Origin of the sequence: Flavobacterium sp., from assembly GCF_004295795.1 — a bacterium.
Taxonomy (GTDB): domain Bacteria; phylum Bacteroidota; class Bacteroidia; order Flavobacteriales; family Flavobacteriaceae; genus Flavobacterium.
Genome location: NZ_SEBR01000006.1, coordinates 57672 through 114952, shown reverse-complemented (window position 1 = coordinate 114952; position 57281 = coordinate 57672). Strand labels below are relative to the sequence as shown.

Below are 57281 nucleotides of genomic sequence, written 5' to 3'. Positions count from 1 at the left end.
TGTCCTTTCGGTCAAGCCGATTCACCTCTGACAATTTCACCAAGGTCGAAGTCGACACTTTGCTAGCCGGAGGCTTTTCATCGCGGGCGATAACAATCGATGGGAACAAAATCTGGTACGCCGCCGACAAATCGCGTTACGGCTACTACGACGTGGCAACCAAAAAGACGTTGTCGGAAACTTTTTCTCCCGACACACTTGAATTCCGAAGCATCGCCCAAACTTCAAAATCGATTTTTTTGCTGAACGTGGCCAGCCCGGCATTTTTGGTCAAGGTCGATAAAGCATCGGGAAAGCGGGAAATCGTGCACAAGGACGACAACAAAAAGATATTTTACGACAGTATGCAATTCTGGAACGACAAGGAAGGCATTGCGATGGGCGATCCGATAGAAAACTGCCTGAGCGTGCTCGTGACCAGAAACGGCGGAAATTCGTGGACGAAAATCGACTGCGCCAAACTTCCGAAGACGTCCGAAGGTGAAGCCGCGTTCGCCGCATCGAACACAAACATCGTAGTAAAGGGAAACAACACCTGGATAGTAACCGGCGGGAAACACGCGCGCGTCCTTTTTTCATCCGATAAGGCAAAAACCTGGAAAATCTACGACACGCCGATCGTTTCGGGAAAGTCGATGACGGGCATTTTTACCGCAGATTTCTACGATGCCAAAATTGGGATGGTGGCCGGAGGCGATTACGAAAGGCAAAACCGCAACCAGGAAAACAAGGCGATCACTTACGACGGCGGAAAAACCTGGAAATTGATAGCGGAAAATGAAGGATTCGGCTATGCTTCGTGCATTCAGTTCGTTCCGAAATCGAAAGGTCTGGGATTGGCAAGCGTCGGAGCGTCGGGACTTCACTATTCCTGCGACGGCGGAAAATCCTGGAAGCAATTGCTCAACGACTATTCGCTTTACACGATAAGATTCGCCAACGACAGCACGGCTTATGCGGCCGGAAAAGACAAATTGGTCAGAATCCGTTTCAAAAAATAAGGAGCCGTTAAAGCTCCTTTTTGGTTTGTCGGTTTTAGTCTCGTTTGCGTCTGTATTGCTGCAACAACTTTTTATTGAAATCTTCTTCGGCTTTCTTTAGCCTTACGATTTTTACCGCTCCAATCACGGGTCTCAAATCGGCGACCAATTTCTTTTTGAGCTGATAGAGTTCGGTTTCGGTACTTTCCATCTGCGAAAGCAACGAAGACGCTTCTTTCTCTGTCATGTTTGTCAAATCGCCGTCGTTGATCTTCTTTCTCAAGGCATCGAGTTTTTCCTTCCGGAGTTCGAACTGCTTGTCGTCAAAGGCGTTGTAAATAGGCCAGAATTTTTCGGCTTCATCGGAGCTCAACTGCAATTGTTCGGTCAAAAAAGCGACCTTGAGCGACTTGATCTGTTCTTTCTTCTCCTTGAGCATGCGTCCGTCCTGAGCGAAAATTCCCATAGAAAGCAAAAGCAGCAAAAGCGTTAAAAGGTTTTTCGTTTTCATCGTTTATTCTGTTATGATGTGTTCAATGTTGTTGTCCGAAAGCACGGCCTCGATGGCTTCATCCGAAACGGGAAGTTCGGTTTGTTGTTGCAGATGCTCGATATCTTCTGTCCCGAGTTCGTTTACAAGATCGAATTGGTTCAAGCCCGATTCGTAGGCGAGATAATTTTCGAGTGTCGCCTGATCGATGTTTTCGGACGGTTTTTCCAGCAACTGGTAAACAGGAATCATCAAAGCAAGCACCAAGATGGCGGCCGCGGCATAAAATGTGGTTCTGTGACGCGCGAAAAGCGAAACGACTTTTGGTTCGTTTACTGGTAATTTTGCGAGGATTGCGTCTTCGAGATTGTCGAAATAACCGTCCGGCGACTTGAAGCCGCTTTTGAATTTTGGTTCGTTCCCGAGGTTGAATGCGTTCATATCCTTTTGACTTACAATTTTATCGAGGGTTTAATTTCCCTTTACGTATTCTTCGATTTTTTTGACGGCGTGGTGGTACGAAGCCTTTAGCGCGCCGACTGAAGTGCCCAAAATTTCTGACATTTCTTCGTATTTGATTTCCTGGAAGTATTTCATCTTGAAAACCAATTGCTGTTTTTCGGGCAGGAGCGAGACGGCTTTCTGCAATTTGAGTTCCATTTCCGATCCGTCATAATGCACATCGGCTTCAAGATTCTCTACCAATTTCGATTGCAGTTCTTCATTGCTGATGCCGCTTTTCCGGGCTTTTTGGTTCAGGAAAGTGATGGATTCGTTAGTCGCGATGCGGTACATCCACGAATAAAGTTTGCTCTCGCCCTTGAATCCGGAAAGGAATTGGAAAACTTTCACGAAAGTGTTCTGGAGTACGTCGTCGGCATCGTCGTGGTCGTAAACGATCGAACGGATATGAGTGTACAACGGCCGTTTATAGTCGTGCACAAGCTTCCGGAACGCCTCGTTTTGCGTCTTCGGATCTAGCAATCGCTTTATGAACTCCTGTTCTTCCAAATCGCGGATTTGTAGGTTGGACTATTCGGAAGCCAAAGGGTTTAATGGCTATTGGATCGAAAATTCGGCTGTGTTTTGGGTAGCGGGTTTTGGTTTGGGAACCGTCGGACGAACGATTGCGGCAGGGTTCGGAACCGGAGCCGAATAAGCCTTCAAAGGGAAATACAGTTGCGTCACCCATTTCGAAGGACTTTTGGAATCGTCGATGTTCTTGGCCAAAACCTCGATTACGCGAATGTTGGGATCGCGCTCAAGTTTCGATTTGATGATGTAATCTCCGGCGCGTTTCCAGGCTTCGGCTCTATGCGAATAATCTCCGTTTAGCGTGACTTTCACAGACTTCATCGTCTCGAATTCGCCATAAGTCACGTCGCTGTGTTCTGATGTGCGGACTTCCTCTTTTATCGGAATGCAGACCGAAAAACGCGTGCGGTTGTTGGCCGAATCGTAAGAGTGGTAAAGCACGAAAGGTTTTCCGTTGGATGCGATGTCGTTCTTGCGGAAGAAATATTGCATTTTCGACAACATCACGCGCATGTTCTTCGGAGCGTTTTCTATCGTACTCAAAATCGTCATCTGCAGGAATTTCGCGCCGCTTTTGTAGACCGTTCCGTTTTCGGCAATCGAGAAAGTGTTGATTTCGTAAACCAAAGTCTTGTCGAGATTGGCCAGACTTTGCTCGTTTTGCGCGCCAAGCAGTTTTTCGAGTCCGCCTTTGGCCACAGCTTGCACTTTATACCAGAATCCGACTTTTCCTTTTGTGCGCCAAGTGACTTTAGTTCCGCCTTTTACTTGTTCGAACTTCCATGACATCTGCGAAGGCAAGCCGTTGAACTCCATTTTTTGGGCGAGGCTGTCGCTGTCTTTGGAATAGGTGTTGACGATTTTTCCTTGTCCGTCAGCTGATTTCCACGAAACAGATCCGCCTTGGCCCGAACTCACCGCCGGATAAGTAAACTTGGTCGACGCGTCGCCTTTCGTCCAAGAACTGAAGTTTTCCCAGTTGCGGAAGTCGTTCACATAATTGAAAACCACGGCTTTTGGGGTTTTTATCACGGCCGAACGCACCACGTCGTATTCGCCCTTTTGTGTGGCGACAAAAACCACGATGCCCACAAGCGCGAGAATCAGAAGCAGGAAAATGTATTTGAGTATGCGCATTTGCAGAAAAAGCGTTGGTTTGGGCTAAAGTTATGAAACCGATTCCACAATGGGAACCGACTTAGTGTTTCATATAGAATTTGATGGCGAACAAGGCGGCGATGAACAGCAAAAACACGATCAGAACGCGGTAACTTCCTTTGTATTCGCGCTTGTGCAAGCCGGAATCCTTGCGATACATCACGATTGCCGCGACGATGAAACAAACCAGGAAAACGCCCGCGAAAATGAGTTGGCCTTGTGAAAACATTGTGTATAAATTTCGTGCAAATGTAGCCAATACAAAGCAGTTCGTCACTACTTTTCGGACGTAGAAAATTGGTCAGACCATGCAAAAACAACTCGACTCCGTAAAGGAATTCCACACGGCTTTTGGCCTTGGATATGCCGAATCCCCAAGAGGTGATTTGGGAGAAAGCAAAAACATCCTGCGTTTCAATTTGATGAAAGAAGAAAACGAGGAATATCTCGAAGCCGTCCAAAACAATGACGTCGTGGAAATTGCCGACGCTTTGGGCGACATGCTCTATATTTTATGCGGAACGATAATCGAACACGGGCTGCAACACAAGATCGAGGAAGTTTTCGACGAAATCCAGCGCAGCAACATGAGCAAGCTCGACCACGAAGGAAAACCGATTTACCGCGAAGACGGAAAAGTCATGAAAGGCCCGAACTACTTCAAGCCTGATTTTTCGAAAATATTGGGTCAAGTATCTTTATAAAATCCCAGGTCCAAATCCCATCCCGAAAGCTGTCGGAACTAAATTGCAATCGTTGTATTGAAATAGTAACGTTTGTAGCTGAAAAGTATACGAAGGCCGAATACGTCCAGGGAACTAATCCGTGCATTCATGGCTTATTTTCCGAGCGAACGTATTTGTGTTTTTTGTTTTTCGCCGCTTGCCAATGTCGATTTGGTAGCGAAAGTTTAAAAGGAAGACTTCTTTTAACAAAAAGTACAGATTTTCTGTAAACGATATATTTCTAAAATCGCGATCTTACCTTCAGGGAAGGGGCAAATGTTTATCCCTACAAAATCCCTGTGATATTGCTTTACAGAAAATCTGTAAAAAATGTTAAATTTTTTTTAGCCCTTTGCAATAATCTTCGAAACAACTAGAAGTAAAAAGAAATCCCGTTCGCGCCAAAGCAAACGGGATTTTTATTTTAGTTTCGGAATAACGAACAATGAATAGCCGAGTCTAGACTTTCACCATCCAACCAAAATCGTCCGCGGCAAGTCCGTATTGGATGTTCGTGAGTTTTTCCTTGAGTTGGGAAGCGTAAGAATTCTCGACTTTCGGCAATTCGTAGTAGACATCGTCATAGCTGAAACCGACGATCGGGTTTACGACGGCCGCGGTTCCGGCGCCGAAGACTTCCTTGAGTTGGCCATTTTTGGCCGCTTCAACCAATTCCGATACCAAGACCGACCGCACTTCGACTTCAATTCCTTCGCGCTTGGCGATGTCGATAAGGCTTTTTCGCGTCACGCCGTCAAGGATTCGCTCGCTGGTTGGCGCGGTCAACAAAGTGTCTCCGATGCGGAAAAACACGTTCATAGTCCCGGCTTCCTCGAGTTTGGTGTGCGTTGCGTCGTCTGTCCAGATGATTTGCTGGAATCCTTTTTCGTTTGCGAGTTTGGTCGGATAGAATTGTGCCGAATAGTTTCCGGCGGCTTTCGCGGCTCCGATCCCGCCGTTTGCCGCGCGGCTGTAGTGTTCGGCGATGATGACTTTCACTTCTCCCGAATAATAGGATTTTGCCGGAGAAAGGATCACCATAAATCTGTACTGCGTAGAAGGAGCGGCCACGACGCCAGAACCGATCGCGATCATGAACGGACGTATATATAAGGTGTTGCCTTTTCCTTTTTTGACCCATTCGCGTTCGAGATCGATGAGTTGTTTGAGGCCTTCGATAAAAATCCATTCCGGGACTTCGGGCATGGCCAGACGCGTTGCAGATTTGTTGAAGCGCTCGTAATTCTGGTCAGGGCGGAACAACCAAACGCTGTCGTCATCGTGCTTGTAGGCTTTCATGCCTTCGAAAATCGCCTGTCCGTAGTGAAAAACCTTGGCCGATGGATCAAGCGTGAACGGCTCGTACGGTTTTATAAGCGGTTTTTCCCATGCGCCGTTGCGGAAATCGCACGTGAGCAAGTGATCGGAAAAAATGTTCCCGAAGACGAGGTTTTCGAAATCTACAGCATCGATTTTTGTCCCCGATGCGCGAACTATATCGATTTCGTTTGTTGCATTGACATTCATTATCGTTTGGGTTTTTACGGACTGAACGGTTCAATTATCTGATTTGCAGATATTTGACCGAAAAGTTAGGTTTGTGTTGGCGACTTTTTTGTCACTGCCGCTAAAATACTAAAAATCGAGGGCTGAAAAAAATTTAGAAGTGCCGGAGTGCAAAGTTCCTTGGTTCCTGAGTTGGAAGTCCCTGAGTTCTTGGCGTTTTTGACGTCTCTATTTTTTTGGGATTTTGATTTGGAACCGATTCTTGATTTTGGGAGGATTTTTGAATCGGAATCCGGACTGCGTGAGCGATGCCGCCATTGTCTAAGCTCTTTGGCCAGCCCTTTAAGCTGGACAAAAGCGAGTGGCTGCAGCGCGACGGCGGCTTTTTGTTTTAGTTGCTGCGAACAGTTGCAGTCGCAGAAGTGAACGTTGTAAAATGCCCGCCGCCGGCACGCCCTGATCTTTATAGCTATGCTATTTATGGGTGTAAAATTCTAAATTTGACAACAAGTGCCAGAAATGTTGGCTGCGAAGCAAAAAAGACATCGGTTCAATAACGGCACAAACCACTAACCCGTTAAAATATAGCGGCATTGTAAAAAAACCGCTATTTTTGCGCGACAGACAAAAAACACATACGACATATGAAAAAAGTTCTCCTACTTTCGGCTGCGGTTTTGGCGCTTGCCTCTTGCAAACAAGAAAGCAAACCGGCTCCGGATCAACCTGTTGAAACAACAACCGACACGATCAAGAAAGATACAGTAGCGCAAATCGGAAGCCACGAAAGCAAACTTTTGGCCGCGAATTATGTTTCCAAAAACGACGATCCGCGTTTTCCGCAAGTGCTTTCGACCGAGCAGCAAGAGCCTAAATACGCGTCTTTCGGAAAGAAAATCACGTCTGAAAAAGCGTTGAGCGATGCGGCGATGCTAAAGAAATACGAAGGGTTGAAAACGGGCGATACGATTGCCGTGAAGTTCAAGTCGAAAGTGAATAGCGTCTGCAAGAAAAAAGGGTGTTGGATGAAAATGGACATGCCGAAAGACAAAAAGGCGTTCGTGAAATTCAAGGATTACGAGTTTTTCGTGCCTTTGAACGCTGACAATTCTACGGCAATCGTTTCCGGGAAAGCTTATCTGGATGTGATTTCAGTAGCCGAATTGAAGCATTACGCCAAAGACGGAGGGAAATCCCAAGCCGATATCGACAAGATCAAGGAACCGCAAATCACTTACGCTTTCATGGCCGACGGCGTGCTTATCTCTGAATAAATGCGATACCCGATTGCGATTTTAGTCTCGGTTTTACTGATTTCCTGCGGTTCGAAAGAGACGAAGGAGAATGTTGGCGCGAAAGATTCTGTGGCGGTTGCCAAAGATTCGGCCGGCGGCAAGAAATTCGAGATGTATGAAATGACCGAAATGGCGATGCTCATGGAGCAGATGTACGTCGACAACCAGCGCTTGAAAGAACGCATCACGAAAGGCGACACGATTGGGAAATTCCCGAGCCATTTCCTCAAAATACACAGTGCGGTGATGACAGATCCGGCCGAGAACGACGCTTTTTTCAAGGAAAAGGCCGCCGCTTTCATCAAAGCGCAGGAATTGATTTACCAAGATACGAAGAACGCCCAAAAGCATTTCAACGACGGTGTAGATGCGTGCATCCAATGCCATGAGGTAAAATGCGCCGGACCGATCGCGAGGATAAAAAAACTCTACATCAAATCGTGAAACGCGAAATTTTGCGCACGGCAGACGGCTCGACCACGATCCATTTGCCCGATTGGGACGAGTCCTATCATTCCAGACACGGCGCGATCCAGGAAGCTTACCACGTATTCATAAAGAACGGGCTTTCCCTTTTCGAGGGCAAGCCTGTTTCTGTTTTGGAAATCGGGTTCGGGACGGGATTGAACGCTTTCATCACTTTTCTGCAAGCCCAAAAAGACGGCTTTGAGGTCGACTACGTTGGCGTTGAAGCTTATCCGGTCGCGGCCGACGAAGTTTTACAGCTCAACTATGTATCCGAACTCAAGGCGGATGATTTTGTTGGCGCTTTCGCGGATATGCACCAGTCGAAATGGGGAACTCCGATTGATTTGTCAGCCCATTTCCAGCTGACCAAACGCGAGCAATTTTTCCACGACATCGCCGACGAGAACCGATTCGACCTGATTTATTTCGACGCCTTCGGATTTCGCGTGCAACCCGAATTGTGGAGCTCGGAAATTTTCGCGAAAATGTTCAGGGCGCTCAAACGGAATGGCGTTTTGGTGACTTATGCCGCAAGAAGTCCGATAAAACGCGCGATGATCGAATCTGGTTTTCGGGTCGAGAAGTTGGCCGGTCCGCCCGGGAAACGCGAGATGTTTCGGGCTTGGAAAGAAAGTTGATTCTTAAATTTCGAATTCTCGGATTCTCGTAGTCGATTGCTTCCATAATTTTCACATTCCGACAAACTCAAAATCTGCCAAACAATTTTATGATTTTTTTGGCATTTCCGATTCTTTACCTCGATGAAATTCAAGACTCGGCATTGATCTTTAAAAATTCCATTGTTAATTAACAAAGTGTGATGGACGCTCTAACGCTAATTTTTCGTTACATTTGAGAGAACCAACAATCAATCCCAAATAGTTAAAACGTTCAAACAAATTATGAAGAGAACCATGTTTTCCTACACGAAGGAGATTCTGGAAAGAGTCAGCTTTGATCCTTCGCTGTTCGTAAAGGAATTGCAAAAAGCATTGAAGGTCTTACTTCCCTATGAGGTCGAACAATTGAAAGACTGGCTGGTAGGCTTCACGGTCGAAAAGCCAGAACTGAAACCCTGTCTTATGTATGTCAACAAATAAAACTAAAGGAGCTTAAACGGCTCCTTTTTTTATTCGCACGATTGAAATTATTGTAAGAAAATTATCTATATAATTATGTAAAATGCGTATTTAGTCGATAGTAATTACACTTTATCGGCTTTTTTCGAAAGAATCGCTTTGTGGAAATGATTTAGTTCTTTAGTTTTACTCCGATGATTTTCCTGATTTTCAGAATCTTTTGATATCCGATACCTGAAAAATCCGGGAGTAATTCGAAAGTAAAAACCCTAAATCTTAAGTTATGCCGCGTATGATCTACGATTACACCAAAAACGTTCTCGAGCGCGTAAGTTTCGATCCCAAACTTTTCGTCAAGGAGCTCAGGAAAGCACTCAAAGTGTTGCTCCCGTATGAACTCGAGATGCTAAGGCGCTGGCTGGATTTCTACACCAACCAAAAACCGGAATTGAGACCCTGTCTTTGCGTGATCCCGTAAAATGAGAAAGAGCCCGTTCAAGGCTCTTTTTTGTTGTCGTTATTGGCACTTCTCTTTTTCTCCCAATCCTCGATTTTTCGCCTGGCTTTTCTTGAATAATAGAGTACAAACAAAAAACCGATGCCTACCGCGATGAAAACACTCGTCATTTCTTTGGTAACGGACTGATGATTTCTACATTCTGGAACACGATCGCACCTTTGATGACGCCAGCGATCGTCGAACGCAGTGCTTCGATTATGTGCAGTTTTAGTTCGGTTTTGGGATACACCAGACTTACCTCACGAGAAGGTTTCGGATCTTCGAAATGATGCAATTTTCCCTTGTCGGATTCTTTTAGGTCGAGCGTGTGCAAATAGGGCAGAAGCGTCGTGCCCAAACCTTCGTCGGCGAGTTTGATCAGCGTTTCGAAACTGCCGCTGGCTATCGTGAAATGTCCGTTTTCCTGCAAATCCTGTCTTTTGCAAAGGTTCAGGATGCCGTCGCGGAAACAATGTCCGTCCTGCAAAAGCAAAATCTCGTCGACATTCAGATCGTTGATCGACAGTTCTTTTTTGTCCGCGGAAGCGTGACCTTTCGGAATATAAGCCACAAAAGGTTCGTAATACAAAGGCGATTCCTTGAGTTTTTCCTCCTGAAGCGGCGTTGCGGCTATCGCGGCGTCCAGATGTCCGTTTTTGAGGCGGGTGATGATGTCATCGGTGTTCAGCTCCTCGATCACAAGTTTCACCTTTGGGTATTTCTTGATGAAGTTGTTGAGGAACATCGGAAGCAACGTCGGCATGATCGTCGGGATGATTCCCAGTCTGAATTCGCCTCCAACGTAGCCTTTTTGCTGATCGACGATGTCCTTGATACGCGTCGACTCGTTCACGATATTCTTGGCCTGCGTGACGATTTTTTGGCCGATGTCAGTGAGTTGGATGGGTTTTTTGCTCCGGTCGAAGATCAGCACGCCGAGTTCGTCCTCGACTTTTTGGATCTGCATGGAAAGTGTCGGTTGCGTCACGAAACACTTTTCGGCGGCAAGCGTGAAATTTTTGTGTTCGGCCACCGCGAGCACATATGTGAGTTGCGTAATTGTCATCGATTGAATTTTGTGATAAAAATATGAATTCTATCATTTTTTCTTATCGGAAATCGGATTAATTTTAGGGCAACAAACACAAAATTCACCAAGACATGAAAACCAATATTTTAGGTTTGCCCATCAAGGAATCCGAAGAAATCGTAACGCATCTGAACACGCTTTTGTCCAATTTTCAAGTGTATTACCAGAATTTGCGAGGCATACATTGGAACATCCGCGGCAAGCGATTCTTCGACCTTCACGTGAAATTCGAGGAATTGTACAACGACGCTCAGCTCAAGATCGACTTGATAGCCGAACGCGTCCTTACGATCGGTGGAACGCCATTGCATACTTTCGAGGATTACGTTAAACTCAATAAACTCGAGGTCGGAAAGAACATTTCCAAAGACGAGAAAGCGGTGCATCTGATTGTTTCCTCGTTGACCGAACTTTTGAAAATCGAGAGGGAAATCCTCAACAGAACCGATGAGATAGGAGACGAGGGCACGAATTCGATGATGTCAGACTTTATTTCGGAACAGGAAAAAACCATTTGGATGATGAACGCCTGGCTCGAGGAAGACATCTGAAGAAATAGCCAACATTAGAAAAAATCATTTCCACATTAAAAAACCTGAGGTCGTATTTATTTCGATTTCAGGTTTTTGTGTTTCTCAGGTTAAAATAATTCTAAATAATCTAATCTTAGATTTGGAAAACCGCGCCAAGCGTCTATTTTTGTGACATGAGACTTTTGGCAAGACTTGTTTTGTTGCTTTTCGTTTTCTTTTTGGCGACGCCTTCCATCGTGAGCGTGATCAAAAAGTCTACGAATACGTCCTGCTTTTTCAGTATGTCTGAAGAAGAACTGGCGCACAAGGAAGTCAAGGCGGAACTCAAATTCCACTTGCCGCATCATCCACCACTTGTCATTGAGGAAATCGCGCGCCCTATTGCCGCGCGCCAAACGCCAATGGTCGATTCTTTCTCGGCCCGCATCCTGATTCCGCCGCCCGAAACGGTTTAATGCAAATTTCCAACGACAACGCAAAGCGCGCTTGTCCCATTTTGTATTAAATCTAAGGTCATGACAAAAAAAACAAACATTTTTGCCAACCTCAAGTCTGATTTTGCGTCAGGTTTGGTTGTATTTCTCGTAGCGCTCCCGCTTTGTCTGGGCATTGCGCTCGCTTCCGGCGCTCCGCCATTGTCGGGGATTTTGGCTGGTATCATCGGTGGAATCATAATCGGTTCACTGAGTAATTCAAATATCAGCGTTTCCGGTCCGGCGGCCGGTTTGATCGCGATTGTGCTTACGGCGATCAACAAATTCGGGGCTTTCGAGATTTTCCTGCTTTCGGTTCTGCTCGCGGGCGTTTTCCAATTGATTCTCGGTTTTATCAGAGCCGGTGCAATCTCGAACTATTTTCCGTCGAACGTGATTGAGGGCATGCTCGCGGGAATTGGGATCATCATCATAACCAATCAGATGGAACACGCTTTCGGATACGACAAAAGCGGAGAAACGGGTGAAGAATCGTTGTTCAGGCTTGACGGAGGAAACCCGTTTTCGGACATTCCCGACATTATCGCCAGAGTCGAGCCCGGCGCGATCGTCATTGCGTTGGTTTCACTGGCCATTTTGATCGCTTGGGACAAAATCGGATTCTTGAAACGACTTAGATTGCTGCCAGGCGCGCTTTTCGCGGTCGCGGTTTCCATCATTTTAAATCAGATTTTTATCGCGACGGGAAGTTCACTGGCTTTGGGAAGCACGCATTTGGTCGCTTTGCCGCCTTTGAATTCTTTCGACGATTTCATCGGATTTTTCACTTTGCCCGATTTTACCGCGATCTCGAATCCTCAGGTTTGGATCACGGCGGCGACGATCACGGTCGTGGCGTCGGTAGAAACTTTACTCTGTATCGAGGCTTCGGATAGGATGGACGTACAAAAACGTTACACCGATACGAATCGGGAACTGAAAGCCCAGGGAATCGGGAACATCATCAGCGGGCTTATCGGCGGATTGCCTATCACGTCTGTAATCGTGCGGTCTTCTGCCAATGCGAATGCGGGCGCGAAATCGAAAATGTCGGCGATCATACACGGCTTGCTTCTGTTGGTGTGCATTTTGGCCATCCCGATGGTTTTGAGCAAGATTCCTTATGCGACGCTGGCTGCGGTTTTGATCCTTGTCGGATACAAACTGGCCAAACCCTCGACATTCCTGCACTTTTGGCACCAGGGAAAATACCAGTTCGTGCCGTTCATCGCGACTTTGGTTGGCGTTTTTGCCACAGATCTGCTCAAAGGCGTCGGCATCGGACTGGCGATCTCGATTATTTTCATCATCCGCGGAAATCTCAAACGCGCGTATAATTTCCGCAAGGAAGAATACGCCGACGGTGACGTGATTCACATCGACCTTGCCCAGGAAGTTTCATTCCTCAACAAAGCAGCGATCAAGGCTACGCTGAACGAGATTCCGGACAATTCCAAAGTGATGATCGATGCCTCGGATACGGTTTATATCGCCCACGACATTCTCGATCTGATCAACGAATTCAAGAACGTGCGAGCCGTAGACAGCAACATCAGGGTCAGGCTGAAAGGCTTCAAGGAAGCGTACAATCTCGTAAACTCGGACGATGGCGTGAACAAGGTTTCGGTACATCATCGATCTGAAGCCGTAAAACGCCACGCCGACCAATTGAAACGGAAAAGTGAATTTGCCGCTTCATCTAACGACCAAAATGATTAATTTTGAAACTTTGAAAAAACACGACAACAGAAATGGACAATTTTTATAAGAAACTGCTCGACAACAACAAGAAGTTCGTTGAGGAAACTTTGAAACTCGATCCTCAATTTTTCAACGATCTGGCTAAAGAACAGCATCCGCCGTTGCTATGGATCGGTTGTTCAGATAGCCGCGTGCCTGCCAACCAAATTACGGGAACGCGTCCGGGCGAAGTTTTCGTACACAGAAATATCGCCAACATGGTGATTCACACGGACATGAATATGCTTAGCGTTCTCGACTATTCGGTGAACGTGCTGAAAGTGAAGCACATCATCGTTTGCGGACACTACGGCTGCGGCGGAATCAAGGCGGCGATGGGCAATCAGTCGATCGGGATCATTGACAACTGGATTCGCCATATAAAAGACGTTTATCGCCAGCACAAAGCCGAGCTCGACGCAATACAGGACGAAGATGAGCGTTTCAATAAATTCGTGGAGACGAACGTGAAAGAAAACGTATTCGACCTTGCCAAGACCTCGATCGTGCAGAATGCCTGGAATAATGACCAGGATCTTACGATTCACGGATGGGTTTACGGCTTGAATTCCGGATATGTGACAGATCTTGAAGTGGACATGAATTCACAGACGGATCTCGATGAAGTTTACCAGTTGCAGTTCAACAAGTAACTTGGTAGTTTTTAAAAGTGACCTTTGGGCCGGACAGAAGTGTTCGGCTCTTTTTTTGCTCGTTTTTTTGCTTCGGATTTTCTTCGCCTGGGCTGTTTTTTGACCACGACATGGCGTGGAAATTCGCGAATTTGAATGCGTTCAGGTTTTACTTCGCCGCTTATGATTTTGGCCACTAATGCACGAATTTGCTGCGACTGCGAAACGGTCTAAACAATCGGTGGCGACAATGGAAATATATTTGGCGGTGGTTTTTTACTCAATCTCGCTGTTCTCGTTGAAGGCCGAAGGCAACAGCTGCGGAATGAACTTGATAAGAATAGGAAGCAGCAAACTTCCGCCGGGAACGAGGAAAATAGTGAGCGACGGAATCGATTTGCACACGTCGAGAATTTGCTTGCGGACCTTTTTCTTCTCTTTTTCGTCCAGATCGCGCGTTGTTGAAAGCGCCAGCAATTTCACGAGTTCGCCGCTTTGCATAATTTCCTTGACGAGGCGATTCTTGTTCCGCTTGATGAGCACGATCACGCTTTCGGTCATGTGATCGTAAAAGTGTTTGACCGGATTCGAGTAATTGAAGTAGGCGATTTCTTTTTTATGTGTTCCGATGAAAGCGTTCAGTTCCGAAATGCCATCGTCCACCAAATTCGAAGGCAACTCCATGAATTCGCCGAGTTTGTACAAAAAGTACTTTTCCTCGTTCTCCATCACGCCGTCGCTCCACATAGCGAGTCCGGCCATGTCGAGCAGATAGTATTTCTCGAGCGGATTCGTGAAAAAACTCAAATCGAGTGCCTCGAGATTGCTTACCGCGATCGTCGAGAACTTTCCGTAGCGCAACGAAGCTTCGAACAATTTGATCAAAAGCGTGTCGTAATTGGATTTTTTGGATTTCGTCTGTAAAGCCATCGATACGACCGAAATGATAAGTTCTTCGGCTCGTTTGATGTATTTGTCCGGAATACTGCCGTTTTCGAGGAATTTCTGGTAAGCCAGCACGTCGATGAACAGCAAAGCGTTGGTGACGATGTGCGAAAAATTCTTCGAGATGATGTTGTCGTTCGTCTGGACGCGTTCGTCTATGATTTCCTCGAGGTTCAGCGAAGGCGGTTGGCCAGGAAGCACTTTCTTGAGTAAATTGAATCCCTTTGGATTCATTTCGTTGTAGAAAGCGATCGTTTCGGACACGAATTTTTCGCGATCGTCAACTTCGCGTATCTCGACGTAAATCCTGTGCAAGATGACCAGCAGAGCCAGTTTCGAGACTTCTTCGTCAAGCCAGCCGCGGTTTTCTATGGTTTCTTTGGTGTAGAACGAGATGATGTGGCCGTAGATGAATCCGGTTTTGCGGATCTCGCGGTAAAAGATCGCCGCGGCGCCCGTCGGGGCGTCGGTTCCGGGTTGGAGCCCGTGGAAGTATTTGTCTATCCAGCCGTGTGCCGATGGGTTGATCATGGCGCAAAGCTAACTTAGAAAATCCGAATCTCAAATTCCAAATTCCAAATTCCAAATTCCAATCCCGATAGCTATCGGGACAAATTCCAAATTCCAAATTCCAAATCCCAATCCTGATGATAACGGGACAAATCCCAAATTCTCATCTTAGCAAATTCCAAACCTTGCCGGTTTAAGTTGCCTTGTCCCAATTTTTCAGATTTCTTTTTGGTCGCAAGTTGACGAATGGAAGACAGTAATGATTTTGAGCCGATTCAATAAAAGTTGTCGCGAATTGATGCATTGGTTTTGAAAGCGGATTTTGCTATTCGCCTTTGCGTGAGGGATTTTAGCGGATATCCTTTTTGCCCGATGGATTTTTGTTCTTTACTTCAGATTCCAATGGCAAAAAGATAGCAGCGGAAGCCCGACGGCGGCTTCCACGGAATTTTTTGGGAGCCAATCTGCAAATGTCACTGCTTGCTGCCATTTTGAAGCTGGCCGCCGGCACGCCCGAAAAGTTGCAGAAGCAGTAGCAGTAGCAGAAGCAGAAAATCCAGCAAAAAAAATCCGGTGACATTACGCCTCCGGATTTTGATCACACTCCAAATGTTCTTTTGAAACCAATTGGAATTTGTCCCGATAGCTATCGGGATTGGATATTGGATTTTATTTGATTAGTCCTGCGCAAGCCACACGTCCGCCCGCATCGCCCGTTGGCTGCGTGACGAAATCGTCTGCTTTTTCGTGTACGATGAGGCCTTTTTCGATGATGTCTTTGGCCGGATCACCGCATCCTATGCACCATTCTGACGTCGTGACGGTGATCGTTCCGTTTCCGTCCTGGTCAGCCGGGAAGTTGCCGATGTCACCTTTGTGGTATTCTCCAACGCCCCATTTTCCGTGTTTTTTCTTGAGTGGATTCCAGTGTCCGCCGGCCGATGATGCGTCTGCTGCGGAACAATCTGCTTTTTCGTGGATGTGGATCGCGTGAACGCCCGGTTTAAGGCCGCTCATCGTTGCCGTGAACGTGACTTTTCCGTCTTTTTCGGTGAACGTCGCTTTTCCGGATACGCCGCTGTCGCTTTTCTGCGCCAATCCGACCTCGATCGTTTTGGACGGTGAAACGCCTGAATCTGATTTGCCGCTTGACTTACAGGCGACTAACGCCGCAAGTACGAATGCTGAAAGGAATATTTTTTTCATTGTTGTTGTTTTTAGGTCTTTCTCAAAGTTAGGCATTAGACTATCGGGATTTTTCGCGCTTAACAAGTGTTTAACGCATCGGGCGAATGCGATTGGCTATCTTTAGGTAAATTGCGCGCCGTGGCCTGAAATCTGTAGATCAAAATTTTAAAACCATTAAGTTCATTAAGAGCATTAAGATGCTTTGCCGATTCTTGGAAAATTTTAGCAGAAATAGAGTTGTTGCAATCTAAATCCGAAATTCAAAATTTTAAAACCATTAAGTTCATTAAGAGCATTAAGACGCTTTGCTGTTTGTTGATTCTTGGAAAATTTCAGCAGGAATAGAGTTGTTGCAATCTGAATCCGAAAATGAAGTTTTTAAACCACTAAGTTAATTAAGGGCATTAAGAAGCTTTGCTGTTTGCTGATTCTTGGAAAATTTCAGCAGAAATAGAGTTGTTGCAATCTGAATCCGAAATTCAAAATCTTAAAACCATTAAGTTCAGTAAGGGCATTAAGATGCTTTGCTCTTTGCTAAAACTTGATTTGTTAGTGGAATTTTTTGAACCATTTGGAAGTTAAGGTTTTGCGACGTATTCTGGAATCGAGGTATCGTCTTTCCCAAACATTTTTTTGCCGCGAATTCGCGAATTTGATCCGATTTTGGGTGAAAATTCGCGAATTCGCGGTTTAATCAGATAAGGCGATTTATTTGCTACGACGCAGAGCGGAAATCCGTGGGACATAAACCATTTCTTTCGTGTCGGGAAAATCACGAAATACGCTTCCAGTCGATGGCGATTACCCACTCATTTTTGTGGCATTCGGGGCAAATGTGGTTGTCGGTTGGTTTTATCTCGTCCGTGAATCCGCAAAAGCTGCAGGAGTAAGTGTTTCCCGACAGAATCTGGTAATGTTTTTCGGCGTAAAGTTCGGGAATGATCGGAAGGCCGAATTTGACCATGTCGTCCGGATAATAAAAGAGACTGACCTCGCCCGAAACCTCGATGATAGCTTTGCGGACCTGTCCCAGATGGGCGACGCTCTGCACGCGCATTTCCGCAAAAAATTCGTCGTATCCGAGCGGTTCTTTGTTGAAATTGTCGATGGAGAATTTTCCGTGGTCGATGAGACAAATGGGTTTACCTTCGATCATTTGTTCGATTTTCTTGCTTTTGAAGACTATGTAAGTCGTGATTTTGTACAGGATTACGATGCTTCCCAACACGACGAATGCGTTGAAAAGGCCAACGTCTTTGTAGAACATCGGGTCGCCTGCAGCCGATCCGAAACCGATTATGATCACGAGTTCGAAAACCGAAAGTTGTTTTACGCCACGTTTTCCCAACACGCTCAAAGCTGTCAGGATCAACACGTACATAATGGCGGTGCGGAAGACGATTTCCCAATGGAAACTCCAGTCTTCGCTTCCCTTGAAGATCGATTCCCAGTCGATTGGGACAGTTAGTGCGACAAGTTCCTGCATTTCATTTTGTTAAAAATTCAGACCAAAAGTCGGAAATTATATGACAAAGCGTTTTGCAGAGTTCGCGGTTTTTGCTATATATTTACAAAAAACTAACCTCGATGAAGCTTTACGTCAAGTATGATATAAACCTCGCCTGCAAGGTGATTCTGCAGGAAAAACTGGAAGAATTCGGAATCGATTACGAACTCAAGGAATTGGGAGAAGTGGAGATTCGCGGCACGATTTCGCCGGACACGCAAAAACAGCTTGAAGCGGCTTTGGAGCGCTACGGAATCAGGATCGTGAGCAACCACAAGAATACGCTTATAGAAAAGACGAAAGACATCATCATCGAGATGATCTATGAGAAAGAGAAACTTCCGAATACGAACATCTCGACTTATCTCGCCGATCGCCTCAACCACAGTTACGGTTATATCTCCAATTTGTTTTCGGAAGTGACTTATTCGTCCATCGAGAACTTCATCATCATCCAGAAAATCGAGCGCGCCAAGCAGCTAATCATCGAAGGAGAATTGACACTTACCGAAATTTCCTACCAACTCAATTATTCGAGCGTCGCCCACTTGTCGAACCAGTTCAAGAAGACCACGGGACTCACGCCGACGGCCTTCCAGCGCATCATCAAAAAGCGCGCGGGCGCCAGATAGATTTTAGGAATTGTTTTCGGAATGACGTAATTTTATCCCGCCAACAAACATACATCATGAAACCTGGAAAAAGCCTCGTTTTATTAGCAGACGACGATGAGGACGATCGCCTGTTCTTTAAAGACGCTTTAGAATCCCTGAAGATGGACACCGAAGTCGTGACCGCGAGCGACGGGGAAAAACTAATGCAGTATCTCGAAGACGAAGACAACGAATTGCCCCATATTTTGTTTCTCGACCTGAACATGCCGTGTAAAAACGGTTTTGAGTGCCTCGATGCGATCCGGCTCAGTGCCAGATTGAAAAACCTGACTGTCGCGATCTATTCGACATCGGGTGACGACCGTGACATCGAGACCGCTTTCGTGAAAGGCGCCAACGTTTACGTGAAAAAACCGAACGATTTCGATGCGTTGAAAAAAACGCTTACGGAAGTGCTCAATGTAAACTGGCAATTCAGGACGGGAGGTTTGAACAAGGACACGTTCTTGTTCAGCATCTAAAAAAAGCCTACTAGTATGAATTTACGGAAATACTTATCGCCGTCATTGTTGTTGACTGTGGTCTTCGTGATTTCCGTTTTCCTGCTGTTTTTCATCGCCAGCATTTCTTTCAAGCAGATCGATACGCTTTCGCGGACACAGAAATCGATCAGGCATTCGCTTGAGGTCAGAGTCGATCTGGAACGCCTTTTTTCGGAGTTGAAGGATGCCGAATCGGCCAATCGCGCCTTTTTGATGACCGGCGATGAACGCTACATCGCGCCTTACGACTACAGTCACGTCTCCATAAACAAGTCTTTGCTCGAGATCAAACAGAAAATCGGGATTTACAAGGCGCGCGAAAAGGAATTTGACGAATTGTATTCGCTCATCAACGAACGTTTCCAGACTTTGCGCGACAATCGCATCCAAGGTAAAAAGTACAAGGCGCAAGACCCGGAATTCCAGAAGTCGATGTGGGATGGAAAGTTGGTGATGGACAAAATCAGGACCAAGATCAATTCCATCACCAAAAACGAGGAACGCATTCTGGCAAACCAGCAGCGTGAGCACGAGAACGAGATTACGTTCACGCCTTTCACGTCGTCGTTTCTTGTCATTTTCTCGATTTTGGTTTTCTTGCTGACGTTTTTCACGCTCAAGAGAAACCTCAAACACCTTGGCCATCTCAACCAAAAACTGCGTTTGACCAACAAGACTTTCGAGAATGCCGAGCGCATCGGACAAATCGGGCATTGGCAATACGATCTCGATAGGAAGGAGTTGTTTTTTTCGGACAATCGCTTCCGGCTTTTGGGAGGCGAACCCGGCGATTTCGACCAGGACATAAAGACTTTCCTCAAATTCGTACATCCGGCCGACCGCAAAAAAGTCGAAGGTTGTTTCGAGCGTTCCAAAAACCAAAGTGCGTTTACGGTCAACTATAAAGTGTTGAGAACCGATCGCAAGGCGAGATATTTCCGAACGACAAGCCAGATGATCACGACAAAGGACGGACGCGAGATCATCATCGGGATCGATCAGGACATCACGAGTCAGCATCGAAATACGGTAAAACTCGAGCAAAAGAACAACGAACTTCGAAGTACGAATTCGGAACTTTCTTCTTTCAACCATATCGTCAGTCACGATCTGCAAGAACCTTTGCGCAAGATCCAGATGTTCATTTCGAGGATTGACCAGAGCGATTTCGAGAAAGTTTCAGACAGTTCGCGTACTTATCTATATCGGATTCAATCTTCGGCCAATCGCGCCCAAAAACTCATCGACGATTTGCTGACGTACACGCGTCTCAACAGAAGCGACAAAAAACAGGAACTCACAGATTTGAACGAACTGTTGGAAAACGCCAAAACCGATATGGCTCAGGCAATCGAGGAAAAGCGTGCATTGCTCGTATCTGACAAACTTCCCACAATCAAAGTGACGCCTTACCAAATCCAGCAGCTTTTCGTCAACCTGATAAGCAACTCGATCAAATATGCCAAAGACGATTTGCGTCCGGAAATAAACGTGACTTATTCGATTGTCGATGGCGCGCGGATTCCCGAGGCGAAAAAACTCAACGGCAAGAAATTCCACAAAATCGTTTTCAGCGACAACGGCATCGGTTTCGAGCCGCAATACAACAATAAGGTATTTGTACTTTTCAACAGACTTCACGACAAGGAACACTACTCCGGAACGGGCATCGGACTTGCAATCTGCAAAAAAATGAGCGAAAGCCATGGCGGCTACATTTTCGCCGATGGAAACCCGGGCGAAGGCGCCGTTTTTACGCTGTTTCTGCCAGTTTAAATGTTCAGTTTCGCATCCGCAAAGGAAATATTGCAAGAATCGGCCAATATCCTGTAACGGCTGATGGCGCTATTTTTGGGAATTTTGTAAATAACAATAACAACTAAATTTCCAAGCCATGAAGAATTCATTTTTTTACAAGTTGTGCGCAATGTCGATGCTGCTTTTGGGAGCGATGACATTTACCGTACAATCGTGCGACACAAAAGACAAGTCAACCGATACGGAGAAAGTAGCCGAAAAGGCAAATGAAGAGAAATTCGACAACGCCACTACAGGAGTCGAAAGCGAAGTCAAAAAAGAAGATTCAGATTTTTTGATGTCTATTGCCGAAACCGACATGAAAGAGGTTGAACTCGGGAAATTGGCTCAAAAGAGTACAAGATCAGATGTTCAGGCGGTCGCGACCATGATGGTCGAAACGCACTCGCAAACTGCACGTGACATCAAGGCGATCGCGGTAAACAAAGGGATTTCGATCCCGAAAACAGCTACTGAAGACATTAAAGAAGAAGTAGCTGATTTCAACGAAAAACCTGCTACCGATTTCGATAAGGCGTATGCCGACAATCTCGTTGCCGAGCACGAGGAAGTCATCAAGAAATTCGAGGATTATGTGAAAGAAGGAACTGACGCCGACATCAAAAGTTGGGCCGAGAAAATGCTTCCGACCTTGAAAAACCACCTCGAGCACGCCAAGGTGATCCAAGCCAGAGTAAGTTAAAATGAAAATAGAACCTAAATAACAAATACAAGTCTAACTAAAAAACACAAATTATGGGAAATTTACTTTATACCATCGCGGTGATTCTAGTCATCATCTGGGCAATCGGATTCTTTGGAGGAATCGTAACTGGTAACCTGATCCACATCCTGCTCGTAATCGCCATCATCGTGGTTCTCTTGAGAATCATCCAAGGCAGACGACCACTTTAAATTGAACTGAAACAATAATCGATAAAATTAGAAATCATGAACAAGAATGTATTGGTAGGTCTTTTCGCCGGAGTTGCGATTGGTGCCACACTAGGAATTTTGTTCGCTCCTGATAAAGGAAGCGAGACACGCAAGAAAATCAAGGATAAAGGAACTGACCTGAAAGATCAGGCAGTTGACAAATACGGAAACATCGTCGATGCTGCTAACCAGAAATTCGACGCCGTTAAGTCCAAATTCAACGAATTGACCGGACGTGCTGAACAAGCCGTCAACGGAGCCGTCGAAAAAGCAAATTCGGCAGTATAACGTAAATTATCTGTTTACGCAAAAAGAGGATCGTAGGAATACGGTCCTTTTTTTATACGGAGAAGTTCAGCGCAAACTTGATTTCAGATGCGTTTTGGGTGATGTTTCTGCCTGTGAGCACAATTTCGAGTTTGACTTCGGAGGCGAGTTTCTGCATGAAATTTTCCTGGTGGATTTTTGCTTGGAATCGGATGGATCCGGAAGTCACCTCGAAGCTTCTTATCAAGATTTTGCAACCGATGATTCGCTCGTCTATTTTGGGAAAAGGAAGTCCGGAAAGGATTAGGAACGGAAAAGTTTCGTCCGTATCGAAAAGTGATATCGCGTTCGACAAGCAGTCAATTACGAGTTGGTCGTCCAAAACAAAGAGGGAACATTGGTGAGTAAAAATGGTGTCTTCCGATTCCATGTTGCAGATTATGTCATCGAGGCGAACAATGGCGTTCTGCGCGAGTTTGACTCTGTAATTTGAGTACCTGTTCAAGTTGCGTTTCGTAACGAAATAGTTCCCGACACCCAATATCAGAAAGCCGACCGCCAGAAACAAACCGGTCTCGAAATAGCTATTTCCCACTCAATATTAAATTCTGTAACAAATGAAAAAAATCCTGTAACAAACCGCTACCCGAATCGCTGCATCTTTGCCATGTAGATCATCATAAAGATTCAAGGGACTACAATAAATGTTTGTTTGGTTTTTGCAGGATGTATACTATTACTCTCTAAATAATATACTCATGCAAGTTAAAAGCGGCCGCTTCCTCAAAGGCCGCTTTTTTATTTTAGTAAGTTCTTGAGTACGGAGTTCGGAGCGCCCTAGATTTCTCTCGAGACGTTTTTTTTGACCGATTTACTATCCAAACAATAGCAGCATTTTTGCTGACTCACGCACTTTCCACTCATGCACTACTTAGACTTTTCCCCGACGAAGTAGTCGCTCTGCAACTTGAACAAAACGTTAAATGTCGTCAACGATCCGTAAATCCTTGTGATGTATTGCTGCAATTCAACTTTTTCGGAGTTTTCGAGATTGCTCGCATTGATCTTCTGTTCCATGACGCGCAAGCGGTCGCGCACCATGACGATCTTATTGAAGAACGTATCGATCGGAACATCTTTTCCCTGAACGCCACTTTGGCCGGGTTCGAGTTTTAGGTTTCCGCCTTTCCATTTGTCGGCGATCGGAACGGTTTCGGTCACGTCGCTCCACTTTCTCAGGATCGTTTTCAGCGATTTTTCGATGTCGAAGAAGCTCACGGTGTCGACTTCGTTGTCCGACGCCTCGATGACCTCAAAAGTATCGTTCAGCGCGATGGTTTCCAATCCGCCTTCGATAAATGTCACCCAATAATCTTTCGATGAAACGTTCGTCACGACGCCTTTTCCAAATTCCGGATGGTCGATGCGCGACCCAATTCCAAGTAATTTCATAGTTATGGTTTTTATCGGCCTAAAAATAAGCAACGAGGTTGTGAAAACCCAAATTTCAAATCCTTAATCTCATCCCGATAGCTATCGGGACAAAAAACAAATTTCAAAATCGGGGATCGGCTGAATAATTCCGTAAATTTAAATACGACACAAAAACAACTACAATGAAAAAATTGATTGTCTTATTCATCCTTGTCCTGATTTCGTCTTGCAAATCAGGCAAACCTGCCGAACCACAATTCACGAAAACCGGAGCGCTCGACGGAAATTGGGTGCTTGAATTCGTCTCCGGAGGCGACATGCAGACACTCTATCCCGGAAATGCGCCGACTCTTTTTGTCGATCTCAAGCAAAATCGAGCATCTGGAAAAAACGGCTGCAACAATTATTCGGGTCCGATCACGGTCGTCGGGAACAGGCTCAATTTCAGCGAAAACATGATTTCGACCAAGATGTTTTGTCCTGGAGAAGGCGAGAAGACGTACATGAACGCCATCCAAAAGGTGAATGCGTTCGACATCGGAACTGATGGAAAACTCGTGCTGATCTCGGGCGATATTGTCGTTATGAGATTTGTGAAAAATTAGAAGCAGTTGTAGTTGCAGTAGCAGAAGCAGTAGCAGAAGCAGAAGCCGTAATAGTTGCAGAAGGCAGAAGCCGTTGCAGTTGCGAAGACACACGAAGGTCGCGATTGATACAAAACAAAAAGCGTCCAAACCCGGACGCTTTTCGCTTGACTTAACTAATTATTATTTAATAACCTTAATTTATTGGTAACCGCAGTAGCGATAAGCGTTAACATCTGCTGCTAAATCGCGTACTGCTACTGCAACTGCAACTGCCATTTTTTTTTAAAAAGGATATCCGTTTGCCGAAACCACTTTCTGGGCGACAGTTTCTCTCAAAGCGACAACGTTCGGCATATTCGTGTACTTGGTGAAACGGCGCAATCCCATCATCATGACTCTTTGCTCGTCACCTTCTGCGAACGATGCTATTCCTTCTTTGCCTTTTGACGTTACGATGTCGACCGCTTTGTACAAGTAAAGTTTGGCAGCTGCGATTTGTCCTTCGGCAGCTTGTTCGCCGATTGACTTTACGAGTTTTTCGGTTCTCAGGATCGTCGATTCGGCGAGATAGATTTCGATCAGGATATCGGCGGCGGCCATCAGTAACTGTTGATGCGAGTCTAGTTCCGGACCGTATTTTTGGACCGCTCCGCCAGCGACCATGAGGAATGTTTTCTTGAGTTTGGCGATGATGTCTTTTTCTTCCGAAAACAATTCCGAGAAATCTGGCGTGTTGAAATCCGGGATTCCCATCAGATCTTCCTGGACTTTCATCGCCGGACCAAGCAGGTCGACATGGCCTTTCATCGCCTTTTTGATCAGCATTCCAACAGAAAGCATCCGGTTGATCTCGTTCGTGCCTTCGTAAATTCTCGAGATGCGCGCGTCTCTCCAGGCTGATTCCATCGGAGTGTCTTCGGAGAAGCCCATTCCACCAAAAATCTGGATGCCTTCGTCGGCACAATTCTGCACGTCTTCCGAAACCGCGACCTTGATGATCGAACACTCGATAGCGTATTCCTCGACGCCTTTCAATTCAGCTTCCTGATGTCCGGCTCCGGCCGCTTCACGCGCTTCGATTCTGGTTTGGATGTCGTGTGCCGCGCGGTAAGTCGCACTTTCTCCGGCGTAACAATTCGTCGCCATTTCAGCCAACTTCGAGCGGATTGCCCCAAAAGATGCGATCGGTGTGTTGAATTGCACTCTGTCGTTGGCGTATTTCGCTGCTTCGGTCGTAATTCTGCGTTGTGCGTCCAAGCAAGCTGCACCCAATTTGATGCGTCCGACATTAAGCGCGTTCATCGCGATTTTAAAGCCGTTTCCGCGTTCCGAAAGCATGTTCTCTGCCGGAACTTTCGTTTCGTTGAAGAAAACCTGTCTCGTCGAAGAGGCGCGAATTCCCAATTTGTGTTCTTCCTCGCCCAAAGTGATTCCGTTCGACGGATCGTTTTCCACGATAAAACCCGTGATGTTCTTGTCGTCCCCGATTCTGGCGAAAACAATGAAAACCGAACAGAAACCTGCATTCGAGATCCACATTTTTTGTCCCGTGATCGAGTAGTGTTTCCCGTCTTCGGAAAGAACTGCTTTCGTTTTGCCTGAATTCGCATCCGAACCCGCGCCAGGTTCTGTCAAGCAGTAAGCGCCGAACCATTCGCCGGACGCTAGTTTCGGGACATATTTTTGCTTTTGTTCTTCGGTTCCGTACAACGTGATCGGCATTGTCCCGATTCCCGTGTGCGCTCCGAAAGCTGTCGAAAAAGATCCCGTCGCGCCCGAAATGTAGTCGCAAACCAATACTGTATCGACGAATCCCATTCCGAGTCCGCCGTATTCTTCGGGAACCGACACGCTCAAAAAGCCCATTTCGCCGGCTTTGCGCATGGTTTCTTCGGTATACTTGTAATCTTTTTTCTCGAACTTTTCCTTGTTCGCCCAAAGTTCCTTGTCGGTAAACTCTTTTACCGAATCGCGCATCATACGCTGTTCTTCGGTAAAATCTTCGGGTGTGAAAATGTCTTGGGCTTGCGTTTGCTTGACCAGGAATTGGCCGCCGCGGGTTACGTCTTTTTCGATAGAGGTTTCCATATCTTTTGTGTTTTTTTGCCAGAAGAACTGATGTCGTTATGGCTTGTTTTTAGTCACGGATGTCAACAAATGACACCGATGATTTGATTATTTTCACTCGCAGTTTAGCAATCACGCGGATTCGGTCGATACTACTCGCTTATTTGCGCCATTAAAGCACTTCGTAAACGCCCGCCGAACCCTGCCCAGTCCCAACACACATGGTAACAATCCCATATTTGTTGCCGCGGCGTTTCATCTCGTCGAACAATTGCACCGATAGTTTCGCGCCGGTACAACCTAGCGGATGACCAAGTGCGATCGCGCCACCGTTTACGTTCACGATGTCAGGATTGATTCCGAGTTCGCGGATAACAGCCAGCGATTGTGAGGCAAAAGCTTCGTTCAACTCGAACAAATCGATGTCTTTTAACTCGAGATTCGCCTGTTTCAAAGCTTTCGGAATGGCCTTCACAGGACCGATTCCCATAATTCGCGGTTCGACTCCGGCCGAGGCGAAACTCACCAGACGCGCTATCGGTTCGAGATTGAGTTCCTTGACCATTTCCTCGCTCATGACCATCACGAAAGCCGCTCCGTCGCTCATTTGGGACGATGTTCCGGCTGTGACCGAACCGTCTGCGGCGAAAACCGGTCTCAGTTTTCCCAATGCTTCTAGAGAAGTGTCGGCTCTTGGACCTTCGTCTTTGGCGACCGTATATGTTCTCGAGGCTTTCTTGCCATTTTCGTCCACGTAATTTTCCTCGATCGTGATCGGGACAATCTGTTTGTCGAATTTTCCTTCGGCTTGTGCTTTCAACGCTTTTTGGTGCGATTGGAATCCGAATTCATCCTGATCTTCGCGCGAAACGTTGAACTGTTTGGCGACCGCCTCGGCAGTCAATCCCATTCCCCAATAATAATCTTCGTGTCCTTTTTGGGCGAGGGCGTAATCTGGAACGGGTTTATAGCCGCCCATTGGGATAAAACTCATGCTTTCGGCTCCGCCCGCGATGATGCAATCGGCCATTCCGGACTGGATTTTTGCCGTTGCCATTCCGATCGTTTCGAGTCCCGAAGCGCAATATCGGTTGACCGTCACGCCCGGCACGTCGTCCACTTTCAGTCCCATGAGCGAGATCAATCGGGCAAAGTTCAAACCTTGTTCGGCTTCCGGCATCGCGTTTCCGACCATTACGTCGTCAATCCTTTTTTTGTCGAGTTGCGGCAACTCGTCCATCATGTGCTGGATGGTTTCGGCTGCCAATTCGTCGGGACGCTTGAATCGGAACACACCTTTCGGGGCTTTTCCGACAGCTGTTCTGTATGCTTTTACTATGTATGCTGTTTTCATATTTTTTTGTAATGAGTTGTGAGCTATGAGTGGTGAGACTAAACGAGACGTTTTTGAAATGAAAAATTCATTTTCTGGAGTTCGATAACCTTTTCTACCACTTTATTACATCTTTGTTCGTTAAGCATTTTTAATTCGTATGAAAGTATGAGTTGCGTTTGTAATTCGAATAGTGAGCCATTCGCGATCCCTATAAAATGGAAAAATTCTTTTTTCGAGTTTCTTCCTGCACCTTCTGCGATGTTAGATGGCACCGACACCGCGCAGCGTTTCATTTGAGATTCGAGTCCGTACTTTTCGTCTTGAGGAAGTTCTGAAATGACTTCGTAAACTTCTTTGGCTAATTCGATGGATTTCTGCCAAATTTTTAATTCGTGTAATTTATTCATTTGTATGGCTTTTAAAGGTTGATGTACAATCTCAATACTAATATCTCAACAATACTGATATCTCAATACTAATATCTCAACAATACTCATATCTCAATACTTATATCTCAATACTTATATCTCATAACTCAAATCTAATTCCTCAATGGTTTCCCTTTCGTCAACATAAACTGGATGCGTTCCAACGTTTTGCGTTCGGTGCAAAGCGACAAAAAGGCCTCGCGTTCCAAATCGAGCAGATATTGTTCCGATACCAAAGTCGCTTCGGATAGATCGCCTCCCGCCATGACATAAGCCAGTTTGTTGGCGATTTTCTTGTCGTGTTCCGAAATGTAATGTCCGGCTTCCATACTGTCGGTTCCGACCATGAACATTCCCAGGGCTTGCTTTCCTAATACTTTTACGTCTTTTCTTCGGATAGGTTGTGTATAACCCGCCTCGGCCAAAAGCAAGGCGTGTTTCCTGGCTTCGGCGATTTGTCTGTCGCGGTTCACTACAATAACGTCTTTTCCTTTCTGCAAAATTCCGGTGTCGAACGCTTCGTAAGCCGATGTCGAGACTTTGGCCATCGCAACAGCGAGGAAATATTCCTGAAGCACGTTGAGTTCCACGTCGTTTTTGTGGAATTGGTCCGATGCGCGCAACGCCATTTCTTTCGATCCGCCGCCACCCGGAATCACACCGACTCCGAATTCGACCAATCCGATATAAGTTTCCGAGGCAGCGACGACTTTATCCGAGTGCATGCTGAGTTCGCAACCACCGCCAAGCGTCATTCCATGAGGTGCGGCAACGACCGGGATCGACGAGTAACGCAGACGCATCATCGTATCCTGGAATTGTTTTATGGCAAAATTGAGTTCGTCGTATTCCTGCTCGACGGCCATCATGAAAATCATCCCGATGTTCGCTCCTACAGAGAAATTCGCGCCCTGGTTTCCGATCACGAGTCCTTGGAAATCTTTTTCGGCCAAATCGATGGCTTTCACAATGCCTTGGATGACTTCGCCTCCAATCGTGTTCATTTTGGAGTGGAATTCCAGATTCAGGATTCCATCGCCCAAATCTTGTATCGTCGCGCCCGAATTGCTCCAGACTTTCTTGTTTTCGCGAATGTTATTGAGGATGATGAACGCGTCTTGCCCCGGAATTTTCTTCTGTGATTTCGTTGGAATGTCGTAAGCGTAAGTTGCGCCATCCTTGACAGAATAGAACGATTTGTTTCCAGATGCGAGCATTTCGTCAACCCACGAAGCGTACTTCAAATTGTCGGCTTTGATCAGTTCGATGCCTTTTTCGATCCCAATCGCGTCCCAAATCTCGAACGGACCGTTTTCCCATCCGAAACCGGCTTTCATGGCATCGTCGATTTTATAGAGATCGTCGGTGATTTCAGGGATTCTGTTGGAGACATAAGCGAACATTCCCGCGAAATTCTTGCGGTAGAATTCACCGGCTTTGTCTTTCCCGGTAATCAGGACCTTGAAACGGTCGATCGGTTTTTCAATCGTTTTGGTGAGTTCCAGGGTCGCGAACGACGCTTTTTTGTTCGGACGATATTCCAAGGTATCCAAATCCAAAGTCAGGATATCCTTGTCGACTTTTTTGTAAAAACCTTGTCCGGTCTTGCTTCCGAGCCATTTGTTTTCCATCATTTTGGTGATGAAATCCGGAAGTTTGAACAAATCGTGTGCTTCATCGGACGGAACGCCTTCATACAAACCGTTTGCAACGTGCACCAAAGTATCGAGTCCGACGACATCGACCGTTCTGAAAGTCGCCGATTTTGGGCGTCCGATAACCGGTCCGGTCAATTTGTCGACCTCTTCGACGGTCAATCCCATTTCCTTGACAAGGTGGAACAGCGATTGGATGCCGTAAATCCCGATTCTGTTTCCGATGAACGCGGGCGTGTCCTTTGCGACAACCGAAGTTTTTCCGAGGAATTTTTCACCGTATCCATTGAGGAAAGAAAGCACTTCCGACGAAGTTTTCGGACCCGGAATGATCTCGAACAATTTCAGGTAGCGCGGCGGATTGAAAAAGTGGGTTCCGCAGAAATGTTGCTGGAAATCCTCGCTTCGGCCTTCGCTCATGAAATGGATCGGGATTCCGGAAGTGTTCGAGGTGACCAGAGTTCCCGGCTTGCGGTACTTTTCGATCTGCTCGAATACGAGTTTCTTGATGTCCAGACGTTCGACCACGACTTCGATGATCCAATCGGCATCAGCCAATTTCGGCATGTCGTCCGTCGTATTTCCGGTGGCAATCCTGCTTGCGAATTTTTGGTGGTAAATAGGCGAGGGCTTCGATTTGAGTGCGTGCTGCAAGTGTTCGTTCACGACGCGGTTTCTCACGACCTTGCTCTCTAAAGTCAGGCCTTTCTTGGTTTCGGCTTCGGTCAATTCCTTGGGAACGATGTCCAAAAGCAATACTTCAACGCCAATGTTGGCGAAATGGCAGGCGATTCCCGAACCCATGATGCCCGAGCCGACGACGGCCACTTTTTTGATAGTGCGTTTCATTTGATTTGTTCAGTTGTATTGAAAATGTTTTTTTCTGAGATGAGTTCGTTTATGGCTTCGGCAACCTCGGCGAAATGGCGCAGTTTTTCATCGCCCACTTTTTCGCGTATCGTATTGTTGAACTGAAGCACGGTGTTTTTGGAGAGTTCGCGTTTTTCGCGTCCGAAATCTGTGAGGTAAATGAGAACGCCTCGTCCGTCTTCGGGATTCGGGCGTCTTTCGATCAGGCCTTTTTCCTCCATCGACTTTAGGGTTCGGGTGAGGCTAGTGGCTTCCATTCCCATTTTCGGACCCAATGCCGTCGACGGCGTTCCATCTTCGCGATCCATGCTCAAAAGCGCGAATCCCGTGGCCATTGTCGCCCCGTATTTGTTGGCTTCCTCGTTATACATGCGGGCCACGGCTTGCCAGGTTGCACGAAGAATGTAATCTATGGTTTTGTCTTTCATGTTTTACGCAATCGATTTCCTTGCGGCTGTTAGGATGTTCGTCCCAAAGTCAAATATAGCAAAAAGTAGTATGCATGCATAATAAATTTGTGTAAATTTTCGATTTTGATGTAGTGTTGATGTGGACGATGCGTTTTCGTTTCCGATGAATCTTTGGTAGTTTTATGTTTCGAACCAACAACTTCACAAATGATCAAAAGCCTTGTAAAAGCGCTAGTTTTTTGTCTGCCGATGCTCGGCATTTCACAACAGCAGACATATTGCAATCCGATAAACATCGACTACGGCTACACGCCTCACGAGAATTTCACGACTTGGGGAAAACACCGCGCGACTGCCGATCCCGTAATCGCTAACTACAAAAACGACCTTTATCTCTTTTCGACGAACCAAGGCGGTTATTGGCAAAGTTCTGACATGCTCAACTGGAAATTCCACAAGCAAAGTTTCCTGCGTCCGTGGAATGATACGAAAGACGATCTGTGCGCGCCCGGAATTGGCGTCGTGGGCGACACTTTGGTGGTTTTCGGAAGTACTTACACCAAGACTTTCTCGCTTTGGGGAAGCACAGATCCGGCCAATGGGAAATGGTTCGTGATAAAAGATTCGCTCGCGATTGGCGGTTGGGATCCCGGATTTTTCACTGACGACGATGGAAAATTCTATATGTACAACGGTTCGAGCAACAAGCATCCGGTAATGGGCGTGGAGCTGAACCGTAAGACTTTCGAACCCATAGGAAGCCGACGCCCGATGTATTTTCTCGAAGATTGGCGCTACGGCTGGCAGCGTTTCGGCGAACACATGGACAACACTTTCCTCGATCCGTTCATCGAAGGTGCCGATATGGTCAAGCACAACGGCAAATATTACTTTTCATATGGAGCGCCGGGCACGGAATTCAGCGGTTATGCCGATGGGGTAGTGGTCGGGAAAACGCCTTTGTTCGATCTGGAGCCGGATATCGTTCCGCAATCGGATCCGTTGAGTTTCAAACCCGGCGGATTCAACAGAGGCGCGGGTCACGGCGGAACTTTCAAGGACAAATACGGACAATATTGGCATACGGCGACAACGGTCGTCTGCGTCAAGAATACCTGGGAAAGACGCATCGGGATTTGGCCGACAGGTTTTGATAAGGACGACATGATGTGGTGCAACACGGCTTTTGGCGACTATCCGCAATATGCGCCGGAAGCGAGAAAGAACGGCAAAACTTTTCCGGGTTGGATGCTTCTGAACTACAAAAAACCAATCACCGTTTCCTCTACGCTTGGAAGTTTTTTCGCCAACAACGCCAACGACGAAAGCATCAAGACGTATTGGTCGGCCAAGACCGCGAACAAAGGCGAATGGATCGCGACAGATTTGGGTCAGAAATCGACCGTGAACGCCATCCAGATCAATTATGCCGATCAGGACGCGGAATTTCTCGGGAAACCGACCGGAATTTTCCATCAGTACAAAATCTATTCGTCCGATGACGGCAAAAACTGGAAAGTGTTGGTCGACAAAAGCAAGAATAAAACCGATGTGCCTCACGATTACATCGAGCTCGAAAAACCCGTGCAGACGCGTTTCATCAAACTCGAGAACATCCACATGCCGACCGGAAAATTCGCGATTTCGGGCTTGCGGATCTTCGGAAACGGAAACGGCGCCAAACCGGAGAAAGTCAAGCAACTGATTGTGCTCCGAACGGAAAAAGACAAGAGAAGCGCGTACATAAAATGGGAACCTGTCGACAACGCGTTCGCCTACAATCTATACTACGGAACCGCGCCAGACAAGCTTTACAGCTGCATCATGATCCACGATTTCAACGAATATTGGTTCAAGGCGATGGATTTGAAGAAGACTTACTACTTTTCGATCGAGGCCATCAATGAGAATGGGGTTTCCGCTAAGACCGATGTTAAGAAAGCTGAGTGACAACTACGACTTTTTTCCGCTACTTTTTAAACAATTAACATAGTTTAGAGTAGTTAAGTCGCGTTTTTTCGTTGAATAATTTTAACCATTAAGGGCATTAAGGGCATTAAGTTCATTAAGCTAGGACGACAAAGGCGAAATCCACAAATTCGTTTTCGATATTGACTTTCACATCCGCGGCGATACCTTTATATTGTAGCAAAGTTTTCAACCGCGGATTCGCGAATTTAGTTTCGGACCGAGGCATAAATTCTCGAATTCGCGGCTTTTACAGCTGTCGGCCAATATGCGTCAGTTGCGATTTGGAAGTTGCAGAATAATCTCGCTAATTCGAAACTTTTGGAGAAAATCGATTCTAAATGTCCTTAATGAACTTAATGGTTCAAAAAAAGCCTCCAAAATCGTTAAATCTGTAACATTGGCCACGAACACAAAAATGTAGCGTCGGAAAAATCAATCTAAATGTCCTTCATGAACTTAATGAACTTAATGGTTCAAAAAAAAGCCTCCAAAATTCGTTACATCTGTTCATTGGCTACGAATACACAAATGTAGCGTCGGAAAAATCAATCTAAATGTCCTTAATGAACTTAATGAACTTAATGGTTTAAAAAAAAGCCTCCAAAATTCGTTACATCTGTTCACTGGCCACGAATACACAAATGTAGCGTTAGAAAAATCAATCTAAGTGTCCTTAATGAACTTAATGAACTTAATGAACTTAATGAACTTTAATGGTTCAAAAAAAAGCCTCCAAATTCGTCCTGAAAGCTTTCTTTCCAAGTGTAAATCAGCGGCTACTCACCACGAGAACCATAAATTTTCTGATAAAGATCTTTGTATTTTTCGAGAATATTCTTGCGTTTAAGCTTCAAGGTAGGAGTGAGCTCGCCTCCGTCGATTGACCAGATTTGAGGCGTGAGCTCGATTTTCTTGACTTTTTCCCAATTTCCGAACTTGGTGTTCATTTTCTCCACTTCTTCCCAAATGCGCTGTTTCACGGCTTCGTTGCAGACAATATCGTCGTTGTTGTCTCCGATTTCGAGTTTGTGGATGCGCGCCCAATCTTTCACGAAAGCAAAATTCGGTTGAATGAACGCAGCCGGCATTTTCTCTCCGTCGCCAATGACCATTATCTGTTCGATGAAACGCGACTGTTTCATGGCGTTTTCGAGCAATTGAGGTGCGATGTACTTTCCGCCAGATGTCTTGAACATTTCCTTCTTGCGGTCGGTAATCTTGAGGAAACCTTCGCTGTCGATCTCGCCTATATCGCCCGTGTGGAAATACCCGTCGGTAATGACTTCGGCTGTTTTTGCGTCGTCTTTGTAGTAACCCATCATGATGTTTGGGCCTTTGCACAGGATTTCTCCGTCCTGGGCGATTTTCACTTCGACGTTCGGGATCGGTTTTCCTACGGTTCCGATCTTGAATTGCTTGTTGCGGATGCAGTTCACGGCAATGACGGGAGAAGTTTCCGTAAGTCCGTAGCCTTCCATGACGGGAATATCCGCAGCAGCGAACATTTTGGCAAGTCGCGGTTGCAACGCGGCACTTCCCGAAACCATGAGTTTGAGTTGTCCGCCCAAAGCGTCGCTCCATTTGCTGAAAATGAGTTTTCGCGCCCATTTGAGCTGGGTTTCATACCACCAACCGTTGGCGCCGTAAGGTTTGTAACGTTCGCCCAATCCGATTGCCCAGAAGAACAACTTGTATTTGATGCCAGTCAGTTCAGAACCTTTGGCGTGGATTTTCTCGTAAACTTTCTCGAGAAGTCGCGGCACGACGGTCATTACGTTGGGTTTGACTTCCTGGATGTTCTCGCTGATCTTGTCGATCGATTCGGCGAAATAAATCGCGACCCCATAATATTGGTAGAGGTAAACGACCATTCTTTCGAAGATGTGGCAAATGGGCAAAAAGCTCATGGAACGCGATTTTCCGGCCTCGAACGGGATTCTTTTTTCGCTTCCAAGCACGTTCGACACAATGTTCTCGTGAGATAACATCACGCCTTTTGGTTTTCCCGTCGTTCCGGATGTATAGATGATCGTAGCCAGATCTTCGGGTTTGATCGAATCTTTCCTGGCTTCGACTTCAGGCTGGTTCGATTCGTCCTTTCCCAATTCGAGCAATTCGTCCCAACTCTTGCAATTGGGTTTGTCACCGAATCCGTAAACGTCTTTGAGATTTGTCAGATTCGACTTGATCTTGTTGACTTTCCCGAGAATCTCGTCGTCGGAAACAAAAATGTATTTGGCCTCGCAATGGTTCAGGATGTATTCGTATTCTTCTTCGGTAATCGTCGGATAAACCGGAACATTCTGGGCGCCGGTCTGCAAAATCCCAATGTCGAGAATGTGCCACTCGGGTAAATTCCGGCTTGAAATTACCGCGATCTTGTCGTTTTTCCCGACTCCGAGTTTTAGCAATGCACGAGAAATCGTGTTGGCTTTGGCCAGATAGTCGTCCGTAGAAAATTTGACCCATTTGCCGTCGTATTTGGCTGCGAGCGAGTCCTGTATGTTGTAGTGCTTTTGCTGGTGATAGGGAAAGTCGAAAAGTCGTTTGATATCTGACATTAGATGGAATTTTCTGCAAATTATTAAAAAAAGGCGTGCGGATTTGCCAAGAATATTTAAAATAAGTCCCGAATCTTCAAATCACGAAATTCGCGTCCTGACCGTTCCTGGAAAGCAGTAAGACTATCGCGCCCAGAATGATTGTCATTTCAATGAAAATCAGCAGATAAAACACCAAAATACGCCAAATCAATCCACCGATCGTATACTTCGACCAAAATGCGTTCGAGTAAGTCCAGATCGGGACAAGCGGAACACTGAAGAAGCAAACCATCGTGAGGAATCCGAAAATGTTCCAGTCGGTGACTTCCGATAAAATGTTGAAAACGAAATAACAGGCGGTCATCAACAAGATTCCGAGCAACGCCATTCCCGCGACGATGAAATGTTCGGCCAGGTTGAGTTTCCATCGCCTGAAAACCGACAAAGCATTCAAGGCCAGCAAAGGCACGATGCTAAACAGGAAAAATTTGGAGTACGAGGCAATCAATTCGTTGATGCCGTATTTTTCCTTCGTCTGGATCACGCCCGCGGCATCGTGAGACCAATGCATCAATATGGCATTGAGTGCCAACAACAAAAGCGCGAGGTAAAAGACGTTGTAATATTTGATGCGTTTTCCCTCGATGTACCACAGGGCCGCTTTTCCGGGGCGCACGATCGCTTCCTTCAGCGTAAAGAACAAGCCTTTTTCAACGTGCCAGACGCCGTGCAACAAATCGTGCGCGATGAAGTGTTTGATCGTGATGCGATGTGTGTCGGTTTTTTGGCCGCAGTTTGGGCAGAATTTCTTTTCGACAGGTTCCGAACAGTTGAGGCAATCGGTAGCTTTCGTCATTTTTGTGCGAGTTGGGACAAGCCGCCGCTGCACAAAACCACAAGCAGCAAAAACGCAATGAATTCGGCAAACAATATCGTGTAAAACACCATAAATCGCCAGAGATATTCCCACCATTTGTAAAATTTGCCGGCCGCGTTCACGTAAGTCCAAACCGGATAAAACAATACGGCAAGCGCCACTGCGGCCTGTAAGAGTTTCATGGCGCGGAAATCATATCCGTAGTCGATGAGGAAATCGATAAAAAACCAAGGGATGCAAAACAGCAGCGTTCCCAAGAGACTGATTCCGCATACGATAAAATGTTCTATCATGTTCAGGCGCATCCTATCCATGATCAGATACCCGTTGAAAGCAAGAAACGGAACCCAACCAATCAGGATATACTTGATGTTGTTTTGGATAAATTGGGCAAAGGGCGGAATTTCCTCTGTATCGACGGGTAAAAATTTGTCGTAAAAGTGGATCAAGGCCGCGTTCGCCGCGATCACCAAAAGGATCAGATAGAAAACATTATAATATCGGATGCGTTTGCCTGAGAGATATTCAAGCGCCGCCTGACCGGGACGTCTCAAAGTTTCCAGCAGCGTAAAGACGATGCCGCGCTCCAGGTGCCACACGCCGTGTACGAGATCGTGCAGGAAAAAATGTTTCAGGGTCATGCGATGCGTATGCGTGCGTTGTCCACAGTGGGAACAAAAGTTATTCTCCACGGGTTTTTCGCAGTTGAGGCAATTGGAATGTTTCATGTTTGGTGAATTGGCGCTAAAATAACAAAGTCGAAGTTTATAAGAAAGGATTTTTCCTACTTAAATCAACCCTTGCATCACGCACATCTTGATGAGTTGGGCGACGTTTTTGCAACCCGATTTCTGCAGGATGTTTCGCCTGTGCGTTTTTACCGTGTGCGGACTGATGAAAAGTTTGTCGGCAATCTCGCTGCTGTCAAGGCCTTCGGACAAATTCCGGATCACCTCGATCTCTTTGTTGGAAAACTGCAGATGGTTTTTGTCCGCGTCAAGCGAAATGTTCAGAAACGAAGGTTCGCCGTCAAGACCGATGGCCGAAAAACGATTGTTGTTGGTCTCGGTCAGGTGATCGATCCTCGTATGGATGTTGATCGCTGTGCCGTAACCGCCGTCGTCGCTAAGGGAAAGCATCAAAGCCTGATGGTTGAAAAGCGCGTATTCGCCTGATTTGAGCCGCATCCGAAAGTTGAAACTCGACTTGTAGCGCATGAGTTTTTCGGGCGCGATGTGTCGGAAGAAAAATTCGCCGCAAGCCGCCTCGAGTTTCCCGACAAGTTCAAAATCGTCCGGATGGATCGCCTCGAGAATGTCGCCGAATTTGGAGTTTTGCGGATCGAGCCCGAGAATCTGCGCGAAAGAATCGCTGTGGTTTTTGAGCGAACCATCCGAGAAATCGATCACGTAATAGTAAAACGGACCAAGGCTCACGATCGAACTCGCCAATTCGTTGAACGTGACCGAGCGCTCGGTGCCGTGAATGCCTCGGTTCGGGTCAATTGCCCAGATCTCGTTGATTTTCTGTAGTCTGTTCTCCTTCATTTCCGCGGCAAAAATAAAAAGGCTTCCGGAATTCGAAAGCCTTTTTTGTTAGTTGATGGCACTTATTTCTTTTCCTCAATCCAATTTCTCGCGTTCACGAAAGCTTCTACCCAAGGCGAAACCTCGTCTTTGCGTCCTTGCGGATAATTGGCCCAGTTCCACTGGAAAATCGAGCGTTCGATATGAGGCATCGTCACCAAATGGCGTCCGGTGACATCGCAAAGCATTGCCACGTCATAATGGGAACCGTTCGGATTCGCCGGATAGCCTTCGTATCCGTATTTGGCCACGACACCGTAGTTTTCTTCTGACATCGGAAGCTCGAATTTGCCTTCTCCGTGCGAAATCCAGACGCCAAGCGTGCTGCCTTCCAAAGTCGACAACATCACCGAATTGTTCTTTTGGATCTTGACCGATGTGAACGAACTTTCGTGCTTGGCCGAATCGTTGTGCAACATGCGCGGTTTGATCTCGTGTCCCGGATTGATCAATCCCAATTCGACGAACAATTGACAGCCGTTGCAGATCCCGACCGACAGAGTATCGTCGCGCCTGAAGAAATTCTCAAGTGCGGATTTCGCTTTTTCGTTGTAAAGGAACGCGCCGGCCCAACCTTTTGCCGAGCCAAGAACGTCAGAATTCGAAAATCCGCCAACGGCTCCAATGAATTGGATGTCTTCCAAAGTCTCGCGACCCGAAATCAAGTCAGTCATGTGCACGTCTTTCACGTCAAAACCTGCCAGATACATCGCGTTGGCCATTTCTCGTTCGGAGTTCGATCCTTTTTCGCGGATAATCGCTGCTTTCGGACGTGGTTTCGACAAATCGATTGCGGGTTTTTTGCCCGTGAAATGCGTCGGAAGCTCGAATTTGAGCGGTTGGTTCTTATAATTGTCGAAACGCTCCTTGGCTTTTTTCTCGCCCGATTGCTTGCTGTCAAGCAGATACGAAGTCTTGTACCAAACATCTCTCAACTCCGGAACATTCAGGTTGAACATGAACAATCCGTTTTTGATCAGCATGACCTGGCTCTCGGTGGCTTGTCCGATCCTGAAAAATTCGATCCCGTTCGATTTGAAGGTTTTTTCAACCGATGCATCGGCCTGGAAAACGATCCCGATATTCTCCGAAAACAACAATTTCACCGAATCGCCTTCGTTCAACGCCGACAAATCGATCGTTGCACCCAGATTCACGTCGGCAAAACACATTTCCAAAAGTGTGGTGATCAGGCCGCCGCTTCCTATGTCGTGTCCGGCGACGATTTTTCCTTCCGAAACCAACTGCTGCAAAATGTTGAACGTCTTTTTGAACTTGGCCGCGTCTTTCACGTCAGGCGCATCGCTTCCGATCACGTTCAGGATCTGGGCAAAAGACGATCCGCCGAGTTTGTGCGCATCGTTCGAAAGATTGATGTAGTAGATGTCGCCACCGTTTCTTTGCAGAACAGGTTCGACGACTTTGTTGATGTCGGTACAGTTTCCGGCCGCCGAAATGATCACCGTTCCCGGAGAAATCACGTCACCATCGGCATATTTCTGTTTCATCGAAAGCGAATCCTTTCCTGTCGGAATGTTGATTCCGAGTTGAATCGCGAAATCGGAACAGGCTTCGACGGCTTCATACAAACGCGCATCTTCACCTTCGTTCTTGCAAGGCCACATCCAGTTCGCTGATAACGAAACACCCGAAAGTCCGTTTTTTATAGGCGCCCAAACGAGGTTCGAAAGTGATTCGGCAATCGCGGTTCGGCTTCCTTTCGCGGCATCGATGATCGCGGCGACAGGCGAGTGGCCAATCGAGGTCGCGATGCCTTCTTTCCCGTTGAAATCCAAGGCCATCACACCGACGTTGTTCAACGGCAGTTGGAGCGGTCCGGCGGTTTGCTGTTTGGCCACGCGTCCGCCAACACAACGGTCGACTTTGTTCGTAAGCCAATCTTTACAGGCAACGGCCTCGAGTTGCAACACGGCTTCGAGATATGTCTTGAATTCAGATGCCGAATAAGGCGCGGTTTTGTAGTCGCGATTTACGGTAACGTCGTTCAAAACGGTTTTTGGAGATGCGCCGAACATGTCCGCGATAGCGAAATCCATTGGCTTGGCACCCGTTTTTTCAGACTCGAACGTAAATCTGTTATTGTTGATGATATCTCCGACTTCGTACATTGGGGAACGTTCGCGGTCAGCGACTTTCTGTAGGAATTCCACATCTTTTTCGCCAATGACCAAGCCCATTCTTTCCTGGGATTCGTTTCCGATGATTTCCTTGGCAGATAATGTCGGATCGCCCACAGGCAAAGCGTCGAGGTTGATTTTTCCGCCGGTTTCCTCGACGAGTTCCGAGAGACAGTTCAAGTGTCCGCCGGCGCCGTGATCGTGGATGGAGACGATTGGATTGTGGTCGCTTTCGACCAACCCGCGGATTGCGTTTGCCGCCCGTTTTTGCATTTCCGGGTTCGAGCGTTGGATCGCGTTGAGTTCGATTCCCGAACCGAAAGCGCCTGTATCTGCAGACGAAACCGCGGCTCCGCCCATCCCGATCCTATAATTTTCGCCTCCAAGAACGACGACTTTATCGCCTTCTTTGGGTTTTTGCTTTATCGATTGATCGGCTTTTCCGTAACCGATTCCGCCAGCCAGCATGATGACTTTGTCGAAACCGAGCTTGCGGTCGTGTTCCTCGTGCTCGAAAGTCAAAAGCGAGCCCGTAATTAGCGGTTGCCCGAATTTGTTCCCGAAATCGGATGCGCCATTCGAGGCTTTTATGAGAATGTCCATTGGCGTTTGGTACAACCAGTTGCGCTCGGCCATTCCGTTTTCCCAATTCCTGTCTTTTTCGAGACGCGAATACGAGGTCATGTAAACCGCGGTTCCGGCCAATGGCAACGAACCTTGTCCGCCGGCCAGCCTGTCGCGGATTTCCCCTCCCGAACCTGTCGCGGCTCCGTTGAAAGGCTCGACCGTAGTTGGAAAATTATGGGTTTCGGCTTTCAATGAAATGACCGATTCGAAATCTTTTTCGGAGTAAAAATCAGGTTTGTCGGCCGAATTTGGCGCGAACTGCGTGACTTTCGGACCTTTGATGAACGCCACGTTGTCCTTGTAGGCCGAAACGATATCGCCCGGATTTTCAGCCGAGGTTTTCTTGATGAGCTTGAAAAGTGACGTCGGTTTTTCTTCTCCGTCGATCACGAACGTTCCATTGAATATCTTGTGTCGACAATGTTCCGAGTTGACTTGGGAGAATCCGAAGACTTCCGAGTCGGTCAGCTTTCGTCCGAGTTTGGTCGACAAATCCTCGAGGTATTCCACTTCTTCCTCGCTCAAGGCCAAACCTTCCTGCTTGTTGTAAGCGGCGATGTCGTCGATTTCGAGAATCGGTTCCGGTTTGATGTCGATCGTGAAGATTTCCTGGTTGAGTTCGGGGTATTTCTGCGAAAGCATCGGATCGAATCCCGAGAAACTCGCGTCGACTTTGAGGAATTCCTCGATTCTTACGATGCCTTCGATGCCCATATTCTGGGTAATCTCGACGGCGTTCGTGCTCCAGGGTGTGATCATGGCGGCGCGTGGTCCAACAAAAAAATCCGCGAGAACGGATTTTTCAATTTTATGCGCGTTTGCAAAAAGCCAGTTTAATTTTGAGATGGTTTCGCTCGGGAGCTCGTTTTGCGTTTGGACGGCAAAGACAGTATCGCTCGCGTTTCCGAAGAAATGGATCATGGTAAGTGAGTTGTGTTTACGCGTGCAAATTTAGTTAAAAAAAGAAGTTTTTTTATGGTGTTTTGGAAGTTTTTAACCGTGGGATTTTTGGGTTTGTTTTTGGCTACGCACACCCGGATTTTTCTTACAGTTAGGATTATTTATTAAAGTTAAGGCACCTTACTTTTTTGAACCATTAAGAGAGTTAAGAACATTAAGGTTATTCGCTTATTTTTTCGAACATGATAGTTTGGCGCTTCGCTTTTTTAAACCATTAAGGGCATTAAGAGCATTAAGAGCATTAAGGTTGTTCGCTGATTTTTTCGAACAATTAATATAGTTTAAGAAAGTTATGGCGTCTCGCTTTTTTGAACCATTAATGCCCTTAATGTTCTTAATGTTCTTAATGTTCTTAATGTTCTTAATGTTATTAATGGTTTTTAAAATTAGGGCAGTTGAGTTGCTGGTTTTTTTTTGAACCATTAAGGGCATTAAGAACATTAGGGTTGTTCGCTGATTTTTTCGAACAATTAATATAGTTTAGGAAAGTTATGGCGTCTCGCTTTTTTGAACCATTAATGCCCTTTATGTTCTTAATGTTTTTAATGTTTTAATGGTTTTTAAAATTAGGGCAGTTGAGTTGCTGGCTTTTTTTGAACCATTAAGTTTATCGGGAAAATATGCCACTGCTTCAGCAACCGTGCTTTCTTTGGGCGCTCCGGCGGCGAGATTAAGAGGTTGTTTTGGTGACAATATGTAGTGTTGGCTCCGAGCGCAGTCGAGGAGCCGCCGTCGGGCTATCCGCTGTATCTTTTGCCAAAATCTTCAAATGTCGGAAAACCTCGCAAGTTGGCAAAAGGATGCCGCTGCTATCCCTAGCGCAAGCCTGTTTCCAAAATGCCCGAAAAGCAAAAAGCCGAATCTGGGTTCCAAATTCGGCTTTTGTACCGTGTTCCAAAAATCAGTTCTCGTCCGGAATTTCGGCGGCGCGATAAGCTCCCGATTCGTTCGTTCGGGGATTTCCGTCAAGGTCATTGGCGATCAGGTTCACCGGAGTCGCGAGTCCGACGGCTCCTGATTCCGGCGTGATTCTCAAATTGTTCGAGTTAAGGTTCCAAAACCTCGGGTTCTCGTTGAATCTCATGTTCGAATATGCCGGATTCGTGTCGAATTTGTAAACTTCCTCGTTCTGCAAAGTCATATTGTTGAAGCGCACGAGACATCCGTCAAAACTGTAGTTGAACACTGTCGAATTCGTCGCTTTCTGGATTGTCATTTCTACTTGGTTCGAGCCGTAGATGATGCAGTTCTTGAAATCGGCTTTCACCAGATCGAAAGGAACCTGGGCGTTGGCCTCGTTCAAAAAGTAATTGTTTACCGTCACCGCGGTCTGTCGCGAACTCTGGAAATTGTTGTTGAATGTGCAATGCGTGAAATCGTAGCTTCCACCTAGCGAGCACAAAAGCGTCGATTCTCCCGCGGAGTTTACCGCGAGATTCGTTCCTGTAATCGCGGCCGTCTGACCCAAAATCCCATAATTCGAGTGGTCGTAAATCTGGCAATTGTTGATGTTCAAGGTCGCGTTCTGCACATAAAGTCCGATTACAGCGTTCTTGATCGTCGCGTGGTCAAAATTCCCGACGCTTCCCGGCAACATCCAGATCGTTCCCCATTGTCCGGGCGTTTCGGCGAATCCCGGTTCGAGTCTGTCGCCTTCAAATACGACTTGTCCGTCTTGCGTTCCAGGCGAAGATTGCGTGCCCTGGACGTTTATCGTAGCGCCGTTCTCGACCAGAATTCCCGAGGCATCGTGAAAATGAATGCGCGCTCCGGGTTGTATCGTGAGCGTTTCCCCAGCTTGCACTCCGGCGTAACCGTAAATCACATAAGGTTTCGTACTCGTGAAAATGTATTCGTCGTTGTGGTCGGCGTGGTCGAGGTAAAAGCCGTAAATCTGGTCTTCTCCCAAAGTGAGCGACTCGGTCGTTCCGTCCTGAAACCTTTGCGGATAAAGGAAAACGGCATCCTGTATCAAAGTCACGAGCTCGACGTTCTGGAAATTTCCGAGTTCTCCGAACTGGATTTGGTCGGTGTAAAGAAACGTTGTAGGATCGGCTTCAGCCACGTCGGCGGTCGTCTCGATAAAAATGTACATGCTGTCTTTGGCCAACATCTCGACATTGTGGAAAATGCGATTGTTTTCACCTGTCATTCCGTCGACGGTAATCCTGTATTTCGACGAAAGTCCTTTTCCCAACTGAACCGTCGGGATCTTGATATCCTTGTCGCTTCGGTTGTAGACTTTAAGCGTATAAGTGCTCGACCCGATGTTTGTAAAAACCGTGTCGAGGTAGACTGTGTCGCGTGAAAACCGGAGTCCGCCGACGCTTTTCTGGAATTCAAAATCGCTTCGGCAAGAAGACAGGAAGGTCAAAAACAGGACACAGCCTAAAATGATAAAATTGCGCATTTGGTGAGGTTTGTCGTAAACTAACGTGTTTTGTGGCGTAAAAGTATGCTATTTTATGATTTTGACCGATTGGGTCGCGCCCGAAATCGCATCGGTAAATTTCAGGATGTAATGGCCTGATACGAAAGGAAATGCGACGCTGTTTTGGGTTTCCGATACTTGGTGTTCGGATAATTTCTGTCCCAAAGCGTTGAAAATCTCGGCTTTTCCGTTGGCGTTCGAAATGTTCAGGGTTTCTTTTGCGGGAATCGGACTCACGACTATTTTCTTGGTTTCGACGTTTTTAGTGTCCAACGCTTCCGGTTCGAAACGCGCGATCCAATAGTCGAATTGTCCGTACCCGAACTCTGATTTGTCGGCAGAAATTCCTTCGAACGCCGCCGAAGCACAAACCAACGAACCGTTCGCGTCAATTTTGAGTCCGCCCATTCTGGATCCCGAGTTCGTATTTGCGGTGATTGTCATAGGACGTTCCCAAACAATCTGGTTCTGCGAATCCCTGCGGATGTATCGGAAACCTTGAATGTGGTTGTAACTGCAATGGATAAAACCGCCATCGGGCAAACCGACGACATCGCTGTCCATCGGAGCGCCTTCGGTAAGCAAAGCTCCTTCAAGCTGCCAGATATTGACAGCCGAGGAAGATATCCTGAAGATTTTTTGTTGCTGGTAGAAAATTCCCGAAAATTGGCGTCCGGCCACGACGATATCGCCATTCTGTAGTTCGGCCAGGCTCATAATGTTGTTCAACGCCACGGAATGCTGCCAGACAATGTTGTCGAAAGCGTCAAATTTGATGATCCACGTATCGCCGGAAGCCGCAGAAAGCGTCGGAACGGTTCTGTCACCCGAGAGGCCCGAACGCGACGGTCCGGCCATGATCCAGCCGCCGTCGGCACTTTCGCAAAAGAAAGGTTGGCTTTCTTGTCCAAAACCGCCAAAGGTGTCCTGCCATTCCAAAATCCCATCGGGCGAGAGCCGCAACAGCCAAAAGTCGCCAAGGCCGGAAGTTCCGTTGTTCGCCACGGTTTTGTCACCCGAAATTCCGGAATCGGATGCGCCCAGGAGCAAAAGCTTTCCGTCGGGTCTGATCCGGACATCTTGCAGGAAATCGTGCATGTCGCCTCCGAATGTCTTTTCCCATAAAAGCGCGCCCGAGCTGCTGAGTTTCACGATCCAATAATCGTATCCGCCGCGGTTGGCCTGCGTTTTCTCTCCGGAAATTCCTGAGTTAGAGCTGCCGCTGCAATAAATGCTTCCGTCAGGAGCGACCCTGATTTTGGACGGCCAGTCCAGTCCGCTTCCGCCAAGAGTGCGCTGCCAGATGATGTTGCCGGAAAAATCGATCTTTATGACCCAATAATCTTCGCCTCCGCGCGAATTTTCGGTTTTCAGGCCTGAAATAGACGAGACCGAAGAGCCGAAACAGATATAACCGTCAGCAACGGGCGCGAAATCGTAAAGGTAGTCGTCAAAACTTCCGCCGATAGTCTTGGTAAAGGACAGCGTCGGAAACTGGGCGAATCCGAAAAGGCAACAAAAAAGAAAAACAAGAGTGTACAGTTTTTTCACAGTCAGGTGTTTGTCGCTAATGTAATGGAATTTGTGGATTGCCGAAACGTCGACCGCCAACAAGTTTTCGTAATTTTACCCAAAATAGACAACTATGTTCGACAAGGAAAAAGTGCTTGCGTTCTGCAATGCCTTTTCAAAAGAAAACACATTGATGGCCACGCTCGAGATCGAGTTCGTAGACGCCGGCCCCGATTTTCTTCAAGCAACGATGCCCGTAACGCCAAAAGTACACCAGCCGATGGGATTGCTTCACGGTGGTGCGACGGTCGCTTTGGCGGAATCTGTGGGAAGTGCGGCTTCGCTGATGTTGGTCGACGCTTCTGAAAGGGAAGTGCGCGGCATCGAGATTTCGGCCAATCACGTGAAAGCCAAGCGAAACGGTATCGTGACCGGCACGGCGCGCATCATTCACAAAGGCGGCACGATCCATTTGTGGGAAATTCGCGTGACCGACGAAAGCGACAACCTGATCTCGCTTTGCAAACTGACAAACATGGTGTTGCCAAGAAAGAAAGCATGAAAATATTCGAAAAAGCTGCCGAAAGCCTGAGTCTGGGAAAACCTTTCGTCATTTTCAGGAAGCCCGACCAAACGAACATTACCGGAATTTTTCAAAGAGGGAAAGTCTCCCACGGCTGCAACAAATGGACGGAATCCGGGTTTGTTTTCGCGCCTTTCGATTCGGCTTTGTGCTGGATTTTGCCTGAAAATGACAGTGATGTCGTGAAAGAGAATTTTATTGTATCGACGGCAAATTCCGTGACGCCCGAACTCGAGATCGATGCCAAGGCCAAATTGAATTTTGAAATCCTTGTTGCCAAAGGCGTTTCGGCGATCAGGAATGGCGATTTCGAGAAAGTCGTGCTGTCGCGATTGGAGGAAATCCCGATCGGGGATTTCGATGCTTTGGACGCTTTTGGAAAACTGGCCGCGAATTATCCATCGGCTTTCGTTTACTTGTGGTTTCATCCGGAAACCGATATCTGGATGGCCGCGACTCCAGAAAAACTGCTCGAGGCCAATGGAAAGGATTTTGCGACGATGGCGCTGGCCGGAACCCAGAAATTTCAAGGTGAAACCGAAGTTTCGTGGCCAAAGAAGGAAAAGGAAGAACAGCGTTTTGTGACCGATTTCATTTGGAACGGATTGGAAGGCCTTGTGTCGGACATCGAAATCGGGGCGCCTTATACGACCAAAGCCGGAAATCTGCTACACATTAGAACCGACATTTCGGGAACGCTCAACGACGCTGCCGATTTGGGAGAAGTGATTTCGATCCTGCATCCGACGCCGGCGGTTTGCGGATTGCCAAAAGCCGAGTCGAAACAGTTCATCTTGGACAACGAAGGTTACGGGCGCGACTATTATGCAGGATTTTTGGGCGAACTCAATTTGCAGGACGGAACTGATTTGTACGTGAATCTGCGGTGCATGAAGGTCAAAGACGGTGTGGCGCAATTGTTCATCGGTTGCGGGATCACGAAGGACAGTGAGCCTGAAAAGGAGTTTTTCGAGACCGTGAATAAGTCGCTTACGATTCGGAAGGCGCTGTCGTGACAATTAATAATGAATAATGAATAATGAATAATGAATAATAAATAATGAACGATGAATGATGAGGGCGAATTTTGAATAAAGAATTTTGAACAACGAACAACGAACAACGAACAACGAACAACGAACAACGAGTAACGAACATTGAAGTGATGAAATTAGATATACTGGCCTTCGGGGCGCATCCGGACGATGTGGAATTGGGCTGCGGAGGCACGATAGCGAAGGAAATCTCGCTTGGAAAAAAAATTGGGATTGTCGATTTGACTCGAGGTGAACTCGGTACGCGCGGTTCGGCTGAAATTCGCGATATCGAGGCGGCGAATGCGGCTAAAATCCTTGGTGTTTCGATTCGCGAAAACCTGAATATGAGAGATGGTTTTTTCGTCAATGATGAAGAACATCAGTTGGCGGTTATAAGAATGATCCGCAAGTATCGACCGGAAATCGTTTTGGCCAACGCGATCGAAGACCGACATATCGATCATGGAAAGGGAAGCAAGTTGGTTTCGGATGCTTGTTTTTTGTCTGGTCTGCGCAAGATCGAGACGGAGTATGACGGAGAGAAACAGGCAGAATGGCGTCCGAAGGTGGTTTATCATTACATTCAGTGGAAAGATATCAAGCCCGACTTCGTGGTCGACATTTCTGGTTTCAATGCCAAAAGGGTAGAGGCGATCATGGCCTATTCTTCTCAGTTTTACGACCCGGACAGCAAAGATCCCGTGACTCCCATTGCCACGAAGAACTTTTTTGAAAGCCTTGATTACCGCCTTCAGGACTTTGGACGGCTCGTGGGCGTCGACATGGGCGAAGGTTTTACGACCGAACGTTATTTGGCAGTCAATAGTTTAGGAGATTTGCTGTAATTTTTTGAAAAAAATATTTGGGAAATACAGTATTTGCGCTATCTTTGCCCTCGCAAAAACATGGTGGTTGTAGCTCAGTTGGTTAGAGCGTCGGTTTGTGGTGCCGAAGGTCGCGGGTTCGACCCCCGTCATCCACCCTAGATTTGGAAGCTCTCGAGAAATCGGGAGTTTTTTTTTTGGAGCTACTGAGTGCTAAGTTCCTGAGTTTTTTTCCGAGTCACAGACTCGGGCACGCGTTTCGCGAAGTTGCAAACTTCGCTCCCAAACCCCATTCAAACAGCAAAAGTCCTCGAAACACCTCCGCGTGAGGGATGGCAGCGGCATCCTTTTTGGTTCGCGCGCCAGCAGCGAACCAAAAAGATACAGCGGACAGCCCGACGGCGGCCTTTTTGCCAATAGCGGCGCACAATTGCAGTAGCAGAAAAAATAGTCGTTGGAAGCTTTGCCGCCGGCACGCCCAAACAAAATGTATCAGTTGCAGAAATCAATTGCGGTACCTCCGAATAACTTCGTTTACACTTAAAATCGCCACCCGTACAACATTCCCACATTGCTTGCCAGTGTTAAAATCGCTGCGTAATTTCGCCTCATAACCTAAAACAAATCACATGAAACGACTTCTGATTTTAACCGGACTTTTCGCTTTTTCGGCGGGATTCGCTCAGACGACGACCACGACTACAACCACAACGATCGACGGAAAAACGACAACCGCGAGCGAGACGACCGTTTACGACAAAAAAGTTACCGTGTCGGCTTTTGGCTCTTTTCCGGAATTGAACCAAGTTGGTTTGAGCGTGGAATTTCTGGGCAACAAAAAGACGAAGGCGATGAACGACAAAAGCTTTAGTTTTTATTCCTCGAAGATCGTGAACGTGGCTTACGGAATGATGGAATACGACATTCCCGGAGGAGAAATTGACGGAAAAGGTTTCGTAGTCGAAATAGGGCAACGCACTTATTTCCTTGGAAAAAACAGCGGACCGTATTTGGGCAATTACCTTTCTTACGGACGTATTTCGTTCGACGATGATTTCGGTCCTGGCGCCGACGACGGGACATATTCCTACTTCTCGCTTTTCAGTCCTGAACTTGGATACAAAATCAAGGCCGGTCCGGTCGCCATTGATCCTTTCATTGGCGTAATGTGGAAGCTTGAGATCAAGGGCGAAGGTTACATCGACAACAAAAACGTGGACGAATGGGTTCCGAGAATCGGGCTCAAGATCGGATACGAATTCTGATACAACTACAACAACTATTTCCTTAAACAACAACGCAACCTAAAGAAGTCCCGGATTTGTCTGGGGCTTTTTTTATTTTTGTACAAATTGGAACCCATGAAAAACTTGTTTTTGCTTGTGCTGCTTTGTTTGAATCTTGGATTTTCCCAGAACAACGATGCCAGAATCTCCAAATCGATCGAGGCCAAGGTCATGATGATGCAAACTTTCGTGCACAAGGCCGAAAAAGGCGAGGAGTCGTTTTGGCAGACCAAAGGGAAAGTCACGTACCAGATCGTGAATTACACCGAGCAACAGAATCCGAAGTTCAAGCAACTTTTCATCGATCAATACCAGGAGTTGCTGCCTATTTACAACAAAATGATCGCGAGCTACGACGAAAAGGACACAAACCAATTCGTGCACGTGCTGATTCGGCAGGAAGAAGATTACCGCAAGCTGCTCACGCCCGAACAACTGGCGAAGTACCGTGAGAAACTGGATTTTTTCGAGAAAAACGACGAGAAGAATCGGGATGCTTACAATTCGCTTTTCTTTTCGGATTGGTTGTTGGCCGAGTATAAGCGAAGATTCTGAAATAAATCACAAATCCCAAATTCCATCCCGATAGCTGTCGGGATGGAATTTGAAACTTTACATGTTTTCTCTCCCAACAAAACCCTAAATATCCCGAGTTTTCACCATCGATTGGTTATCTTTAAGTAAAACAACATAACCATGTCAACATTCAATGTCATACACCAGATGTCGGTTGCGGGAATTCGCGATTACATCATCACGCATCGCATCGATCACGGCGATTCTCTCGTCCTGAACGCTCACGATTTCGACCATCTAGTCCAGGATATGCGGGAATCTGCAGATGAAGTTCCTGATTTTCCGATTAAGATTCTCAACGTGATAATCACCAAAGATACGACCGACGCCGTTCCGGCCGGGAAAGTACAGATCGTCAAGAACGAAAAGTTCTAGAACACACCACATATCAGGCCATCGCGACTTTAGCGCATCGAAACCCAATCCTGTTTTGATTCTCTTTTGTTGGCGATGGCTTTTTTATTTGCTCCAATTTCCAACCGATTCAATGAAGATTTCCTGTTGATCGATAAACACGGAATGTGAGCAATCTTCCAAATACACGAGATGCTGTTTTCTGATGATTTCGCCGACTTTTTCCACTTGTCCTGACGTATATAAACCGTCGTCTTTTCCGTAAAGCGCGAAGACTTTCGCCTTTTTCGCTACCAGATTCTTGAGGTTTTGGGTCAAATCGAGCGTCGTGTAGTTTTCGTTTTTCGAGAATCCGGCCGGCGGTTCGACAGTCATTTTTGAGGCGTATCCGAATGCTGGTTTTTCCTTGGCTTCGGAGTAGATTTTTTTCGATGCCTCCGATGGATTTTTTGGCGAATAAAACCCGTTGTACATCGCATGTCCGAAGCAATAGGACGCATATTCCATCGTCGTTTTGTCCATTTTTTCCATTATTCCGATGTAATTCAGATTGCCGGAATCGTTCTTGTCCTCGTAGATTTTTCGGCATCTGGCCACGATTTGGTCGAAACTTTCCTGAAGATTCAAAGGTGCGCCGACGAGCACGAGTGAATTCACTTTTTCGGGGAATTTTTCGGCAAACTTTATGGCGACCATTCCGCCAAAACTATGCCCGATCAACGTCGCTTTTTTGAGTTGGAATCTGGAAAATAACCCAATAAGGTCTTCGTCGGTCTGTGCAAAGTCGAATTTGGCGTTTGCGTCGGTAGATCGGCCTTCACCGCGTCTGTCGTAGACGATCACGAAAAATCCTTTGTCAGACAACGGTTTAGCCGTCGTGACTTCGAACGATGCACTGTTGTAACCCGGTCCGCCGTGCAGGAAAATGACGGCTTTGTCTTCTGGATTTCCGAAAGTTCTCACATACAATTCTTGTCCGAAACAAACATTCAGGACGAATAGAAACGAAACTAGCACTGCTTTTTTCATGGTAATTTTGTGTTTGGATAAAATTTTACCGAAATGTTACGACTCGAATTGCCCTTGGATTTGCTCAAGTGATGCGATAACGGCCTCGATTTTTTCGCGTTGTTTCCGAATCGTTTTCGGTCGGATAACAAACCAGTTGAAAACAAACCAAGTCGCTGTCAGTACGTACACCAGAATCGCCATGGCAAGCGGCATTTTCATCGCATATTCGATCATGTAAAGCAAGATTCCCGCCGATAGGAAAAGGAAATACAGGTTCATGACCGTGGTTTGCAACAGCGCTTGGTCTTTTTGGAGTTTCCGAAGCGAACTGATCGCTTTTTTTGCGTCTTGGGATTCGTCAAGCGGTTTTGGCACCCACAGCATTTTTGTTGAAAATCCGATGAAAATTACTAGCGACAAAACGGTGAGAACGGCACCGACTGTCGTCGTCCACATTTGCGGTTGATAATACCAGATTACCCAAATCACGAAAGCGGTCGTGGCTAAAAGCAATAGGTTCGCGCCAATGGTTTTGCGTTTGAAGTTGTTCTGGAATTGGGTCGCTTTTGCCAAAACTTCCTTGATGTTCGGCATTTCAGGTTGGCTTTTTTGCCAGATGTCTTTAAGATCGATCGTGTCCATGAGTTTGGAATTTTTTGAGGAGTTGTTCTTTGATGCGATGGATTTTTACGCGCACGTTTGCTTCGGAAAGCCCCGTGATTTGCGCGATTTCCGCTTGACGGATGTCTTCGAGTTCGAGAGAGATCACGATGCGGTCGAGTTCCTTGAGTTCTGAAATGAACTTGTAAAGCAGGTCGATTTGCGGTTGGTTGTCGATTTCGGGCGGCTCGGGAATATTTTCGGGCACGCCGGATTTTTGGAGCTTTTTGTCCTTTTCGATCTGACGCAGGCAGTTGTTCACGGCAATCTTGTAAATCCAGGTGCCGACACTTGCCTCGCCGCGAAATTTCCCGAGGTTGTTGTAAACCGATACGAAGCTGTCCTGAGCCACGTCTTTCGCCCAATCGTCATCGCCGAGATAGCCGCGGCAAAGCCGAAAGATTTTGTTCCAATACGTTTGGTAGATGGTTTCGAATACCATTTTGTTGTCGTTTTTGTTTTGGATACGACTGTTGTTCGAATGTTACAAATCTGGAGTGATTTTTTTTGAACTGACGGCAATTTGAAGAGAAACCGATTCGTTTTCGGACTACTAAAGTGGTTTATGGAAGCCTGGCTATCTCCATATTCCTCAAATCTTGATCTTGACGCCCGAATTCGCCGATTTGTAAATCGCTTCGATAATTCTCACGTCCTTGATTCCTTCTTCGCCTGTTATGTGGCTTGGCAGCGGTTTTGCTTCCAACAAGGCTTTGCAAATCGCATCCATTTGCGTTTGTTGTTGATTTACGATGGGGAATTCGATGATTTTTCCATCGGATGTCTTTCCGACGAAAGGGCCGTAGCTCAAGGCCGGACTCAACTCGAAACTTCCTTCGTCTGCGGAAGCGTAGAAACGGTCGATGTGGAAACCGCAAGACGTGTTGCAACTTGCCATGGCACCACTCGGGAATTCCATTTGCCACGAGATCGATTCTTCCACTTCTGAAAATCTGATTTTGTCGTGTACAACGCCAAATTGCGCCGTGACTGAAATTGGTTCTTCACCCAAAACGTAACGCGCGGCCTGTATGCAATAGATTCCAAGATCCATCAGCGCGCCTCCGCCTGATAATTTTTTCTTGAGATGCCAGTCTGTTGCTTCCGATGCAGATTGCGTTTGAGCCAACGTATCGTAAATTTTGTATCCGAGACCGGCTTCGATGTAGCGGACTTGCCCGTAAACCTTTTGCTGTCCGAGTCGCATCAATTCGAGATGCGTGGGTTCAAAGTGCAGGCGATATCCGATTGCGAGTTGCACGCCCGCGTCTTTGCAGGCTTTGATCATCGCTTCGCAATCTTTTATCGAGGTCGCCATTGGCTTTTCGGTAATGACGTGTTTGCCAGCCTTTGCTGCGCGCACGACAAAATCTTTGTGCAAACCGTTTGGCGTGACGACGTAAATCAGGTCGATGTCTTTGTTTTTGGCGATTTGGTCGAAGTTTTCGTAGTTATAAACATTTTGATCGGCGATCTTGTATTGGTCTTGCCATTTCTTGATTTTGGATGGCGTGCCCGTCACGATTCCGGTGAGTTGGCAGAACTGTGATTTTGCGATGCCCTCTGCGAGATAGCCCGCATAACGGCCAAGTCCTACAAGTGCGACATTTATCTTTTTGCCTTTGTAGTCGATTTTCCCAATCTCCGATTCGGTGATGAACGATGGTAGGGTTGAGAGAACTGCGGTTGCGCCGAGTCCAAAGCCAAATGTATTTACGAACGAGCGTCTGGTGATTTTTGTCATGTGATTCGCTTTTAAGTCATTAGTGTCTTTTTTTTGGATTTGTTACGGATTTAGGTTTACCAAGGTTTTACCGTCTTTGGAAATAAGCAGGATTTCGAAGTTTTTCGAACCATTAAGACCATTAAGAACATTAAGTTCATAAAGGCTGGAGAAAGTATTGGGGTCTTCTATTTGGTCGCTGGGAACTTTCCAGGTTTTTCCGTATTTGACACAGGTTCTTTGATTTTATAAAGCTAGGTTTTCGACAACTTTTTTCGTCGGAGTCGCAGACTCCGTCACGCCCATCGCAAAGTCAAAGACTTCGCTCCAAACCCAACCGTAATCGCAACCCAAAACCGACTCCAAAGCCCAAGCGTTAGGGATAGCAGCGGCATCCTTTTGGGCGGCGCGCCAGCAGCCGCCCAAAAGATACAGCGGATAGCCCGGCGGCGGCATTCCAGAAAGGCAGTCGCAGAAGCAGTTCGCACTTGCCGCCGCAACGCCAAAAAAAAAAAAATCCGGAAGAAACCCTCCGGACTATTTTTTTGCCTCCAAAACTCGGGCACTTTGCACTCAAATCATTTTCCGTCCTTGTCGACAACCAAACGATCCGGGCGATTCGCGATTTCCCAAGCCGTCACGAAAGCGAGGTGTGTTCTTCTGGTCAGGGCATCGAATTCGATTTTCTCGACTTCGTCTCCCGGTTTGTGGTAATCGGCGTGGACGCCACTGAAGAAAAACACCGACGGAATGCCGTGTTTGGCGAAATTATAATGATCAGAACGGCTGTAGAAACGGTTCGGGTCGTTGCGGTCGTTGAACTTGAAATCGAGATCCATCTTGATGAATTTGTCGTTTTGTTCTCGCACGATCTTGTCGAGGTCGGTCGACAATCTGTCAGCGCCGATCACGTAGATGTAATTGTTGGTCGAGGCATGCGGATCGTCGCGGCGGCCAATCATATCGATGTTGATGTCAGCGACGGTTTTCGAGATTGGGAACAAAGGATTTTCGGAGTAATAACGCGAACCGTGAAGGCCGTGTTCTTCGCCCGTAACGTGCAAGATCAGGATCGAACGCTTTGGTCCGTAACCGTCTTTCTTGGCTTTCTGGAAGGCTTGGGCGATTTCCATCAGCGCGACAGTTCCTGACCCGTCGTCGTCCGCGCCGTTGTAGACTTCGCCTTTTTTGGTTCCGACGTGATCGTAATGCGCCGATACGACTACGATTTCATCGGGTTTTTCGGTGCCTTCGATAAACGCCCATATGTTTTCTGAATCGGGCAGGTTCTCGTTGTATTTGGCATTCAGGAAAGCGGCCGGCACTTTTTGGTAGTAATCGGAAGCGCCTTTCGGGAACGGGATTTTGTCGGCTTCGTATTGCGAAATCATGTAGCGACCCGCTTTTTTCTGGCCTTGCGAGCCGGTTTCGCGTCCTTCCATTTCGTCAGAGGCGACTATCGTGAGGTGTTTCTTGAGTTCTTCGGACGTGATCGTGTTCATGTATTTGTTCACCGTCGCCTCCGAATTCAGGTCGGCTTTGGTCGATTTACACGACAGCACGAGCAATGCCGCGCTTATTATCAGGATTTTTTTCATATCAAAAAGTTAGTTTTCCGTAAGTAGCAATTTAAGACAATTTGTTACATCAGTGCATGTTCAGTGCCGTATACATGAGCAATCCCAAAACAAAGAAGCTGATGAGCCACATGTTGATGACATACAATGCGAGACTTTTCAGTCGTGAGATCGCTTTCGATTCCCCGTAAAATCGGCTGTGCGAGCGGAAGAAATAGAAAAACCACCAACACATCGTAATGAACCAAAGGAATCCGACGATGCTCTGCAGAATATCAGAATTTGTCCAATCCGCGAAAGCGCCAAGACAGAAAATGACACACAAAGTGAGCAACATGAACGAAAAGTAGTGCAGCGTGAAAATGCCGTGATCGAAGTAATACCAACGTTTCTTTCCGTGGAAAACCCACAGCCAGAACGCGAAAATCGGCATGTACAAAAACAGCGCCTTGGGAATGTTGTGTACGAAAGCCTCGAGGAAATTCCTGAAGAAATCCTTTTCCTTGCTGCGGTCGTTGATCTTGATGATACTGCGATGCATGAAGTGGCTGAAGCCCGCGTCGCGCTTGCTTTCCGGGAGTAAAGCCTGAGCGGAATCGTACGCCTTCACATTGTCATACTCCGAAATGTCGAAAAAGCCATTTTTTTTTGAATCGTATTTTTCGTCCTCGGCTTCCTCTTCCTTTTCGTTTTCGTTTTCGACCCGAAATTTCGCATTCGTGCGTTTGGCCGAATCCACATCCATAAAAACGAACTTCCCGTCCTTTATCGCCAAGACTTGTCCTTGTTCGATCAACGAATCCTCGGCTGTTTTCACGCGTTCTTTGTTGGCTGTCGTCGGAATCAGCGCCATTCCCGTCTTGGTCTGGTCTTCGTGCGATTCTTCCTCGTCGTGCCCGGAATTGTTGAGCATTCCGATGAGCAGGAAAGTCACGAAACTGATGAAGATGTAAAGTCGGACAGGCGCGAGATACGAAAGCCGTTTTCCCGAAAGATATTCCATGGTCAGTCGACCCGGCTTGAAAAGCAAGTGCCTGATCGTTTTCCAGAACGCGTTTTCATAATGCGTCAAGTCTTCGAAAAAATGGATGAAAAGATGGTGGAAAGTCTTTCGTGAATCGGTGTTTTCCTGACCACAATTTGGGCAATAGCGCTCGGCTACGACGTGGCGGCAGTTCAAACACGTCTTGTCTTGGCGAAGTGGGCTGTGTCCGGACATTTGTTTGGTGTTGGTTGGTTGTCCAAAAATAGGCTTAGAAATCCCAAAAAGCAAATCCCAAAAAGCAAATTCCAAATCCCAAATCCCAAATCCTATCCCGATAGCTATCGGGACAAAATCCCAAAACGTTACCTACGACTTTCACAAAGCTTCGCTTTGCTCAGTTGGCTCGAATCGCAAACCGACGTGTTATTCCGAAACAAAAAACTCCAAACATTGCTTGCCTGGAGTTATCACACATTTTATTATATACGTTTTGTTTTTTTCGAACCCGAAGCAAACCGAAGGTTTAATCCGAGCTCTTCATATGCCAACTTGGTTCCGATAGCTATCGGGATGGGATTTGTCCCGATAGCTATCGGGATTGGAATTTGAGATTTCCCTCTTACAAAGTTTGCTCCAAAAAATCCTCAAAAGCCTTCCAGGAACGTTTATCGGCGTTTTCGTTGTAAGCCACGCCTTTCGATTTGTCGTTTCCGGCCGATTTTTCGGTGAAAGCATGGACGGCGTCGGCATAATAATTCATCTGCCAATCGGCTTTTCCGTCCCGCATCTCGTTTTGGAAATCGTCTATGTTTCCTACGAATTTATCGTCGGCTCCGTGAAGTACGAGCACTTTGGTCGAAATAAGTTCGTTCTTGCGCGATTTGTCTTTTGCGAGTCCGCCGTGGAAAGATACGACGCCTTTGACTTTCATGTTGGAACGCGCCATTTCGAGCACGCCCGTTCCGCCAAAGCAATAACCGATTGCGACGATATTGTCAGCACTCGCACCTTGTTTCACCAATTGGTCGAGCGCGAGCTGGATGCGTTTTTGGTACAAAGCGTAATCGGTCTTGAATTTGCCTGACATCTTTCCCGCCTCATCGGGGGTTTTCGGATAATTTCCTTCTCCGTAAATGTCCGCGATAAGAACCGAATAGCCCATTTTGGACAATTTTTCGGCCACTTCTTTTTCGTGCGCCTGAATTCCCATCCAAGCCGGTAGGA

At 46.7% G+C, this 57281-nt stretch carries 58 protein-coding genes and 1 tRNA gene (2 of these 59 cut by a window edge); 26 read left to right on the top strand and 33 right to left on the bottom strand.

Going from position 1 to position 57281, the window contains the following annotated elements; genetic code table 11:
* Window positions 1-1001, top strand: the 3' portion of a protein-coding gene (locus tag EOO49_RS07115) for an oxidoreductase (RefSeq protein ID WP_290844125.1). Its footprint begins 40 nt before the window's first position; only the last 1001 of its 1041 coding nucleotides appear in the window; its start codon lies off the left edge, out of view; the stop codon is at window positions 999-1001.
* A 34-nt stretch (window positions 1002-1035) separates the two neighbouring features.
* On the opposite strand, the gene EOO49_RS07110 is transcribed toward EOO49_RS07115, so the two are convergent.
* The 5 genes from EOO49_RS07110 to EOO49_RS07090 form a co-directional block, all read right to left on the bottom strand.
* Window positions 1036-1491 (bottom strand): sensor of ECF-type sigma factor, encoded by a 456-nt coding sequence (locus EOO49_RS07110; RefSeq protein ID WP_290844123.1) that lies wholly within the window; start codon window positions 1489-1491, stop codon window positions 1036-1038.
* Window positions 1492-1494: 3 nt separating this feature from the next.
* Window positions 1495-1911, bottom strand: a complete 417-nt coding sequence (locus EOO49_RS07105; protein WP_290844121.1) for a hypothetical protein — start codon at window positions 1909-1911, stop codon at window positions 1495-1497.
* 30 nt (window positions 1912-1941) lie between these two features.
* Window positions 1942-2481 (bottom strand): RNA polymerase sigma factor, encoded by a 540-nt coding sequence (locus tag EOO49_RS07100; protein WP_290844119.1) that lies wholly within the window; start codon window positions 2479-2481, stop codon window positions 1942-1944.
* A 48-nt stretch (window positions 2482-2529) separates the two neighbouring features.
* The gene (locus tag EOO49_RS07095) at window positions 2530-3642 is read right to left on the bottom strand and encodes an SRPBCC family protein (protein ID WP_290844117.1); all 1113 of its coding nucleotides are present in this window, start codon (window positions 3640-3642) and stop codon (window positions 2530-2532) included.
* Between the two features lie 61 nt (window positions 3643-3703).
* Window positions 3704-3892 carry a hypothetical protein gene (locus EOO49_RS07090; protein WP_290844115.1) on the bottom strand — a complete coding sequence of 63 codons (189 nt, stop codon included), beginning with the start codon at window positions 3890-3892 and terminating at the stop codon, window positions 3704-3706.
* A gap of 79 nt (window positions 3893-3971) precedes the next feature.
* On the opposite strand from EOO49_RS07090, the gene EOO49_RS07085 reads away from it, so the two are divergent.
* Window positions 3972-4367: a nucleoside triphosphate pyrophosphohydrolase family protein gene (locus tag EOO49_RS07085; protein WP_290844113.1), complete on the top strand. Its 396-nt coding sequence runs from the start codon at window positions 3972-3974 to the stop codon at window positions 4365-4367.
* A 480-nt stretch (window positions 4368-4847) separates the two neighbouring features.
* On the opposite strand, the gene EOO49_RS07080 is transcribed toward EOO49_RS07085, so the two are convergent.
* On the bottom strand, window positions 4848-5915 hold the full coding sequence (locus EOO49_RS07080) for a branched-chain amino acid aminotransferase (RefSeq protein WP_290844111.1): 1068 nt from the start codon (window positions 5913-5915) through the stop codon (window positions 4848-4850).
* 623 nt (window positions 5916-6538) lie between these two features.
* Between EOO49_RS07080 and EOO49_RS07075 the strand changes: the two genes are divergently transcribed.
* The 5 genes from EOO49_RS07075 (at window position 6539) to EOO49_RS07055 (ending at window position 9214) form a co-directional block, all read left to right on the top strand.
* Window positions 6539-7168, top strand: coding sequence for a DUF4920 domain-containing protein (locus EOO49_RS07075; RefSeq protein ID WP_290844109.1), 630 nt, complete (start codon window positions 6539-6541; stop codon window positions 7166-7168).
* The gene (locus tag EOO49_RS07070) at window positions 7169-7633 is read left to right on the top strand and encodes a hypothetical protein (RefSeq protein ID WP_290844107.1); all 465 of its coding nucleotides are present in this window, start codon (window positions 7169-7171) and stop codon (window positions 7631-7633) included.
* Window positions 7630-8295 (top strand): tRNA (5-methylaminomethyl-2-thiouridine)(34)-methyltransferase MnmD, encoded by a 666-nt coding sequence (gene mnmD / locus EOO49_RS07065; protein WP_290844105.1) that lies wholly within the window; start codon window positions 7630-7632, stop codon window positions 8293-8295. Before EOO49_RS07070 ends, mnmD begins: the two co-directional genes overlap by 4 nt.
* A gap of 264 nt (window positions 8296-8559) precedes the next feature.
* Complete coding sequence (locus EOO49_RS07060; RefSeq protein ID WP_290844103.1) at window positions 8560-8757, top strand: hypothetical protein; 198 nt, start codon at window positions 8560-8562, stop codon at window positions 8755-8757.
* 262 nt (window positions 8758-9019) lie between these two features.
* Window positions 9020-9214: a hypothetical protein gene (locus EOO49_RS07055; RefSeq protein ID WP_290844101.1), complete on the top strand. Its 195-nt coding sequence runs from the start codon at window positions 9020-9022 to the stop codon at window positions 9212-9214.
* 145 nt (window positions 9215-9359) lie between these two features.
* Here the strand turns inward: EOO49_RS07055 and EOO49_RS07050 are convergent, their stop codons facing one another.
* On the bottom strand, window positions 9360-10301 hold the full coding sequence (locus EOO49_RS07050; RefSeq protein WP_290844099.1) for a LysR substrate-binding domain-containing protein: 942 nt from the start codon (window positions 10299-10301) through the stop codon (window positions 9360-9362).
* 95 nt (window positions 10302-10396) lie between these two features.
* Between EOO49_RS07050 and EOO49_RS07045 the strand changes: the two genes are divergently transcribed.
* The 4 genes from EOO49_RS07045 (at window position 10397) to can (ending at window position 13724) form a co-directional block, all read left to right on the top strand.
* The gene (locus EOO49_RS07045; RefSeq protein ID WP_290844097.1) at window positions 10397-10876 is read left to right on the top strand and encodes a Dps family protein; all 480 of its coding nucleotides are present in this window, start codon (window positions 10397-10399) and stop codon (window positions 10874-10876) included.
* A gap of 155 nt (window positions 10877-11031) precedes the next feature.
* Complete coding sequence (locus tag EOO49_RS07040) at window positions 11032-11313, top strand: hypothetical protein (protein WP_290844096.1); 282 nt, start codon at window positions 11032-11034, stop codon at window positions 11311-11313.
* 60 nt (window positions 11314-11373) lie between these two features.
* Window positions 11374-13050 carry a SulP family inorganic anion transporter gene (locus tag EOO49_RS07035; protein WP_290844095.1) on the top strand — a complete coding sequence of 559 codons (1677 nt, stop codon included), beginning with the start codon at window positions 11374-11376 and terminating at the stop codon, window positions 13048-13050.
* A 32-nt stretch (window positions 13051-13082) separates the two neighbouring features.
* Complete coding sequence (gene can / locus EOO49_RS07030; protein WP_290844093.1) at window positions 13083-13724, top strand: carbonate dehydratase; 642 nt, start codon at window positions 13083-13085, stop codon at window positions 13722-13724.
* Between the two features lie 255 nt (window positions 13725-13979).
* On the opposite strand, the gene EOO49_RS07025 is transcribed toward can, so the two are convergent.
* The 3 genes from EOO49_RS07025 to EOO49_RS07015 form a co-directional block, all read right to left on the bottom strand.
* Window positions 13980-15179 carry an LETM1-related biofilm-associated protein gene (locus EOO49_RS07025; protein ID WP_290844092.1) on the bottom strand — a complete coding sequence of 400 codons (1200 nt, stop codon included), beginning with the start codon at window positions 15177-15179 and terminating at the stop codon, window positions 13980-13982.
* A 648-nt stretch (window positions 15180-15827) separates the two neighbouring features.
* Window positions 15828-16364 (bottom strand): superoxide dismutase family protein, encoded by a 537-nt coding sequence (locus tag EOO49_RS07020; protein ID WP_290844090.1) that lies wholly within the window; start codon window positions 16362-16364, stop codon window positions 15828-15830.
* A 754-nt stretch (window positions 16365-17118) separates the two neighbouring features.
* A complete protein-coding gene (locus EOO49_RS07015; protein WP_290844089.1) occupies window positions 17119-17832 on the bottom strand; it encodes a DUF421 domain-containing protein in 714 nt (237 codons plus the stop codon).
* A 101-nt stretch (window positions 17833-17933) separates the two neighbouring features.
* Between EOO49_RS07015 and EOO49_RS07010 the strand changes: the two genes are divergently transcribed.
* The 6 genes from EOO49_RS07010 (at window position 17934) to EOO49_RS06985 (ending at window position 22030) form a co-directional block, all read left to right on the top strand.
* Window positions 17934-18485, top strand: a complete 552-nt coding sequence (locus EOO49_RS07010; protein ID WP_290844087.1) for an AraC family transcriptional regulator — start codon at window positions 17934-17936, stop codon at window positions 18483-18485.
* Window positions 18486-18541: 56 nt separating this feature from the next.
* Window positions 18542-18988 carry a response regulator gene (locus EOO49_RS07005; protein WP_290844085.1) on the top strand — a complete coding sequence of 149 codons (447 nt, stop codon included), beginning with the start codon at window positions 18542-18544 and terminating at the stop codon, window positions 18986-18988.
* A gap of 15 nt (window positions 18989-19003) precedes the next feature.
* On the top strand, window positions 19004-20785 hold the full coding sequence (locus EOO49_RS07000; RefSeq protein WP_290844084.1) for a CHASE3 domain-containing protein: 1782 nt from the start codon (window positions 19004-19006) through the stop codon (window positions 20783-20785).
* 118 nt (window positions 20786-20903) lie between these two features.
* On the top strand, window positions 20904-21509 hold the full coding sequence (locus tag EOO49_RS06995; RefSeq protein ID WP_290844082.1) for a DUF4142 domain-containing protein: 606 nt from the start codon (window positions 20904-20906) through the stop codon (window positions 21507-21509).
* Between the two features lie 53 nt (window positions 21510-21562).
* Window positions 21563-21721: a lmo0937 family membrane protein gene (locus tag EOO49_RS06990; RefSeq protein WP_290844080.1), complete on the top strand. Its 159-nt coding sequence runs from the start codon at window positions 21563-21565 to the stop codon at window positions 21719-21721.
* A 36-nt stretch (window positions 21722-21757) separates the two neighbouring features.
* Window positions 21758-22030 (top strand): YtxH domain-containing protein, encoded by a 273-nt coding sequence (locus EOO49_RS06985; protein ID WP_290844079.1) that lies wholly within the window; start codon window positions 21758-21760, stop codon window positions 22028-22030.
* Between the two features lie 52 nt (window positions 22031-22082).
* Here the strand turns inward: EOO49_RS06985 and EOO49_RS06980 are convergent, their stop codons facing one another.
* Both EOO49_RS06980 and EOO49_RS06975 read right to left on the bottom strand, forming a co-directional pair.
* Entirely contained in the window at window positions 22083-22514 is a 432-nt protein-coding gene (locus EOO49_RS06980) for a hypothetical protein (RefSeq protein ID WP_290844077.1), read from the bottom strand.
* A 422-nt stretch (window positions 22515-22936) separates the two neighbouring features.
* The gene (locus EOO49_RS06975; protein ID WP_290844075.1) at window positions 22937-23461 is read right to left on the bottom strand and encodes a hypothetical protein; all 525 of its coding nucleotides are present in this window, start codon (window positions 23459-23461) and stop codon (window positions 22937-22939) included.
* Window positions 23462-23625: 164 nt separating this feature from the next.
* Here EOO49_RS06975 and EOO49_RS06970 point away from each other — a divergent pair, with 164 nt between their 5' ends.
* Window positions 23626-24048 (top strand): META domain-containing protein, encoded by a 423-nt coding sequence (locus EOO49_RS06970; protein ID WP_290844073.1) that lies wholly within the window; start codon window positions 23626-23628, stop codon window positions 24046-24048.
* Window positions 24049-24312: 264 nt separating this feature from the next.
* Here the strand turns inward: EOO49_RS06970 and EOO49_RS06965 are convergent, their stop codons facing one another.
* The 5 genes from EOO49_RS06965 to EOO49_RS06945 all read right to left on the bottom strand — a co-directional run bounded on the left by EOO49_RS06965 (window position 24313) and on the right by EOO49_RS06945 (window position 30814).
* Window positions 24313-26118, bottom strand: a complete 1806-nt coding sequence (locus tag EOO49_RS06965) for an acyl-CoA dehydrogenase family protein (protein WP_290844071.1) — start codon at window positions 26116-26118, stop codon at window positions 24313-24315.
* Window positions 26119-26269: 151 nt separating this feature from the next.
* Window positions 26270-27451 carry an acetyl-CoA C-acyltransferase gene (locus EOO49_RS06960; protein ID WP_290844069.1) on the bottom strand — a complete coding sequence of 394 codons (1182 nt, stop codon included), beginning with the start codon at window positions 27449-27451 and terminating at the stop codon, window positions 26270-26272.
* Between the two features lie 38 nt (window positions 27452-27489).
* On the bottom strand, window positions 27490-27840 hold the full coding sequence (locus EOO49_RS06955) for a four helix bundle protein (protein ID WP_290844067.1): 351 nt from the start codon (window positions 27838-27840) through the stop codon (window positions 27490-27492).
* A 134-nt stretch (window positions 27841-27974) separates the two neighbouring features.
* Window positions 27975-30365 (bottom strand): 3-hydroxyacyl-CoA dehydrogenase/enoyl-CoA hydratase family protein, encoded by a 2391-nt coding sequence (locus EOO49_RS06950; protein WP_290844064.1) that lies wholly within the window; start codon window positions 30363-30365, stop codon window positions 27975-27977.
* Window positions 30362-30814 (bottom strand): MarR family transcriptional regulator, encoded by a 453-nt coding sequence (locus tag EOO49_RS06945; RefSeq protein ID WP_290844062.1) that lies wholly within the window; start codon window positions 30812-30814, stop codon window positions 30362-30364. Before EOO49_RS06945 ends, EOO49_RS06950 begins: the two co-directional genes overlap by 4 nt.
* 189 nt (window positions 30815-31003) lie before the next feature.
* On the opposite strand from EOO49_RS06945, the gene EOO49_RS06940 reads away from it, so the two are divergent.
* Window positions 31004-32746, top strand: coding sequence for a discoidin domain-containing protein (locus EOO49_RS06940; RefSeq protein ID WP_290844060.1), 1743 nt, complete (start codon window positions 31004-31006; stop codon window positions 32744-32746).
* A gap of 797 nt (window positions 32747-33543) precedes the next feature.
* Here the strand turns inward: EOO49_RS06940 and EOO49_RS06935 are convergent.
* The 8 genes from EOO49_RS06935 to EOO49_RS06900 form a co-directional block, all read right to left on the bottom strand.
* Window positions 33544-35328, bottom strand: a complete 1785-nt coding sequence (locus tag EOO49_RS06935) for a long-chain fatty acid--CoA ligase (protein WP_290844058.1) — start codon at window positions 35326-35328, stop codon at window positions 33544-33546.
* Window positions 35329-35404: 76 nt separating this feature from the next.
* Window positions 35405-36166: a DUF3667 domain-containing protein gene (locus tag EOO49_RS06930; protein WP_290844056.1), complete on the bottom strand. Its 762-nt coding sequence runs from the start codon at window positions 36164-36166 to the stop codon at window positions 35405-35407.
* Window positions 36163-36915, bottom strand: coding sequence for a DUF3667 domain-containing protein (locus EOO49_RS06925; protein WP_290844054.1), 753 nt, complete (start codon window positions 36913-36915; stop codon window positions 36163-36165). The genes EOO49_RS06930 and EOO49_RS06925 overlap by 4 nt, the downstream gene beginning before the upstream one ends.
* Before the next feature lie 60 nt (window positions 36916-36975).
* Entirely contained in the window at window positions 36976-37734 is a 759-nt protein-coding gene (locus EOO49_RS06920) for a LuxR C-terminal-related transcriptional regulator (RefSeq protein ID WP_290844052.1), read from the bottom strand.
* Between the two features lie 62 nt (window positions 37735-37796).
* Window positions 37797-41459, bottom strand: a complete 3663-nt coding sequence (purL, locus tag EOO49_RS06915) for a phosphoribosylformylglycinamidine synthase (protein ID WP_290844050.1) — start codon at window positions 41457-41459, stop codon at window positions 37797-37799.
* A gap of 564 nt (window positions 41460-42023) precedes the next feature.
* Complete coding sequence (locus EOO49_RS06910) at window positions 42024-42191, bottom strand: hypothetical protein (protein WP_290844049.1); 168 nt, start codon at window positions 42189-42191, stop codon at window positions 42024-42026.
* A 208-nt stretch (window positions 42192-42399) separates the two neighbouring features.
* Window positions 42400-43908 (bottom strand): hypothetical protein, encoded by a 1509-nt coding sequence (locus tag EOO49_RS06905; RefSeq protein WP_290844047.1) that lies wholly within the window; start codon window positions 43906-43908, stop codon window positions 42400-42402.
* Between the two features lie 48 nt (window positions 43909-43956).
* Window positions 43957-45480 carry a T9SS type A sorting domain-containing protein gene (locus EOO49_RS06900; RefSeq protein ID WP_290844045.1) on the bottom strand — a complete coding sequence of 508 codons (1524 nt, stop codon included), beginning with the start codon at window positions 45478-45480 and terminating at the stop codon, window positions 43957-43959.
* A gap of 94 nt (window positions 45481-45574) precedes the next feature.
* Between EOO49_RS06900 and EOO49_RS06895 the strand changes: the two genes are divergently transcribed.
* From EOO49_RS06895 to EOO49_RS06865, 7 genes are all read left to right on the top strand, one after another.
* Window positions 45575-46003, top strand: a complete 429-nt coding sequence (locus EOO49_RS06895; protein ID WP_290844043.1) for a PaaI family thioesterase — start codon at window positions 45575-45577, stop codon at window positions 46001-46003.
* Window positions 46000-47040, top strand: a complete 1041-nt coding sequence (locus tag EOO49_RS06890; protein ID WP_290844041.1) for an isochorismate synthase — start codon at window positions 46000-46002, stop codon at window positions 47038-47040. The genes EOO49_RS06895 and EOO49_RS06890 overlap by 4 nt, the downstream gene beginning before the upstream one ends.
* Window positions 47041-47189: 149 nt before the next feature.
* Window positions 47190-47906, top strand: a complete 717-nt coding sequence (bshB1, locus tag EOO49_RS06885; RefSeq protein WP_290844039.1) for a bacillithiol biosynthesis deacetylase BshB1 — start codon at window positions 47190-47192, stop codon at window positions 47904-47906.
* Window positions 47907-47969: 63 nt separating this feature from the next.
* Window positions 47970-48043, top strand: a tRNA-His gene (locus EOO49_RS06880).
* Window positions 48044-48514: 471 nt separating this feature from the next.
* Window positions 48515-49150: a hypothetical protein gene (locus EOO49_RS06875; protein ID WP_290844037.1), complete on the top strand. Its 636-nt coding sequence runs from the start codon at window positions 48515-48517 to the stop codon at window positions 49148-49150.
* A gap of 96 nt (window positions 49151-49246) precedes the next feature.
* Complete coding sequence (locus EOO49_RS06870) at window positions 49247-49726, top strand: hypothetical protein (protein ID WP_290844035.1); 480 nt, start codon at window positions 49247-49249, stop codon at window positions 49724-49726.
* 141 nt (window positions 49727-49867) lie between these two features.
* Window positions 49868-50122 carry a hypothetical protein gene (locus tag EOO49_RS06865; protein WP_290844033.1) on the top strand — a complete coding sequence of 85 codons (255 nt, stop codon included), beginning with the start codon at window positions 49868-49870 and terminating at the stop codon, window positions 50120-50122.
* An 84-nt stretch (window positions 50123-50206) separates the two neighbouring features.
* On the opposite strand, the gene EOO49_RS06860 is transcribed toward EOO49_RS06865, so the two are convergent.
* The 8 genes from EOO49_RS06860 to EOO49_RS06825 all read right to left on the bottom strand — a co-directional run.
* Entirely contained in the window at window positions 50207-51130 is a 924-nt protein-coding gene (locus EOO49_RS06860; RefSeq protein ID WP_290844031.1) for an alpha/beta hydrolase, read from the bottom strand.
* Between the two features lie 36 nt (window positions 51131-51166).
* Complete coding sequence (locus tag EOO49_RS06855; RefSeq protein WP_290844029.1) at window positions 51167-51754, bottom strand: hypothetical protein; 588 nt, start codon at window positions 51752-51754, stop codon at window positions 51167-51169.
* Window positions 51735-52214 carry an RNA polymerase sigma factor gene (locus EOO49_RS06850; RefSeq protein ID WP_290844027.1) on the bottom strand — a complete coding sequence of 160 codons (480 nt, stop codon included), beginning with the start codon at window positions 52212-52214 and terminating at the stop codon, window positions 51735-51737. The genes EOO49_RS06855 and EOO49_RS06850 overlap by 20 nt, the downstream gene beginning before the upstream one ends.
* A 150-nt stretch (window positions 52215-52364) precedes the next feature.
* Window positions 52365-53516 (bottom strand): Gfo/Idh/MocA family oxidoreductase, encoded by a 1152-nt coding sequence (locus tag EOO49_RS06845; RefSeq protein ID WP_290844026.1) that lies wholly within the window; start codon window positions 53514-53516, stop codon window positions 52365-52367.
* Window positions 53517-53741: 225 nt separating this feature from the next.
* Window positions 53742-53951 carry a hypothetical protein gene (locus EOO49_RS06840; RefSeq protein ID WP_290844025.1) on the bottom strand — a complete coding sequence of 70 codons (210 nt, stop codon included), beginning with the start codon at window positions 53949-53951 and terminating at the stop codon, window positions 53742-53744.
* A 122-nt stretch (window positions 53952-54073) separates the two neighbouring features.
* Complete coding sequence (locus EOO49_RS06835) at window positions 54074-55093, bottom strand: M28 family peptidase (protein WP_290844024.1); 1020 nt, start codon at window positions 55091-55093, stop codon at window positions 54074-54076.
* A 49-nt stretch (window positions 55094-55142) separates the two neighbouring features.
* On the bottom strand, window positions 55143-56291 hold the full coding sequence (locus EOO49_RS06830) for a DUF3667 domain-containing protein (RefSeq protein WP_290844022.1): 1149 nt from the start codon (window positions 56289-56291) through the stop codon (window positions 55143-55145).
* A 385-nt stretch (window positions 56292-56676) separates the two neighbouring features.
* Window positions 56677-57281, bottom strand: partial view of a dienelactone hydrolase family protein gene (locus EOO49_RS06825; protein WP_290844020.1) — the 3' portion only. The gene runs 151 nt beyond the window's last position; only the last 605 of its 756 coding nucleotides appear in the window; its start codon lies beyond the right edge, outside the window; its stop codon occupies window positions 56677-56679.

Coding starts and splice junctions, on each gene's coding strand:
- EOO49_RS06925 (WP_290844054.1), bottom strand. CDS start 36,915: ATGAAACATTCCAATTGCCTCAACTGCGAAAAACCCGTGGAGAATAAC.
- EOO49_RS06995 (WP_290844082.1), top strand. CDS start 20,904: ATGAAGAATTCATTTTTTTACAAGTTGTGCGCAATGTCGATGCTGCTT.
- EOO49_RS06940 (WP_290844060.1), top strand. CDS start 31,004: ATGATCAAAAGCCTTGTAAAAGCGCTAGTTTTTTGTCTGCCGATGCTC.
- EOO49_RS06950 (WP_290844064.1), bottom strand. CDS start 30,365: ATGAAACGCACTATCAAAAAAGTGGCCGTCGTCGGCTCGGGCATCATG.
- EOO49_RS07085 (WP_290844113.1), top strand. CDS start 3,972: ATGCAAAAACAACTCGACTCCGTAAAGGAATTCCACACGGCTTTTGGC.
- EOO49_RS06835 (WP_290844024.1), bottom strand. CDS start 55,093: ATGAAAAAAATCCTGATAATAAGCGCGGCATTGCTCGTGCTGTCGTGT.
- purL (WP_290844050.1), bottom strand. CDS start 41,459: ATGATCCATTTCTTCGGAAACGCGAGCGATACTGTCTTTGCCGTCCAA.
- EOO49_RS06840 (WP_290844025.1), bottom strand. CDS start 53,951: ATGCCGCCGCCGGGCTATCCGCTGTATCTTTTGGGCGGCTGCTGGCGC.
- EOO49_RS06945 (WP_290844062.1), bottom strand. CDS start 30,814: ATGAAAGACAAAACCATAGATTACATTCTTCGTGCAACCTGGCAAGCC.
- EOO49_RS06850 (WP_290844027.1), bottom strand. CDS start 52,214: ATGGTATTCGAAACCATCTACCAAACGTATTGGAACAAAATCTTTCGG.
- EOO49_RS07040 (WP_290844096.1), top strand. CDS start 11,032: ATGAGACTTTTGGCAAGACTTGTTTTGTTGCTTTTCGTTTTCTTTTTG.
- can (WP_290844093.1), top strand. CDS start 13,083: ATGGACAATTTTTATAAGAAACTGCTCGACAACAACAAGAAGTTCGTT.
- EOO49_RS06830 (WP_290844022.1), bottom strand. CDS start 56,291: ATGTCCGGACACAGCCCACTTCGCCAAGACAAGACGTGTTTGAACTGC.
- EOO49_RS06920 (WP_290844052.1), bottom strand. CDS start 37,734: ATGAAGGAGAACAGACTACAGAAAATCAACGAGATCTGGGCAATTGAC.
- EOO49_RS06930 (WP_290844056.1), bottom strand. CDS start 36,166: ATGACGAAAGCTACCGATTGCCTCAACTGTTCGGAACCTGTCGAAAAG.
- EOO49_RS07000 (WP_290844084.1), top strand. CDS start 19,004: ATGAATTTACGGAAATACTTATCGCCGTCATTGTTGTTGACTGTGGTC.
- EOO49_RS06855 (WP_290844029.1), bottom strand. CDS start 51,754: ATGGACACGATCGATCTTAAAGACATCTGGCAAAAAAGCCAACCTGAA.
- EOO49_RS07015 (WP_290844089.1), bottom strand. CDS start 17,832: ATGCAGGAACTTGTCGCACTAACTGTCCCAATCGACTGGGAATCGATC.
- EOO49_RS06955 (WP_290844067.1), bottom strand. CDS start 27,840: ATGAATAAATTACACGAATTAAAAATTTGGCAGAAATCCATCGAATTA.
- EOO49_RS06870 (WP_290844035.1), top strand. CDS start 49,247: ATGAAAAACTTGTTTTTGCTTGTGCTGCTTTGTTTGAATCTTGGATTT.
- EOO49_RS07035 (WP_290844095.1), top strand. CDS start 11,374: ATGACAAAAAAAACAAACATTTTTGCCAACCTCAAGTCTGATTTTGCG.
- EOO49_RS06990 (WP_290844080.1), top strand. CDS start 21,563: ATGGGAAATTTACTTTATACCATCGCGGTGATTCTAGTCATCATCTGG.
- EOO49_RS07055 (WP_290844101.1), top strand. CDS start 9,020: ATGCCGCGTATGATCTACGATTACACCAAAAACGTTCTCGAGCGCGTA.
- EOO49_RS07005 (WP_290844085.1), top strand. CDS start 18,542: ATGAAACCTGGAAAAAGCCTCGTTTTATTAGCAGACGACGATGAGGAC.
- EOO49_RS07075 (WP_290844109.1), top strand. CDS start 6,539: ATGAAAAAAGTTCTCCTACTTTCGGCTGCGGTTTTGGCGCTTGCCTCT.
- EOO49_RS06875 (WP_290844037.1), top strand. CDS start 48,515: ATGAAACGACTTCTGATTTTAACCGGACTTTTCGCTTTTTCGGCGGGA.
- EOO49_RS06970 (WP_290844073.1), top strand. CDS start 23,626: ATGAAAAAATTGATTGTCTTATTCATCCTTGTCCTGATTTCGTCTTGC.
- EOO49_RS06905 (WP_290844047.1), bottom strand. CDS start 43,908: ATGCGCAATTTTATCATTTTAGGCTGTGTCCTGTTTTTGACCTTCCTG.
- EOO49_RS06865 (WP_290844033.1), top strand. CDS start 49,868: ATGTCAACATTCAATGTCATACACCAGATGTCGGTTGCGGGAATTCGC.
- EOO49_RS07060 (WP_290844103.1), top strand. CDS start 8,560: ATGAAGAGAACCATGTTTTCCTACACGAAGGAGATTCTGGAAAGAGTC.
- EOO49_RS07020 (WP_290844090.1), bottom strand. CDS start 16,364: ATGAAAAAAATATTCCTTTCAGCATTCGTACTTGCGGCGTTAGTCGCC.
- EOO49_RS06845 (WP_290844026.1), bottom strand. CDS start 53,516: ATGACAAAAATCACCAGACGCTCGTTCGTAAATACATTTGGCTTTGGA.
- EOO49_RS07105 (WP_290844121.1), bottom strand. CDS start 1,911: ATGAACGCATTCAACCTCGGGAACGAACCAAAATTCAAAAGCGGCTTC.
- EOO49_RS06965 (WP_290844071.1), bottom strand. CDS start 26,118: ATGGAAACCTCTATCGAAAAAGACGTAACCCGCGGCGGCCAATTCCTG.
- EOO49_RS06985 (WP_290844079.1), top strand. CDS start 21,758: ATGAACAAGAATGTATTGGTAGGTCTTTTCGCCGGAGTTGCGATTGGT.
- EOO49_RS06975 (WP_290844075.1), bottom strand. CDS start 23,461: ATGAAATTACTTGGAATTGGGTCGCGCATCGACCATCCGGAATTTGGA.
- EOO49_RS07045 (WP_290844097.1), top strand. CDS start 10,397: ATGAAAACCAATATTTTAGGTTTGCCCATCAAGGAATCCGAAGAAATC.
- EOO49_RS06890 (WP_290844041.1), top strand. CDS start 46,000: ATGAAAATATTCGAAAAAGCTGCCGAAAGCCTGAGTCTGGGAAAACCT.
- EOO49_RS06935 (WP_290844058.1), bottom strand. CDS start 35,328: ATGTCAGATATCAAACGACTTTTCGACTTTCCCTATCACCAGCAAAAG.
- bshB1 (WP_290844039.1), top strand. CDS start 47,190: ATGAAATTAGATATACTGGCCTTCGGGGCGCATCCGGACGATGTGGAA.
- EOO49_RS07010 (WP_290844087.1), top strand. CDS start 17,934: ATGAAGCTTTACGTCAAGTATGATATAAACCTCGCCTGCAAGGTGATT.
- EOO49_RS07095 (WP_290844117.1), bottom strand. CDS start 3,642: ATGCGCATACTCAAATACATTTTCCTGCTTCTGATTCTCGCGCTTGTG.
- EOO49_RS06960 (WP_290844069.1), bottom strand. CDS start 27,451: ATGAAAACAGCATACATAGTAAAAGCATACAGAACAGCTGTCGGAAAA.
- EOO49_RS07050 (WP_290844099.1), bottom strand. CDS start 10,301: ATGACAATTACGCAACTCACATATGTGCTCGCGGTGGCCGAACACAAA.
- EOO49_RS07070 (WP_290844107.1), top strand. CDS start 7,169: ATGCGATACCCGATTGCGATTTTAGTCTCGGTTTTACTGATTTCCTGC.
- EOO49_RS06860 (WP_290844031.1), bottom strand. CDS start 51,130: ATGAAAAAAGCAGTGCTAGTTTCGTTTCTATTCGTCCTGAATGTTTGT.
- EOO49_RS07025 (WP_290844092.1), bottom strand. CDS start 15,179: ATGATCAACCCATCGGCACACGGCTGGATAGACAAATACTTCCACGGG.
- EOO49_RS07090 (WP_290844115.1), bottom strand. CDS start 3,892: ATGTTTTCACAAGGCCAACTCATTTTCGCGGGCGTTTTCCTGGTTTGT.
- EOO49_RS06895 (WP_290844043.1), top strand. CDS start 45,575: ATGTTCGACAAGGAAAAAGTGCTTGCGTTCTGCAATGCCTTTTCAAAA.
- EOO49_RS07080 (WP_290844111.1), bottom strand. CDS start 5,915: ATGAATGTCAATGCAACAAACGAAATCGATATAGTTCGCGCATCGGGG.
- EOO49_RS07110 (WP_290844123.1), bottom strand. CDS start 1,491: ATGAAAACGAAAAACCTTTTAACGCTTTTGCTGCTTTTGCTTTCTATG.